This window comes from Pontibacter sp. CAU 1760 (genome assembly GCF_054482735.1).
Genome location: NZ_JBTLRL010000009.1, coordinates 115,344 through 173,014, shown reverse-complemented (window position 1 = coordinate 173,014; position 57,671 = coordinate 115,344). Strand labels below are relative to the sequence as shown.

General features: G+C 51.9%; 48 protein-coding genes and 1 tRNA gene (1 of these 49 only partly in view). 22 read left to right on the top strand and 27 right to left on the bottom strand.

The window, feature by feature from the left end; all coding sequences use genetic code 11:
• Positions 1-44 precede the first annotated feature (44 nt).
• The 3 genes from ACXYMU_RS14230 to thpR are packed head-to-tail and all read right to left on the bottom strand — an operon-like array spanning position 45 to position 1,835.
• Entirely contained in the window at positions 45-698 is a 654-nt protein-coding gene (locus tag ACXYMU_RS14230) for a class I SAM-dependent methyltransferase (protein WP_458987071.1), read from the bottom strand.
• A 34-nt stretch (positions 699-732) separates the two neighbouring features.
• A complete protein-coding gene (locus ACXYMU_RS14225; protein WP_458987070.1) occupies positions 733-1,224 on the bottom strand; it encodes a CinA family protein in 492 nt (163 codons plus the stop codon).
• A 32-nt stretch (positions 1,225-1,256) separates the two neighbouring features.
• Positions 1,257-1,835 (bottom strand): RNA 2',3'-cyclic phosphodiesterase, encoded by a 579-nt coding sequence (gene thpR, locus ACXYMU_RS14220; protein WP_458987069.1) that lies wholly within the window; start codon positions 1,833-1,835, stop codon positions 1,257-1,259.
• A gap of 89 nt (positions 1,836-1,924) precedes the next feature.
• On the opposite strand from thpR, the gene ACXYMU_RS14215 reads away from it, so the two are divergent.
• Positions 1,925-2,638 carry a phosphatase PAP2 family protein gene (locus tag ACXYMU_RS14215; protein WP_458987068.1) on the top strand — a complete coding sequence of 238 codons (714 nt, stop codon included), beginning with the start codon at positions 1,925-1,927 and terminating at the stop codon, positions 2,636-2,638.
• Between the two features lie 116 nt (positions 2,639-2,754).
• Positions 2,755-2,836: transfer RNA gene (locus tag ACXYMU_RS14210), tRNA-Leu, on the top strand.
• 76 nt (positions 2,837-2,912) lie between these two features.
• Here the strand turns inward: ACXYMU_RS14210 and ACXYMU_RS14205 are convergent.
• The 4 genes from ACXYMU_RS14205 to ACXYMU_RS14190 all read right to left on the bottom strand — a co-directional run bounded on the left by ACXYMU_RS14205 (position 2,913) and on the right by ACXYMU_RS14190 (position 7,145).
• Entirely contained in the window at positions 2,913-4,547 is a 1,635-nt protein-coding gene (locus ACXYMU_RS14205; RefSeq protein ID WP_458987067.1) for an ArnT family glycosyltransferase, read from the bottom strand.
• A gap of 3 nt (positions 4,548-4,550) precedes the next feature.
• On the bottom strand, positions 4,551-5,201 hold the full coding sequence (locus ACXYMU_RS14200; RefSeq protein ID WP_458987066.1) for a lipid-A-disaccharide synthase N-terminal domain-containing protein: 651 nt from the start codon (positions 5,199-5,201) through the stop codon (positions 4,551-4,553).
• Positions 5,188-5,940: a glycosyltransferase gene (locus ACXYMU_RS14195; RefSeq protein WP_458987065.1), complete on the bottom strand. Its 753-nt coding sequence runs from the start codon at positions 5,938-5,940 to the stop codon at positions 5,188-5,190. The genes ACXYMU_RS14200 and ACXYMU_RS14195 overlap by 14 nt, the downstream gene beginning before the upstream one ends.
• A gap of 131 nt (positions 5,941-6,071) precedes the next feature.
• A complete protein-coding gene (locus ACXYMU_RS14190) occupies positions 6,072-7,145 on the bottom strand; it encodes an NAD-dependent epimerase/dehydratase family protein (protein WP_458987064.1) in 1,074 nt (357 codons plus the stop codon).
• 186 nt (positions 7,146-7,331) lie between these two features.
• On the opposite strand from ACXYMU_RS14190, the gene ACXYMU_RS14185 reads away from it, so the two are divergent.
• The 3 genes from ACXYMU_RS14185 to ACXYMU_RS14175 all read left to right on the top strand — a co-directional run bounded on the left by ACXYMU_RS14185 (position 7,332) and on the right by ACXYMU_RS14175 (position 10,100).
• Positions 7,332-8,042, top strand: a complete 711-nt coding sequence (locus ACXYMU_RS14185) for a phosphatase PAP2 family protein (protein WP_458987063.1) — start codon at positions 7,332-7,334, stop codon at positions 8,040-8,042.
• A gap of 84 nt (positions 8,043-8,126) precedes the next feature.
• A complete protein-coding gene (locus tag ACXYMU_RS14180) occupies positions 8,127-8,702 on the top strand; it encodes a SixA phosphatase family protein (protein WP_458987062.1) in 576 nt (191 codons plus the stop codon).
• A gap of 114 nt (positions 8,703-8,816) precedes the next feature.
• Positions 8,817-10,100: a DUF389 domain-containing protein gene (locus ACXYMU_RS14175; RefSeq protein WP_458987061.1), complete on the top strand. Its 1,284-nt coding sequence runs from the start codon at positions 8,817-8,819 to the stop codon at positions 10,098-10,100.
• Here ACXYMU_RS14175 and ACXYMU_RS14170 read toward each other — a convergent pair.
• The 3 genes from ACXYMU_RS14170 to ACXYMU_RS14160 all read right to left on the bottom strand — a co-directional run bounded on the left by ACXYMU_RS14170 (position 10,092) and on the right by ACXYMU_RS14160 (position 12,726).
• On the bottom strand, positions 10,092-10,541 hold the full coding sequence (locus ACXYMU_RS14170) for an RDD family protein (protein WP_458987060.1): 450 nt from the start codon (positions 10,539-10,541) through the stop codon (positions 10,092-10,094). The genes ACXYMU_RS14175 and ACXYMU_RS14170 overlap by 9 nt on opposite strands.
• Positions 10,542-10,665: 124 nt before the next feature.
• Positions 10,666-11,136: an RDD family protein gene (locus tag ACXYMU_RS14165; RefSeq protein WP_458987059.1), complete on the bottom strand. Its 471-nt coding sequence runs from the start codon at positions 11,134-11,136 to the stop codon at positions 10,666-10,668.
• Positions 11,137-11,289: 153 nt separating this feature from the next.
• The gene (locus ACXYMU_RS14160; protein WP_458987058.1) at positions 11,290-12,726 is read right to left on the bottom strand and encodes a dicarboxylate/amino acid:cation symporter; all 1,437 of its coding nucleotides are present in this window, start codon (positions 12,724-12,726) and stop codon (positions 11,290-11,292) included.
• Between the two features lie 473 nt (positions 12,727-13,199).
• Between ACXYMU_RS14160 and ACXYMU_RS14155 the strand changes: the two genes are divergently transcribed.
• From ACXYMU_RS14155 to ACXYMU_RS14135, 5 genes are all read left to right on the top strand, one after another.
• Positions 13,200-14,189: a dipeptide epimerase gene (locus ACXYMU_RS14155; RefSeq protein ID WP_458987057.1), complete on the top strand. Its 990-nt coding sequence runs from the start codon at positions 13,200-13,202 to the stop codon at positions 14,187-14,189.
• Between the two features lie 138 nt (positions 14,190-14,327).
• Positions 14,328-14,786, top strand: a complete 459-nt coding sequence (locus tag ACXYMU_RS14150; RefSeq protein WP_458987056.1) for a MarR family winged helix-turn-helix transcriptional regulator — start codon at positions 14,328-14,330, stop codon at positions 14,784-14,786.
• Between the two features lie 92 nt (positions 14,787-14,878).
• The gene (locus ACXYMU_RS14145) at positions 14,879-15,553 is read left to right on the top strand and encodes a YceI family protein (RefSeq protein ID WP_458987055.1); all 675 of its coding nucleotides are present in this window, start codon (positions 14,879-14,881) and stop codon (positions 15,551-15,553) included.
• Positions 15,554-15,827: 274 nt separating this feature from the next.
• A complete protein-coding gene (locus ACXYMU_RS14140; protein WP_458987054.1) occupies positions 15,828-16,493 on the top strand; it encodes a YceI family protein in 666 nt (221 codons plus the stop codon).
• A gap of 125 nt (positions 16,494-16,618) precedes the next feature.
• A complete protein-coding gene (locus tag ACXYMU_RS14135; RefSeq protein ID WP_458987053.1) occupies positions 16,619-17,383 on the top strand; it encodes a DUF6503 family protein in 765 nt (254 codons plus the stop codon).
• Positions 17,384-17,490: 107 nt separating this feature from the next.
• Here the strand turns inward: ACXYMU_RS14135 and ACXYMU_RS14130 are convergent, their stop codons facing one another.
• Complete coding sequence (locus ACXYMU_RS14130; RefSeq protein ID WP_458987052.1) at positions 17,491-18,036, bottom strand: hypothetical protein; 546 nt, start codon at positions 18,034-18,036, stop codon at positions 17,491-17,493.
• A gap of 3 nt (positions 18,037-18,039) precedes the next feature.
• The gene (locus ACXYMU_RS14125; protein ID WP_458987051.1) at positions 18,040-18,483 is read right to left on the bottom strand and encodes a nucleotidyltransferase domain-containing protein; all 444 of its coding nucleotides are present in this window, start codon (positions 18,481-18,483) and stop codon (positions 18,040-18,042) included.
• Between the two features lie 460 nt (positions 18,484-18,943).
• On the opposite strand from ACXYMU_RS14125, the gene ACXYMU_RS14120 reads away from it, so the two are divergent.
• From ACXYMU_RS14120 to ACXYMU_RS14080, 9 genes are all read left to right on the top strand, one after another.
• The gene (locus ACXYMU_RS14120; protein WP_458987050.1) at positions 18,944-19,231 is read left to right on the top strand and encodes an ATP-dependent Clp protease adaptor ClpS; all 288 of its coding nucleotides are present in this window, start codon (positions 18,944-18,946) and stop codon (positions 19,229-19,231) included.
• Between the two features lie 11 nt (positions 19,232-19,242).
• Entirely contained in the window at positions 19,243-19,851 is a 609-nt protein-coding gene (recR, locus tag ACXYMU_RS14115; protein WP_458987049.1) for a recombination mediator RecR, read from the top strand.
• A 201-nt stretch (positions 19,852-20,052) separates the two neighbouring features.
• Positions 20,053-22,041 carry a lectin-like domain-containing protein gene (locus ACXYMU_RS14110; protein WP_458987048.1) on the top strand — a complete coding sequence of 663 codons (1,989 nt, stop codon included), beginning with the start codon at positions 20,053-20,055 and terminating at the stop codon, positions 22,039-22,041.
• An 8-nt stretch (positions 22,042-22,049) separates the two neighbouring features.
• Positions 22,050-23,063 carry a PorP/SprF family type IX secretion system membrane protein gene (locus ACXYMU_RS14105; protein ID WP_458987047.1) on the top strand — a complete coding sequence of 338 codons (1,014 nt, stop codon included), beginning with the start codon at positions 22,050-22,052 and terminating at the stop codon, positions 23,061-23,063.
• Between the two features lie 180 nt (positions 23,064-23,243).
• Entirely contained in the window at positions 23,244-25,319 is a 2,076-nt protein-coding gene (locus tag ACXYMU_RS14100; RefSeq protein ID WP_458987046.1) for an Ig-like domain-containing protein, read from the top strand.
• 22 nt (positions 25,320-25,341) lie between these two features.
• The gene (locus tag ACXYMU_RS14095) at positions 25,342-26,343 is read left to right on the top strand and encodes a PorP/SprF family type IX secretion system membrane protein (protein ID WP_458987045.1); all 1,002 of its coding nucleotides are present in this window, start codon (positions 25,342-25,344) and stop codon (positions 26,341-26,343) included.
• Positions 26,344-26,480: 137 nt separating this feature from the next.
• The gene (locus ACXYMU_RS14090) at positions 26,481-27,695 is read left to right on the top strand and encodes a pyridoxal phosphate-dependent aminotransferase (protein WP_458987044.1); all 1,215 of its coding nucleotides are present in this window, start codon (positions 26,481-26,483) and stop codon (positions 27,693-27,695) included.
• Positions 27,695-28,717: a bifunctional heptose 7-phosphate kinase/heptose 1-phosphate adenyltransferase gene (locus tag ACXYMU_RS14085; RefSeq protein ID WP_458987043.1), complete on the top strand. Its 1,023-nt coding sequence runs from the start codon at positions 27,695-27,697 to the stop codon at positions 28,715-28,717. Before ACXYMU_RS14090 ends, ACXYMU_RS14085 begins: the two co-directional genes overlap by 1 nt.
• Complete coding sequence (locus ACXYMU_RS14080; protein ID WP_458987042.1) at positions 28,695-30,494, top strand: TrkH family potassium uptake protein; 1,800 nt, start codon at positions 28,695-28,697, stop codon at positions 30,492-30,494. The genes ACXYMU_RS14085 and ACXYMU_RS14080 overlap by 23 nt, the downstream gene beginning before the upstream one ends.
• Positions 30,495-30,577: 83 nt before the next feature.
• Here ACXYMU_RS14080 and hemE read toward each other — a convergent pair whose 3' ends face one another.
• Together hemE and ACXYMU_RS14070 are read right to left on the bottom strand one after the other, a co-directional pair.
• Complete coding sequence (gene hemE, locus ACXYMU_RS14075; RefSeq protein ID WP_458987041.1) at positions 30,578-31,609, bottom strand: uroporphyrinogen decarboxylase; 1,032 nt, start codon at positions 31,607-31,609, stop codon at positions 30,578-30,580.
• Between the two features lie 88 nt (positions 31,610-31,697).
• Positions 31,698-32,321: a MarC family NAAT transporter gene (locus ACXYMU_RS14070; RefSeq protein ID WP_458987040.1), complete on the bottom strand. Its 624-nt coding sequence runs from the start codon at positions 32,319-32,321 to the stop codon at positions 31,698-31,700.
• A 235-nt stretch (positions 32,322-32,556) separates the two neighbouring features.
• Between ACXYMU_RS14070 and ACXYMU_RS14065 the strand changes: the two genes are divergently transcribed.
• From ACXYMU_RS14065 to ACXYMU_RS14055, 3 genes are all read left to right on the top strand, one after another.
• On the top strand, positions 32,557-33,687 hold the full coding sequence (locus ACXYMU_RS14065) for a 5-(carboxyamino)imidazole ribonucleotide synthase (protein WP_458987039.1): 1,131 nt from the start codon (positions 32,557-32,559) through the stop codon (positions 33,685-33,687).
• A 3-nt stretch (positions 33,688-33,690) separates the two neighbouring features.
• Positions 33,691-34,218: a 5-(carboxyamino)imidazole ribonucleotide mutase gene (purE, locus tag ACXYMU_RS14060; RefSeq protein WP_458987038.1), complete on the top strand. Its 528-nt coding sequence runs from the start codon at positions 33,691-33,693 to the stop codon at positions 34,216-34,218.
• 275 nt (positions 34,219-34,493) lie between these two features.
• Positions 34,494-35,468 (top strand): hypothetical protein, encoded by a 975-nt coding sequence (locus tag ACXYMU_RS14055; RefSeq protein WP_458987037.1) that lies wholly within the window; start codon positions 34,494-34,496, stop codon positions 35,466-35,468.
• A 38-nt stretch (positions 35,469-35,506) separates the two neighbouring features.
• Here ACXYMU_RS14055 and ACXYMU_RS14050 read toward each other — a convergent pair whose 3' ends face one another.
• From ACXYMU_RS14050 to ACXYMU_RS13990, 13 genes are all read right to left on the bottom strand, one after another.
• Positions 35,507-36,589, bottom strand: a complete 1,083-nt coding sequence (locus ACXYMU_RS14050; protein ID WP_458987036.1) for a glycosyltransferase family 2 protein — start codon at positions 36,587-36,589, stop codon at positions 35,507-35,509.
• Positions 36,590-36,660: 71 nt separating this feature from the next.
• Positions 36,661-39,579, bottom strand: a complete 2,919-nt coding sequence (locus ACXYMU_RS14045; protein ID WP_458987035.1) for a polysaccharide deacetylase family protein — start codon at positions 39,577-39,579, stop codon at positions 36,661-36,663.
• Positions 39,576-40,823, bottom strand: coding sequence for a glycosyltransferase family 2 protein (locus ACXYMU_RS14040; protein WP_458987034.1), 1,248 nt, complete (start codon positions 40,821-40,823; stop codon positions 39,576-39,578). The genes ACXYMU_RS14045 and ACXYMU_RS14040 overlap by 4 nt, the downstream gene beginning before the upstream one ends.
• Before the next feature lie 9 nt (positions 40,824-40,832).
• Positions 40,833-42,128 (bottom strand): glycosyltransferase family 2 protein, encoded by a 1,296-nt coding sequence (locus tag ACXYMU_RS14035; protein WP_458987033.1) that lies wholly within the window; start codon positions 42,126-42,128, stop codon positions 40,833-40,835.
• Positions 42,113-43,312 (bottom strand): glycosyltransferase family 2 protein, encoded by a 1,200-nt coding sequence (locus ACXYMU_RS14030; protein ID WP_458987032.1) that lies wholly within the window; start codon positions 43,310-43,312, stop codon positions 42,113-42,115. The genes ACXYMU_RS14035 and ACXYMU_RS14030 overlap by 16 nt, the downstream gene beginning before the upstream one ends.
• A gap of 69 nt (positions 43,313-43,381) precedes the next feature.
• Complete coding sequence (locus ACXYMU_RS14025) at positions 43,382-44,659, bottom strand: ABC transporter ATP-binding protein (RefSeq protein WP_458987031.1); 1,278 nt, start codon at positions 44,657-44,659, stop codon at positions 43,382-43,384.
• A gap of 9 nt (positions 44,660-44,668) precedes the next feature.
• Positions 44,669-45,520 carry an ABC transporter permease gene (locus ACXYMU_RS14020; protein WP_458987030.1) on the bottom strand — a complete coding sequence of 284 codons (852 nt, stop codon included), beginning with the start codon at positions 45,518-45,520 and terminating at the stop codon, positions 44,669-44,671.
• A 1,005-nt stretch (positions 45,521-46,525) separates the two neighbouring features.
• A complete protein-coding gene (gene dnaK / locus ACXYMU_RS14015; RefSeq protein WP_458987029.1) occupies positions 46,526-48,457 on the bottom strand; it encodes a molecular chaperone DnaK in 1,932 nt (643 codons plus the stop codon).
• 300 nt (positions 48,458-48,757) lie between these two features.
• Positions 48,758-50,500 (bottom strand): glycoside hydrolase family 43 protein, encoded by a 1,743-nt coding sequence (locus ACXYMU_RS14010; RefSeq protein WP_458987028.1) that lies wholly within the window; start codon positions 50,498-50,500, stop codon positions 48,758-48,760.
• Between the two features lie 78 nt (positions 50,501-50,578).
• Entirely contained in the window at positions 50,579-53,446 is a 2,868-nt protein-coding gene (locus ACXYMU_RS14005) for a glycosyl hydrolase 115 family protein (RefSeq protein WP_458987132.1), read from the bottom strand.
• A gap of 130 nt (positions 53,447-53,576) precedes the next feature.
• The gene (locus tag ACXYMU_RS14000; protein ID WP_458987027.1) at positions 53,577-54,902 is read right to left on the bottom strand and encodes an MFS transporter; all 1,326 of its coding nucleotides are present in this window, start codon (positions 54,900-54,902) and stop codon (positions 53,577-53,579) included.
• Positions 54,903-54,980: 78 nt separating this feature from the next.
• Positions 54,981-56,150, bottom strand: a complete 1,170-nt coding sequence (gene uxuA / locus ACXYMU_RS13995; RefSeq protein WP_458987026.1) for a mannonate dehydratase — start codon at positions 56,148-56,150, stop codon at positions 54,981-54,983.
• 43 nt (positions 56,151-56,193) lie between these two features.
• Positions 56,194-57,671, bottom strand: the 3' portion of a protein-coding gene (locus ACXYMU_RS13990) for a glucuronyl esterase domain-containing protein (RefSeq protein WP_458987025.1). The gene runs 67 nt beyond the window's last position; only the last 1,478 of its 1,545 coding nucleotides appear in the window; its start codon lies off the right edge, out of view; it ends in the stop codon at positions 56,194-56,196.

Genomic DNA, 57,671 nt, shown 5'->3' with positions numbered 1-57,671 from the left:
GGGTATGACATGAGCTGTAATTCCTGAACAAAGGCATCGGGATATCAGGCTCTTCGGAAAATCTTGGCCTGTACCATCCCTTTGTAGAAAGGCCGGCTGTAGATCTCCCTAAAGCCTAACGCTTCAAACTGGTCATGGTAATCCGGCAGTTGCCGGGCCTGCACACCGCTTACAGCGCCGAAAAACAGGTACATTGCCCAGATCAGAAATTGCTGCCACCACGGCACGGGCTGCTGTTCGGGCCAGAAATCAGCGAAAAGCCATTGCCCCTGCGGTATGAGCGCCCTGGAGAGCCTGGCCATCAGTTGCGCAAGCCTGGAAGATGGAAAAAGATCAAGGAGGAAAGGCGTGAAGATTACCTCAAACTGCTCGTGTAGGAGAAGCGCTTGCTCGGTGCCTACCCGAAAAGTCACGGTGCAGGCATGCGGCCTTGCGTAGAGGGCATACCGTTTTTGAGCCAGGGCCACCATGGCAGGTGCAGCATCGAGGTATAAAATATGGAGGTTCTTGCCTGTGCGCAGCAGTTGCTCCAGAAGCCAGCCACTGCCGCCGCCGATCAGCAGCACCCTGCCCTGTGGCGGCAGGCAAGGCAGCAATGCCGCTTGTGCTTGCTCTAACGCGGACCCGAACACCACTTTGGCCAACCGGTCATATACCGGGGCAATAGCCTGGAAACCGCTGTCGGGGAGGTATGGCAAAGGATTTAGTGCTTGGTTAGGGCAAAGGTAGGCATCAGCGGCCGTAATGCTCGTCTACTACGCCCCGCAGCTTCTGGAAAATGTAGTCTACAAGTTGCTTCCGCACGCTCTCGGTGCTTCCTTTAAAAACCTCCCGGAACTCCTCAGCCTTGCCATCATACAAAAAGGACACGAACATGGTGCCAACCGGCTTCTCCTCTGTCTCGGAGCCCCCTTCGCCTGCCAGGCCTGTGGTGGCAATGCAGATATCGGCATCGAGCTGCTTTTTCAGGCCCATCACCATTTCGTTGGTTACCTGCTGCGACTCAGGGGTATACAGCTCCAGGGTTTCTTCCCGGACACCCAGTAACTTGTGCTTCACTTTAGGCTGGTATACCACCAGGCTACCCAGCAACACATCGCTGCTTCCTTTGGCCTTTACAAATTCGGAGGCCAGCAGGCCGGCCGTGCAACTTTCAGCAAACGCTACGGTCAGGCCTTCGTCTTTCAGGTCCATGACCAGTTTTGTGAGTTCTGTTTGGTTCATCTTTGTGAATTTCTGTTGGGGGCGCAGGCTTATCATACTGCATTCGGGGGGAGCGGGTTTTGCCCCAGCGCAAAGGTCTGCAGCACTGAGTAGCGGGGATGGGGCGAGGCCAGTTCTGATTGCCAAAGTCCTATTTCCAGCACCGGCAGCTGCAACGGGCTGGTTGTCTCGGCAGTAACCGCCGCTGGCAACGCGGTAGTAGGCTGGTCTTTGCGGAAACGGGCCAGGGTTACATGCGGAATGGCTTTGAGGTGCTTAGGGGGCACGGTGGCTAACGCTTCCGTTAGGGCTTGGCTGAGCGCAGCGAAGGCGGGGTGCGTTGCAAAACGTGCCCAGACCAGCCGGGGATGCTTGGGGTTGGGGCCGGGTTCTACGCCTGCAAAGTCTAAGCTGAAAGGGGGGTGTTGCCTTGCTGTTTGCTGCACGGTCTGGCTGATGGCCGCGAGTTGTGTGCGGGGTACCTGCCCGATGAAGAACAGGGTCAGGTGCAGGTTCTGCTCGGGCATAAACCGGATGGCCGGGTGCTGAAACGGCAACAGCGCTTGCTGCAGTTGCTGCTTAAGGGCGGGCGGCAAGGAGGCCGCCACGAATAACCGGATACTGTCTTCCATACGCAGAATTAATCGTAACTAATCCTGATTACGTAGGAGAGGAAGTACTTTGACACACCCTGATGCATGTTTAGAGAAAAAATAATCCTATGATCAAGCGAGTTTATAAAAAAGTAGTGGCAGGGGCGGCCCTGTTCACCATCGAGTTATTGTTCGTGTGGGCGCTGTTCCTGGTATGCATTGTCGCGTTCCTCTATATTGGCGCAGAGATCATTCAGGGCGAAACCCTGGGGATAGATGAGGCAGCCTTCGGGTTCGCCGGCGACATTGCCAACCCGGTATTAGACGGTTTTATTAAGTTTATCACCTTTTTTGCCTCCAGTATGTTCCTGACACCGGCTGCATTGCTGCTGGTGGCCTACTTCACGTTCGTACGCAAGCACCGGTGGTACTCCGTGAAAGTGCCGGTAATTGCCCTGGGCAGCATCACGCTGAATGTAGTGCTGAAATTCTTCTTTGAGCGTCCACGGCCTATGATGCCTTTGGTAGAGGCCTCGGGCCTGAGTTTCCCGAGCGGGCATTCCATGGTGGCGGCTTCTTTCTATGGGCTGATCATCTACCTGGTGTGGCACAACGTGCGGCCAAAGCATTGGCGCAACCTGTGGATAACTTTTTTGATGATTTTTGTGCTCCTGATTGGCTTTAGCCGCATTTATTTGCGGGTGCACTATGCAACCGATGTGTTGGCAGGTTTTTCGGCTGGTTTTCTGTGGGTTATCATTGGGGTTTATACCTTGCGGCGCATCGAAATGCTGTCTAAAAAGGAGCTGGACCCGGTTGTGGAGGAGGAAACGGCGGCATAAGGCGCATTTTTTTTCAGAAGCCGTATTGCATATTTAAATCTACCTGCTACCTTTGCAATCCCAACAAACAACAAGGGTTAAGGGTTTTTTGGGACGTTAAAAACACATTGAGTTTCGCGCACGTGGCGGAATTGGTAGACGTGCAGGTCTCAGAAGCCTGTGCCTTCGGGCGTGGGAGTTCGACTCTCCCCGTGCGCACTGATACTCTAAAAGCCAGTCTTCGGACTGGCTTTTGTGTTTTAGGGCAAATCGCCTTTTTATATAGCGGCTCACGCTAGAAATACAACTTCCATTTCCCCACTTGTTGCTGATGCTTGAAGTACCGTTTCATCCAGGTCTGTTCCTGCGGCAAATCATTCTTAACCACCAATACCGGATGTTCATTTAGCAGGTGTTTTATGTGCTGTCGGCCCTCCGGCTCATCCACTTCCAGCAGTAGCGCGTGCCAGGCAGCAGTGCGCTCAAACTGCGTTTCGCGCTCCAGATCATGGTTTTCGTGGTGCAGGGTGATCACCTGCTTGTCGAGCTCAAAAGCGAGGGAGGGCAGCAGCTTGTCGTATACCAGTATTTTCCGGTCCTGGAGGTGCCTGGCTGCAATTGCTGCTGCGATGGGCTGGCTACCGTTGGTCAGGTTGGGGTTGTCGTGCAGCAGGTGCGTGGAGTAGGGCAAGAGCAAAAAAGTAAAAACCAGGCCACTGAGTAATAACTTATGGACTGGCAGCGCAGCAGTACGCCAAAGCAGAAAAAGACCGGCCAGTATCAGCAGTGGGTAAAGCAAAGCCGCCCTTGCCGAAAGCCGAATGCCCACCGGCAAGAGCGGCGCCAGCAACAGGGCACTGGCCAGGATGGCAAAAAACACCATGCTGCCGGTTGTAGCCTTCTGAATTGCTCCCGGCACCAGGCTCGTTAAAAGCCACGCGATAAGTAGGGACATACCCGCGAAAAGTGGCAGGATGTATAAAATAAGCTTGGAGCCCGAGAAAGAGAAAAATACCAGCGGCACCAGCAGCCATAAAACAAACAGCCTTTTCAGAGCCGGCGACAGCTCCCGGAGCTTCCGGTAATAAACAGCGAGGAGAGCAGCCCAGGGCATACTCAAGGCAGGAGCCAGCACTATGTAAAACCACCAGGGTTTGGAACGGCCAAACGTTTCGGGGTTGGCATAACGCTGCACGGTGTGTTTCAGGAAAAAGTAGTCCAGGAACTTTGGGTCTTCCCAAATCAGGTAGGCATACCAGGAGGTCCCGACCAACAGAAACAGGAGCAAAGCGGGCAGGTGATGCCACGCGCTGGTTCTTTGCCGACCAGGCACACCCACTTGGTGACCGATAACCAGCAGGAGCGGGAAAATTAGCCCGACAGGGCCTTTGGTAAGAAACGCTATGCCCAGCAGCAGGTAAAAGAGGTATAGCCAGCCTGATTTACACCTGTTTTTATACCGCAGCCAGCTCCAGATAGCTCCCAGTTCAAACGTGGTCAGGAAGGAGTCGGTGGTGAGGTTACGGGCTGAGATCAGCACGGCAGGCATGGTGCTGTACACCATGGCCGCGATTAGGGCCTGCCTGCTATTCCTGAAAAGCGCGAGCCCGATCAGGTAGACCAGCAGGGTTTGCAGCACCACCGAAACCTGCAGAAAGAAGCGCGCCCCAAACGCATTCACGCCAAAGGCCTCCATCCCAATCGCTGAGAGCATATACGTGACCGGGGGCTTGTGGAAGTGCTGTATACCCAGCAGGCGGGGGTGCAGCCAATCGCCGCCGCGCAGCATTTCGCGGCTAATCTCGGCATAGCGGGCCTCACTCGACTCGGTTACTCCCCAACCACCTACATTGTAAAGCAGCAGCAGGAAAAACACGGCGAGAAAACCGGTGAGCAATTGGGTATTGCGCTGAGTATCTGTGTGCAACATGGGTCAGGGGCTGGTGGCTTGATGTGGCTGCTCTTCGCGTAGCCCGAGCATAAAATTACGGCTATAGGCCACCACGCCAAAAATCTGGCCCAGAAACAGCACTGGGTCGAGGCGGAGGATGGCGTACGAGATGATCATGAGGCTGCCAATAAGGCTGATGACCCAGAAACCATTGGGTATGATGGACTCCTGCGCGCGCTCGGCATGGTACCACTGGTACACAAAGCGCAGCGTAAACACCAGCTGCCCGGCACCTCCCCAGGCAATGAGGGCGCCCGAGATTCTGCTGTGCTCTATAATGTAACTGAAGCTATAGTGCTCACTCCAGATCAGCCAGAAAAGAGCCAGGAACGGAAAAGCAAAAGCACCCCACCGCACCGACGGCGCCAGCGCGTCCCACATGTTCTTGAGCTTGATGTTGCGCAGGTAGATGAAGTAAGAAATGAACTGCCCCCCGATAATAACAATGTCCGTGCGGAGCGCACCGTACACCATCAGCAGCATAGAGGCAACAAGGCTGGTGGTCCAGAAAGAGGCTGGCGAAAGCACCTTGCCGGCCCTCTCCGACGAAACCCATTGGATGAGGATACGGGCCGAGAACAACAGCTGCGCCAAAAGCCCGATGCCGTAAATCAGAAACTCAGATTTGTCCATGTGTCACGGGCTGGTTCTCGTAAGCCTCAGCAATTTGGTAGTTGATATAGCGCTTGCGCATCCACCGGAAAGCGAATGTGTCGTGGAGCGGGCCCCACAAACGGTTGAACAGGTGGTATTTGGAGTACCCGGCAAAACGCTCGAAATGCTGCACAGGCAGCTGTTTTACTTTGCCGCCGAGTAACTGAATAAGCGCGGGCAGGAAGCGGTGCATGCCATCGAAAAAAGGGATACGCCTGGCATAGGCCGCATCCATGATCTTGAGCGGGCAGCCTGTGTCCTGGATGCCGTCGTTGATCATGTGCCGTCTGAAGCCGTTGGCAATTTTAGACGACACTTTCTTGACAAAAGTATCCTTGCGGCGCGCCCGGATGCCGTTGACCATCTGGTACTCGGGCAAAAACTCAAAATAGAGCAGGAAATCCAGTGGGGAGGTCTGCAGGTCAGAGTCGATGTAGCCGATGTGCGAGGTATGGATATGGTCGATGCCTGCTTTGATGGCCGTACTCAGGCCCCGATTGCGGTCCAGGGAGAGGTAGCTATACCCTGCCTTGCTGTGGCAAATTTTCCGGATCTGGGCCAGGCTGCTGTCGGTAGACCCGTCGTTGACGAACAGTACCTGCGTAGGCAAGGGCGCCTGTTGCAAAAAGGCATCCATCGCCTCACAAAAACGGGTCAGGCAGCCTTCTTCGTTATAGACAGGGACAATGATAGTGAGAGCGGTAGCGGTAGTTTCCATCAAAGCAGGTTTACAATAACATGTATTTTAACGCAATGCATCAGCAAGTATAGGGTAGCTGCAAATACATCAGATTTCACATAGCGGCGTGTTTCAAAGGTATATACCTTGTGCCGTTTTAGTTAGTTTTCTTAAGCCGGTTTACTGCAGGTTCCTCGTTCCGTCGTGTTTAAGGTATGTTTGGCCTGATAAGCGCGGTACCACTTCACAAAATAACCCAAGCCCTCCTCCAGCGAAGTGCCGGGGTGAAAACCAGCGGCCACCTTCAAGTCCTCCACATCGGCAAAGGTCGCCTCCACATCGCCGGGCTGCATCGGGTGCAGGTCAATGATCGCCTTTTTTTCAAGCAAGCGCTCGATGGTTGCAATCAGCTCCAGCAAATGCTCGGGCCGGCTGTTGCCGATGTTAAACAATTTGAAGGGGGCAGTGGGAGCGGGTTTAGGCAGCACGTTGATCAGCTTTTCGATGCTGTGCACCACATCGTCTATGTAAGTAAAGTCGCGGTACATGTTGCCGTTGTTGAACACTTTGATCGGGGTACCCTCCATAATGGCTTTCGTAAAACTGTAACAGGCCATATCCGGCCGGCCCCAAGGGCCATACACCGTAAAAAAACGGAGCCCCGTGATTGGGAGCTGGTATAAATGGGCATAGCTGTGGGCCATAACCTCGTTGGCTTTCTTGGTAGCGGCATAAAAAGAGATGGGCTGGTCCGTCTTCATGCTGGTCCTGAACGGGATTTTCTGGTTCAGGCCATACACCGAGCTGGAGGAGGCAAACAGCAGGTGCTTGATTTTATACCGACGGCTGGTCTCCAGCACATTGGCGAAGCCCACCAGGTTGCTCGCTACATACGCCTGTGGGTGGTCCATGCTGTAACGCACTCCGGCTTGCGCCGCCAGGTTCACGACCACATCAAACTGCTGGTCCTCAAAAAGCTTATCGAACGCCAGCTCATCGGTCAGGTCTAGCTGAACGAACGAAAGGTTGGGGTGGAGACGGCTTTGTGAAAAATGCTGGTAACGAATGCCCTCGCGGTTAAAGCCCTGTAGCGCCAGGCGGTCATACTTCAGCGTTGGATCGTAATAAGAGTTGATATTGTCGAGCCCTATCACGGTATGGCCTGTTTCCTGCAACGCCAAGGCTAAGTGATGGCCTATAAAGCCAGCGCTACCCGTTACCAGAACTTTCGGCTGTTTTGTCATACGCGTGCGATAAGAGTGATTTTATCTGGAAGACCAGGGGGTAATCCTCCAAACTACTGGCAATCACCTGACTATACGGAATAATTTAAGTATAATATGGGAATTATTATCTAAATCTGAGTTTTGTTTAAACATCGACATGGAGTTGATTAAATTTCCTGCCTGTTCACATCAGCTATCTTTTGCATGAAACACCTTACCAGAAAACTGCTCAGTTTGTTGGCGCTGCTTACAGCGGAAGTAGTGGTGCTGTGGATGGCTTTCTTTGCCTGCCTGATACTTTTTCTGGTAGTGGCGAACGAAGTTTTTGTGCAGCGGGACACCGCTCTGGATGAATCGCTTTTCCGGTTTGCCGAAAGCCATACCTCCCCGCAAACGACACGCTGGATGAAGATTATTTCCTTCTTTGCCTCGGCCGAGTATTTGATGGTGGCACCGCCCCTGGTAGTGCTGGTGTTTGCGTTCTTCAAGCGTTTGCGCTGGTATGGCCTGAAAGTGCTCTTGGTTTCAGTGTCCAGCAGCATCCTGAACCAGGTGATGAAGCGATACTTTGAGCGGCCACGCCCTGCGTTTGCCATGTTGGAGCAGTCTGGGTTGAGCTTCCCGAGCGGCCATGCCATGATCGGGATTGCCTTTTATGGCCTATTGATCTATGTGGCCTGGCGCACGGTCAGGAGCCGGTTGTGGCGCTGGGTGCTTAGCGTGCTGCTCCTGGTGCTGATTCTCCTCATCGGGTATAGCCGCATCTACCTGAAAGTGCACTATGCCACAGACGTGCTGGCAGGTTACGCCATGGGCCTGCTCTGGCTCATCGTATCAATTTTCCTGATGGGCAGACTGGAGAAGGCATACGTGATGGAAGCAAAGGAAAAGCAGGCGCAAGAAACGGATTTGTAGGGTTTGCTGCTGCAAAAGAGGTGTAAAGTGCTTATCTTGAGAAGGAACATCAACATGAAGCAAACAACAACTAACCTCCCACTGATGAAGAGACATTTACTCCTGCGTTACTGCTTTGCGCTCCTGCTGCTCTTAACCGCTGGCTGCCGTAACAACAACACCAAAGAAGCTGCGCTGGCCGAAGGGACTGACAAAACAGAAGCTGCCTCCACCACGCTGTACCTGGTGCGCCATGCCGAAAAGGATATCTCAGACCCAGCCAACCAAGACCCCGGCCTGACGCCCGCCGGGGCAGAACGGGCAGAGGCCTTGCGTGCGCTGCTGGAGGGGCAGCAGGTAGATGCCTTGTACGCCACCAAATACATCCGCACCAAAAATACCCTGAAGCCTTTAGCCGATGCCCGCCAACTGGAACTGCGGGTATACGAGGCGCATGACTTCGAGCACCTGAGAACGCTGATTCTGGAACAGCACCAGGGAGAAACCGTGGTCATCGCGGGCCACTCTAACACCATACTTCCCATCATCGAAGCCTTCGGGGCCGCCCCGCCGGTTACCGAAATCCCTGACAGCATCTATGGGCAGCTCTTTAAGCTGGTGGTGCCTGTGTCGGGCGGCCCAACGGCAGAGGTCAGCCAGTTCGGTGTGATGGCTAAATAGCTTACCCCATCCATTTTTGGCCTTGCGCCATGCTGCAAAAGCGGTATGGCGTTTTGGTATGCCCGAACATTTAAGGGTATAGCCTCCGTAGGTATTCTTAAAATCAGAAGAGATATGCGCCAACTACAAGTGAAAGTTTCGAAGGGACGGGGGGAAGAGGTAAAAGCCAAAGCCAAAGAAAGCAAAGCCAGAAACGTGAGCGTGCAACAAGCAGACACCGGCGAGCTGGTTACCCTCTACCTGAGCAACGATCAGGTGAGCAAGTTCCTGGAGCGCATCAACCACTTGGAGGAGGCAGAAATCAATCTGATACCCCGTGGGGTGATCACGCTATACCCGCCCCAAGGGGAAAGCCCGGACCAGGTCACGGATGTGTCTTTCCGTAGCCCTATCGAGATTTTCCTGGGAGGCCTGCAGAGCGTGGGCTCCAAAACCGGCCTGATGATCTACTCCATCGCGGGGGCTGTGCTGGTATGGGTCGGGTTGTATACCGGAACCAGTTACCTCCTGGTGGCTGCCATGCTGGTGGCTCCCTTTGCAGGGCCGGCCATGAATGCGGCCCTGGCGGCAGCTTCCGGCAAGATGGGACTACTCAAGCAGAGCCTGCTGCGTTACTTCATGGCGATCGGTACGGGCATCATTGTCTCCTACTTGCTTTCGCTGTTTGTCAATCAGCAGCACGCCACCCCCATGATGGTGTCGGTGAGCCAGATTTCGAAGGTAGCGGTGCTCTTGCCGTTAGTGGCAGGGGTAGCCGGCGGCATCAACCTGGTGCAGTCGCAGCGCGACAGCCTGGTGTCCGGGGCTGCGGTGGGTATGCTGGTAGCGGCATCGTTAGCGCCTCCCACCGGCCTGATCGGTATGGCGTTGAATTTCGGGAACTGGCAACTGATACGGAGCGGCATTTTCCTGCTCTTGCTCCAGTTGGCGGCAATTCAGCTGTCAGCGGCATTGGTGTTCCGGTATATGGGCAAGGTTACTGTAAAAGGGGTGCGCTTTGCCGATGGCAAGGAGTATGTTTACAAGTTGTCGCTTGGGGCGTCGGTGCTGCTGTTGGCCGGGTTTTTATACTGGCAGTTTGCCGGGCAGCCGGGCCTGCAAAAGGCCAGCCTCAACACAGAGATTACTGAGGTGATGCAAAAGGCCCTCAGCGAGATGAAGGATATTGAGTCGATTGAGGTGAGTGCCCGTTTTACGCGTGGTTCGCTTGAAAACCTAAACCCCGTCATCTGTGAGCTCTACATCTATAACCGGAACAAGAACCTGACCGATGAGCAGGTGAAGAAGCTGGTGAGCGATGTGCTCTACAAACGCATCAGAGAAAAGGAATTTAACGCGGCTCCGATGTTCAACATCACCGTGCTCGACTATCACGGCAACCCGGAAACCTTACCGTAGCACCACCTGGGCCTGGGCCAGCCTGTCGTGGAAAGTATGGCGTGATGCCGGCACTATTCCCGTCAGGTAGCGCAATACGATCACCACCAACGTAAGGGGCTTGGTAAAGTATCGCACCGTTGCCTGCTTTAAGCTAATGCGCCCGCCTGCCGATGAGGTTACCTGCAGGCGAAGCAAGTGTTTCCCGAAAGTAGCCTGTACAAAAGATGTCTCGGCCCCGACAAAATAAAGCCAGCCAAGCACCAGATGGAGCAGCCGCTCGGGCTTTAGGAGCAAGGCCTCTTCGTCGCTGCTGAACGTGAAGTAGTCAACCACGCCGACCAGGGTGAGCAGCAGGGCTAGGTCAAGCGCAAAGGCAACCCCGCGGATGCCCCAACTGGCCAGTGTGTTCTTGCTATCTGAAGAGGTATAAAGCACTTGCATGTGTGGTATCAATTCCAAAGGATGTGATATACTCGCTTCAGCACTTCTAAGTTGCAACCGCTCAATATGTTTTGTGGTGATTCACTGAATAAATAGCACTGTTGCGTTTTGCCATCACGGATTCTGACACCCGGTAAAGCAGCTAATTGATACTGTTAGTGGGGTGTTTGAGCACGAGGGTATGGGCAAGCAAATCGTGCAGGGCCTGGCGTTTTTTGGTGAAAGCCGCCATAATATACCCGATCAGCAGCAGAACGCCGGATAGCACTTTCCCGAAAAAGCGGCCAGTAGCACGGAAGAAAGTGATGGGGTAACCCTTGGTATCCGTCACGAAGATACCCATGGCCTGCTTGCCGGGCGTAGCCTGGTACGCAGAGCTCTCGAAGCCGGCATAGTAAAGCCAGCCAATCACAATACTGATGAAATTAAGCTTAAGACGTGCCTCGATGTCCGCTGTGTCGGGCACTAGCGGCAGGCCGAGTGCCAGCAATACCAGTCCTGCCAGCAGCGAGGTCAGCAGGCTGTCAATCAGCAAAGCTATCAGCCGGAGCCAAAAACTGGCATAGGTTAACTCTACGGTGCGGCTATTTTCCTCCTGCGTATGAAATTCCATCAGGCTATTATACGATTTCCGGGGCGGATTTTCAAATCGGTAGGGCGGCGTGTTTTGCGGGGTGCCTGCTAAAGAGGGCTTGAGGCAAAAAATGGCTGCGGTAGCTAGGTGTGCATCCGCAGCCATTTATGGGTAACAGGCAGAAGCCGAGAATTATACCAGTTCAGGTTGATTTTCGGCTTCCGGCAGGTGTTGCGAGAGTGCCGGATCAGAGGTTTCTACCAGACCGGTTTCAGGCTGCAGCTCAAACTCCCCTTCCCAACGGGCGACCACCGCCGTTGCCAGGCAATTGCCCGTTACGTTAACGGAGGTGCGGGCCATGTCCATCAGCTCATCTATACCCAGGATAGCAAACACAGGCCATACCGGCAGGTTAAACGAGGCGACTGTGCCCAGCAGAATAACCAAAGAGGCACGTGGAACACCGGCCACGCCCTTGCTGGTCAGCATAAGCGTGAACACCATCACTAACTGTTGCTGCCAGGTAAGCGGCACACCCGCAGCCTGCGCTACGAACACGGCGGCAAGCGCCAGGTACAGGGTGGTGCCGTCTAGGTTAAAGCTATACCCGGTTGGCATGACAAACGCCACAATCTTACGCGGCACACCCAGTTTTTCCATTTCTTCCATGGCGCGCGGCAGGGCAGCCTCCGAACTGGTGGTGGCAAAAGCGATGGATACAGGTCCCGAAACGGCTTTGAGGAAACGCACCACCGGGATGCGGGCAATCAGGGCAACAGGCAATAGCACCAGCACCGCAAACGCGATCAGGGCAATATAGAGGGTGGCCAGCAACTGGAACAGATTTAGAAGAATGCCAAAGCCCATATGCCCTACGGTATAGGCAATGGCGGCACCCACGCCGATAGGGGCAAAGTACATGATCACGTTCGTGAACTTGAACATCGTCTCGGAAAGGCTCTCGCAGAAGTCGAGCATGGGTTTACGCTTTTTCTCGTTAACCATGGCCAGGCCAATGGCAAACAGCACGCTGAACACCACGATCTGCAGCACCTGGCCCTCCACCACCGATTTGGCGATGTTTTCCGGGAACACATGCAGGATGATGTCGGATGCGCTCTGGGCAGGTACCGCCGCGATTTCCTCCTGCGACTGCGCCAGCCCGGCATCAATGCCCTCGCCGGCCTTGCTGATGTTGATAGCGGCCAAACCGATGAACAACGCTAAAGTGGTCACCACCTCGAAGTAAAGAATAGCTTTCCAGCCCATGCTGCCGACCTGTTTCAAGTTGGAGTGGCCGGCAATGCCCACCACCAGCGTAGCGAAGATAAGCGGTGCGATAATCGTTTTGATGAGCTTCAGGAAAATCTTGCTCAGCACGTTCAGGCTGGTGGCAAACTCCGGGAAGTCGTAGCCGATCTCCGCGCCTATCACCATGCTCACCAAAATCCAGGTGGTAAGGGAGCGTTTCTGGAGGCCGTAGAGCAAGAGCACCCCAATGCCCGCCCAGCGCACGGCCAGCAGAGCCTCCGCTGGCAAATGAAGAACACCGTACTGCTGTAGCACGGTCAGGAGGGCTGCCAGTGTAACGCACACAAGCACAGCCAGTGGTAAAAAAGACTTTTTCATAAAATAAATAAGAGTTACATGGCAACTGGCCGGGTATGGCCACCACCGGAAAAAGCCTTTGTAGGGAATGCGTCTGTAAAGCCTTTTGTTAGCGCAAATACCGACAGGGCACAGCTACATTAGCTTAGCAAATATAGGGGCAAAAAACACATTCGCCAATAGCGCCCATCCAGTTTCTAATTCTCAGTTCAAACGCCAGATTGCAGCGGTTGGGCAACATCTGCGTAGTTTTTGAGTTGAGAATGGAGGCTAGAGGGAATTTCATGAAAGCCGCGGTTTGCGGAGGCTGCCTAAAATCCCTAGCCTGATTTACTTACTCCTGCCGCTCCTGCGTGGTGGATCCCGGGGAACAGAAAAAACACCCCGCATTGAAGAGTAGGAGTGAGTTTATGTATAACTTTAGTCGCGACTTGAGTTATATAGCTAGAAAGTGCAAATTTAAGTATTTAACCATCCCTAACCTTAATCGATTTATGCTGACATGGCGCATCGAGGCCTTGCACCTCAAACTGAAGTATACCTGGAAAATAGCCCGAAACGCAAGCGACGAGAAGCTGAATTTCCTGGTGCAGGTTACTGACGGTACCTTCAGTGGTTTTGGAGAGGCGGCCCCCAATGTGCGCTATGGCGAAACGCCTGAACTGCTGCTGCAGCAGTACCAGGTACTGCTGATGGCAGGACTGGCGGGTATGAAAAGCATGGAAGATTTGCTGCAGCTGCTGCAGGAGCACCCGCCCGTTAACTCCCTGCGCTTTGCCATTGAGTCGGCGTACCTGCATTACTTTTGCCAGCACAAGGGTATAGCCGTACACCAGTTGTTGGGGCAGCCTGCACCGGGCCCACAGGCCACCTGCTATTCGCTCCCCATCATGGAGGCAGGGCAGGTGCAGGAGTTCATCAGCACGCACCACCTGAGCCGCTTCCAGAGCCTGAAGCTGAAGGTGAACCAGGAGCAGGGCGTGGATTTAGTGCGTGAGGTGTTGCAGGCCACCACACAACCTGTGGTGCTAGACGGCAACGAAAGCTGGCAGGATGCCGACGAACTGTTGCGCTTCCTGCAAACCCTCGACCCCAAGCGGGTGTTGTTTGTGGAACAGCCCATGCCCGCCGCAAATGCCGCGGCTTATGCCCATTTGAAGGACAAATGCCCTATACCGCTGGTCGCTGACGAGTCCCTGACCGATATGGCGGACTTCGAAATGCTGCGCACCGAGTTCCATGGCGTCAACATCAAGCTGATGAAGGCCGGCGGCTACCTGAATGCCGTGCGGCTACTGAAAGAGGCGCGCAAGCACGGGATGCTGGCCATGCTAGGCTGTATGGTCGAGACGACGCTCGGCATCTGGTCGGCGATGCAGCTCAGCAATGCCTTCGACTTCGTGGATCTGGACGGGTTTTTGATCTTGGAGCAGGAGCCTTTTGGGCTGGTGCGTGAGCAGGAAGGGGTGCTATTGCTGAAATAGGCAGAGGCGGCAGGGAAGGTATACTTGGAAACAATAGGTACGAAAAGGAACTTTATAAAAATAAATACGATTAGATGTATTGTACATTAAATGTATGTACATATATTTGTGTCATCATTCAGTCACATCAGTGAAAGCATGAAAATAGAAGAGGAAATTAAGCAGAGCTCTTTCAAGAACGAGCACCAGAAGGCAAACGTTAACCTGATTTATACCTCAGGCTGGCTACAGCAAATGCAGGCTAAGCTATTCAAGCCTTATGGCGTTACCCTGCCGCAGTATAACATCCTGCGTATTCTGCGGGGGCAGCACCCAAAGCCAGCTACCGTTAGCCTGCTGATTGAGCGGATGCTGGACAAAACGTCTAACGCCTCCCGCATTGTGGACAAACTGGAGAACAAGGAACTGGTTACGCGCAAGCAATGCATTTCTGACCGCCGCACCGTGGATGTGATGATCACGGAGAAGGGGTTGGCCTTACTGAAGGAGATGGATATCGTAGAAGGTGGCGAGGGCACGGGCATCATGAACCTCACAGCGCAGGAGGCAGCCCAACTGAATATGCTGCTCGACAAGATCCGAGACACGAACGAATAGAAAATTAACGTACTGGTTGCAGTCATGTTTACGCTAGGGGCTGCGCCTGTAGTTTATACCCTACAACATAAACCAAGAATCATAACAACAGAATGAAAAAGTTAACAATCCTTGCTTCCCTGGTTGGTGCCTTAATGGTGACCGCCTATGCCGGAAATACAACCAAAAGCGCTGACACCGTTGCCGCTGCTACAGAAGTTGCCACGCCTGCCAAAGGCCGGACATATAAAGTGGACGTTGCGAAGAGCGACGTGAAGTGGCATGCTAAAAAGGTAACCGGCGAGCACATGGGTAACCTTAGCCTGAAGAGCGGCCAGTTGGATGTGCAGGGTAATAAAGTAGTAGGAGGCACTTTTGCTTTCGACATGAACAGCATCACCTGCACGGACATTACAGATGCCGGATACAACCAAAAGCTAATCGGCCACCTGAAGTCTGATGACTTCTTCAGCGTGGAGAAGAACCCAACCGCGACATTCAAAATCACTAACGTGAAGCCTGCCAGCGGAAAAGACAATGCGACGGTAACCGGTGACCTGACCATCAAGGGAATTACTAAATCGATCTCCTTCCCGGCAGTTATTGCTGTGAAAGACGGAGTGGCGCATGCTAAAGCCGACGTAACAGTAGACCGTTCTAAATTCGACATTCGTTACGGCTCTAACAGCTTCTTCGATAACCTGGGCGACAAAGCCATTATGGATGAGTTTACCGTGAGCTTTGATGTTACTGCCAGGCAAGCACCTACTGCCACAGCCCAGAAGTAATTATCAGGCTTTATAGAAGGGGTTGCCGGCAGATTTGCCAGCAACCCCTTTTTAATTGTAGCCCTATCTTTTGGGATATAAAATTCAGCGCTTTAGCTGTAATGTGCAGTTGTGCAGCAAGTTAATGTAAGATGTTGTGGAGTTTTCTGTCAGCTTTTGAACTAAACGGCACTGGATATGCTTGTACATTTAATGTATATACATATATTTGCGTTGGCAAACATTATAGCCAACAGCACACGTATATTTTAAACGAACATAAAGAAAGAACATTATGAAGAAGACAGCCATCTATGCATCATTTGCCGCAGCACTCATGTTTTCGGCCTGTAACAACAGCACCGAAACAGCTGAAAATACTGAAACAGTAACTACCGCCGAGAGCACCACCACTGGTGAAGGCGAGACATATGCTGTAGCGCTAGAGCAAAGTGACGTAACCTGGAATGGAAAGAAGGTGACCGGCGAGCATTCGGGTACGATCGCCCTGGAAAGCGGCGAGCTTACTGTAGCTGGCAATCAGGTAACTGGCGGAACGCTAGTGATGGACATGAAGACCATTGCCAACACCGATATCAGCAGCGCTGAAGACAAAGGCAAACTGGAAGGCCACCTGAAGTCTGATGACTTCTTCGGCGTGGAGAAATACCCGACAGCTAAATTTGAGATTACCAGCGTTTCCCCGATTTCAGGCGCCGCTGCCGGAGAGCCGAACTACAGTGTGGCCGGTAACCTGACGATCAAAGACAAGACAAACCCGGTGGAGTTTCCGGCTACCATTAACGTGGAAAGCGGCGTGGCAACTGCCAAGGCCGACGTAACAGTAGACCGTGCCAAGTACGACATCCGTTACGGCTCTAACAGCTTCTTCGATAACCTGGGCGACAAAGCCATCAACGATGAGTTTACCGTGAGCTTTAACGTTACTGCTAAGCAGTAAGCATCGCTAAACGATCCGATTTTCCGCTCCGCTCTTTTCGAAGGGTCGGGGCGGTTTTCGTTTATACCCCTGCCATCAATCCCACGCCAATTCCTATCTTTGCCCTTTGCTATCGTTTTATACCCATGAGAATCCTGACCTGCCGATTACCACTTATCTTCGCTTTATTGCTCTTCCTGGCAAGTTGCTCGGAAAAGGACAGCCCGGAGGCAAAAACTATCATAGAGGCGGCCATTGCCGCGCACGGGGGCCAACACCTCGACCAAAGCGTGGTGAGCTTCCGGTTCCGTGACAGGCAGTACCGCGCACTACGCGACAACGGTGCCTTTGTTTACAGCCGCACCTTCACCGACGACTCCACTGGGCAGCGCATCCATGATGTGCTGCGGAACAGCGGGTTTGAGCGTACCGCGGATGACCAGATGGTAGCCTTGCCACAAGAGCGGCAGGACGCTTACACGGCCTCTGTTAACTCTGTGGTGTATTTCGCTTTGCTGCCTTATTTCCTGAAGGATGAAGCCGTGCAGGCCAAATACCTGGGGCAGGCCACCGTAAAAGGCGAGCCTTACGAAAAAGTGCAGGTGACTTTTGCCCAAACGGGCGGGGGCGAGGACTTTGAGGATGTGTTTGTGTACTGGTTCCATCAGCAGCGCCATACCATGGACTACCTAGCCTATAGCTATGCGGAGGATAACGGTGACATCGGGACGCGCTTCAGGGAAGCCACCAATCCGCGAGAAGTAAACGGCGTACGTTTCCAGGATTATAACAACTATACCGCACCCGAGGACCTGGCGCTCGAGAACTTTGACCGCGCCTTTGAGGCCGGCAAACTCAAGAAAGTGTCTGAAATAAACCTGGAGGGTATAAAAGTAAGCGGGCTGGAGTAAAGCTCTGGTGATGCGGCCTGTTGAGAAAAGGGATGGTACCAATTAACCGAAGGTTCATACCCTTTGTGAGTGTCAGTTCTTCCGTAGACTAGGGGATACCGACACACTTAATCCTCCACAAACTCCCGGGGCAGGTCAAAAGACAGCGGCTTGTTGCGCGCATGGATCTGTTGCAGGTAGCCATCAAGTTCGCTTTTATACTCCAGGTGGTAGTCCTCGTGCAGGTTTTTGCGGATAAGCTGGATCGTGCGCAATAGCAGGCGGGCCGTGGCGGTATAAAAGCCTTTGTAGTAACTATCGAACTGGCCAGTGAAGTTCTGGAAAATGAGCTGCAGGGTATACAGGTTCAGGTCTACTTCGCCTTTGGCGCTTTTCGTGATGCGCTTGAACCGCGCGGTTTCCTTCAAAGCCTTGCGCAGGGACTTCGTGAGTGCTTTAGCCAGCGAACGGCCACTCGCATTCAGCAGCAACTCATGGATCTTGTCCTTGGTCTGGTCGCATACCTCTTCCAGGGTTACTTCCTCCAGCAACTCATACGAGAGCAGGTCATAGAGTTCGGCATCCCGGCGGGCAGCTTTCAAGATGATCGCTTCTTTCTCTTTGTCGCTTAACTTCTTGACGGCTTGGCGAAACGGCGGGGAGATAGCAGGCATAAACTAGTCCGGCAGGTTTTGGAGATCCAGCAAATCCTGTAAACGGGCGGTGGCGCGCTTGTTCTTTTTCAGGTCGCTTAAGCAGATAAAGTTGGCCATGGTGTCGCCAAACGGCATGACCACCTTGTTATCCCAGCATTCCGTAAAAGTCAGCCCTGTTAGGCCCGTCGACAGATCGATGCGGTTGGGCGGGTAGCCTAGCTGCACGATAACATCGGGTGTGGTAAGGTCTTCCAGGTTCACGTCCTTCTCTAAATAGCCAAACCCATGCAGCACCTCCAGCACATCTTGGGCATTCTGCGCGGTAGCATCGATCCAGACGTCGATATCGCCGGTATAGCGGGGATAGCCGTACAGGGCCACGGCAAAACCGCCCGCTACCAGGTACCTGGCGTGGCAAGCGTTGAGTTTTTTTACAAGTTCCTGAAAAGTAGGCGTTAACTCCATTTGAACTAATAAGCAGTACTGGGCCCGCAGGTGCTCTGCAGCGGCAATACGTGCTGCTGCCGGCTGCGAAAGCCAGTAATTAACATCATCGTTTCGGTCCGACAGTCTTTTTTTGCTAACCGCTCTGTTTGCCGGTTGGGGCAGAGGGGCGCTTGCTTTATTGTACAAAATAGAGGCTCCGTGTTTAGTGGCTGTATAGCCTACGGAAAAGCAGCGGTTTTGTGTTCGGCTGGCGTGTTAATTCCAACCGGTTGCAAAAATATGCAATTAATAAATTCCCGTCAAATAATTGTGCTCTTTCCTTAAGGTCCCAGGGCCTTAAATACCCTGTTGCCGGAATCAAACAGCGTCCTAATTTGTTGAACCTTACGCGCCTTTATTATGGGGCCGTCGGCAAAGAAATGCCGCCGTAGGCTGGGGCCTGCTTCGTTAAATGCTTATTAATTCGTATTTTTGCATTATGAATTGGGAGACAGATATTTTACATAAAGAACAGGTAGAAGTAGAGTTGCTGGAAGAAAGCACCGATCTCCGGAACCTGGTAGTTTATAACGATGATGTGAACACTTTCGATCATGTGATCGAAACGCTGATAAAAGTTTGCAGGCACACCGCCGAGCAAGCCGAGCAGTGTACCATGCTGATTCACTACAAAGGGAAATGTACCGTCAAAATCGGCTCTTACGAAGAACTGATGGGTATGTGTACTGCCCTGCACGACAAAGACCTTTCAGCGGACATAGAGTAGAAAGGGCCTGCATGGAATTTCCGTCGAAACTAATAGAGAGTGCCGTCGAGGAGCTGGCCAAGTTACCGGGCATTGGAAGGAAAACAGCGCTGCGCCTGGCGCTGCACTTACTGAAAGAAGAATCCGAGACATCGTTTTCGCTGGCTGAGGCGCTGGTTAAAATGCGTACCGAAGTGAAGCACTGCAACGTGTGCCATAACATCTCGGATACAGACGTATGCAGCATCTGCTCTAACCCGCTGCGCGACAAAAGCGTGCTGTGCGTGGTGAGCGACATCCGCGATGTGATTGCCATCGAGAACACCTCGCAGTACAAAGGATTATACCATGTGCTTGGCGGCGTGATTTCTCCGTTGGAGGGCGTTGGGCCCGCAGACTTACAGATTGACTCGCTGCTGGAGCGCATTCCTAACTCAGAGGTAAAAGAGATACTGATGGCCATCAGCCCGACCATGGAAGGCGACACCACGGCGTTTTACCTGACCCGCAAACTCCGTGACCACGACCTTCGCATCACCACCATTGCCCGGGGCGTACCAGTAGGTGGCGAGTTAGAATACACAGATGAGATAACACTTGGTCGAAGCATTGTAGAGCGGACAGCCTACGGCAAAGTATAGGTTTCGCCACACATCATACACAGAAGAGGACATGCAGCAATGCGTGTCCTCTTCTGTATTTATACCCTGCCGGTTAACTGCCATAGGATGAATAAGCTGCCTTAAAAGCTGCTTTAACGTATCTGGAAGAATTACATGATATATATTTTTTTATTAATATATATTATTACTAATATTACAGGGTAAAATCCTGTAGATTCTATGAGCTTTTGGTTTAGACAGACATCGAAATGGCAGCTCCTGCTATTTTATTGCCTCTTTTTCTTTTTCGGGATGGCAGGTGGCGCAAGTGCCCAGTTCATACCGCGTGGCGATGCGGCCAAGACGTCCGGCAATTGCTTTAGAATAACCGAAGACAAGAAGTGGCGCTATGGCGCTGTCTGGTCGGAGGAGATGATCGACCTGAATAAGCCCTTCGAGCTGGAGTTTGTCCTATACATGGGAACGAAGGATGCGGATGGTGCAGATGGCATTGCCTTCTTGTTCCACAACGATGCGCGGGGATTAATTTCAATGGGGGCACCGGGCAGGGGCCTGGCTTTCGCTGACCCGAAGGGTATCAAGCCTTCTGTTGCCATAGAGTTTGATACCTGGTATAACAACGATGCCGCCGACATCCAGGCAGACCACACAGCAGTCGTGTACAACGGCGACATCGATAACCCGAAAGTAAAAGCGACACAGATCGACCCCTCCAACCCGGACATCGAGAATGGCCAGTGCCATACCTACAAAATATCCTGGGACCCGCAGACAAAGGAGTTACAGCTGTACTTCGACGGGCAACGTCGCTTCAACCACGAGGACGACATCGTTCAAAATGTTTTTAAAGGCCACGCCACTGTGTACTATGGCTTTATCGGTTCCACAGGCGGATACGCTAATGAGCAAAGCATCTGCGTGATCGGTAAAACGGGCGTTCCCGTAGCAGAAGACGATTATGTAGAGGCCGTGCCTGGGCAGGTAGTGGAGATCCCGGTCCTGGACAATGACAGGCATACCGGTTCCGCCAAGCTTAAGCTGGCCCGTATCGTCAGTAAATCAGGGGTAGGCAAGGCCGAGATCAAAGGCAATTACATTGTTTACACCACCGACCCGACAGTTGCTGAAACCGAGTATGTGCTGACCTATGAGATCAATGACGTTGGCTCAGGGCAGTGCGAGGATGAAAAGGATACTGCGCAGGTAAAAATAAAAGTAAGCTGCAAGTATGCGGAAGGCGTCGTGCAGATTGTGCCCCAAGGCAAGACCACCCTTTGCGAAGGTGAAAGCGTGAAGTTAACGATGCCTGGTTTTGCTGGGGTAACCTATCGCTGGAAACGGAACGGGGTAGTGGTTGGTGCAAACGAAGCATCGTTCACCACCATGCTGGCGGGTAGTTATACTGTAGATGTGCTGAACGTATGTGGGGTACTAACGGCCACAGCCGTAGCGGTAAAAGTGAACGCGGCACCAGCCGCGCCAGAAGGTACAGGGGATGAACGCTGTGGCTCCGGCTCTGTGACGCTGGCGGCAACTGGCGGCACCAGTGGCGCCTATCGGTGGTATACCTCTGCCACCGAGGCCAGGCCTATTGCCGGGGCAACTGACGCTAAGTTCTCCACCCCCCATCTGGAAACCACTGCAACCTATTACGTCGCGATAGTTGGGAACGGCTGCGAAAGCCAGCGAGTGCCGGTAAAAGCCACCATACACCCAATTCCTGCTATCAATCCGTGGTCTGTCGTTATCGTGGACGAGGGCTCTAGTGTGGAATTGAGCAGCGCACCTGGTGGCGCAACCTATACCTGGCTGCCTGCTACCGGGCTCAGCAACCCTGCTGTGGCTAACCCTGTAGCCCATCCCGCAGAAACCACCACTTACACCGTTACCACCACCACAGCGGCTGGGTGCCAAAGCACAGGCCAGGTGAAGGTGATTGTGCGCAAGGAGATTATCATCCCCAATGCTTTCTCCCCGAACGGAGACGGGGTGAACGACAACTGGGAAATCACGACACTGGAAGGCTATCCTGATGCCAGAGTGCAGATTTTCGACCGGTGGGGCAACAAGATCTTCGAGAAAACAGGCTACCACAACGAGTGGAATGGCACCATGGCTGGAAGGCCCCTGCCCCAGAGTACTTATTTTTATGTGATCACGCTACAGGGAAGGCGTGACCTCACGGGTTCGGTTAGTATTGTGCATTAGATCTACTCATGAAAAAGTCAACGCTTCTCCTGATAGCCGTCATATTGCCGTTTTTTGCAGTTGCGCAGCAAAAGCCGCAGTATAGCCAGTATGTGATCAATAACTTTTTGCTGAACCCCGCCATCTCTGGCATAGAGGACTACACAGACATTAAACTGGGAGCCAGAAACCAATGGCAGGGCGTAGCGGGTGCCCCGACCACTGTTTACTTGTCTGTCCATAGCCGTTTGCTGAACGGCAAGGCAGGTGCCAGCCTGGAGTCTAGGAACAGGCAGCCACAGTCTTTCGCAAAGTACCGCGAGGCCCGGAGCATCTACCGCAAAGTAACCTACAAGCCCTGGCACGGCATCGGGGCGTTGGTGCTCCACGACAAGATCGGCCCGTTTTCGCGCACAGAGGCCAATATGACCTATGCGTACCACCTCCCCCTAAATGAGGATATAAGGCTATCCGGGGGAGCATCTGTTGGCGTGACGCAAGCCAGGGTAGCCGCCGGTTCTTTGAACTTTGCCAGCCCAGACGCCGCAGCTGGTAACAACAGGAGCTCCTTCGGGGCAAACCTTTCTACTGGCCTATGGCTCTACTCATCTGATTTTTATGTAGGCATCTCAGCCGCCGAAATGCTCGGGAACACCATTTCCATGGATTCTTATGGAGGCGCTGCAGGGGAAAGCCGTAACCATTATTTCGCCACCGGAGCTTATAAAATAGACGTGAACCAGCGGCTGGCCGTCGTGCCTTCTCTTATGGTAAAGTGGCTACAGCCTGTTCCTGTTTCGATTGATTATAACCTGCGCTTGCTTTACCACGATAAAATTTGGGTCGGGGGCTCTTACCGGCAGCATGACAGCTTCTCTGCGATGGGGGGCTTTACCATCAACAAGACTTTTGACTTAAGCTATTCCTATGACTCTGGCTTGAGTACCCTGAAGGGTATGAGCCATGAGGTGATCCTAGGCATGCGCCTGTATAAAAGCCATATGCCTGCCAACAGTATTACAAATTCTGACGGCATGTGGTAGTTTTGCCAAATTACTGACAGTCATGCACTTGACAATTTTGAAGGCGCATTTTATACAGGCTTGTGTAAAATGCGCTTTTATTTTTTAAAATAAATAATACTTTAATCTAATTAGAGGAAACCATTTTAATTTTAAATTGGTATTGTATAAAAATATCAACGCAATTTAATATTAAGTTTTGTGTCTACTCTGATTGCGAATCGCCTCTGTACCCAAAGCAGGGTATGGCTGCTTCTCCTGTTCTTTTTGGTGTATAGTCAAGCAACTCAGGGCACTGGGCTAAATGATGCTGCCGTACAAAATCCCGCGCTGGCACCTTGCGTTTCTCCTACCAAGCCAAAAATCACTGCCAACGGTCCAACTAACCTGTGTTTCGGCGGAAGCGTGCTCCTAACAGCCACGCCTGCCGGAACCGCTTATAAGTGGAGCACCGGGGCCACAACCCAATCCATCACCGTAAGCCAGGAAGGCGATTACACTGTGGAGGTAACGGATGCCAACGGGTGCGTGGGCAAATCCGATATCCTCAAGGTAGCTGTGGCTGGTAGGCTCAAGACACCCATGATTGTCTATTCCGACCCCTTGATAGTGTGCCAGGTGGGCAGCGTGCACATGAAAGTGGATGCACAGGATGGGGCAACCTACGTATGGCGAAAGAACGGTATAACGGTGTCTGATGCGTCGAATGAGTATACCGCAACAACAGCTGGCGTTTACACCGTGGATCTCTCCAACTTCTGCGGTGCGGTGAGTAGCGCCAACAGGGTAGAATTTAAGATACAACAGCCTATTCCGGCATTCGAGGTAAAAGCATCCGGGCCCCTGGAGTTTTGCAAGGGCGGAAACGTGAAGCTTTCGGTGCCGCAACTGCCCGATGTGGTATATACCTGGTTTCGGGACGGCGTGCAGCTAACCGGCAGCACTTTTGAAATTGCCGTGAGCGAGTCGGGCAGTTATTCCGCTAAAATAAAGAACACCTGCGGTACCTATACCAGCAGCAACGCCCAGCAGATAAATGTATTGCCATTGCCTGTGGCGCCTACCGCGCAAGGGGCTACCGGCTGTACCAAAGGCACCGTTGCCCTGACAGCTGCCGGTGGAAGCCCCGGTATGTACCGGTGGTATACCAGCCCCACAGGGGGCACAGCCATAGCCGGAGCCGATGGCGCCACATTCAACACGCCAGAGCTTGCTTCTACCACAACTTATTACGTTGCCATCACAAACAACCAGTGCGAAAGCGAACGCGTGGCTGCAGTAGCCACCATCACAACCAAGCCCACCGCACCAGAGATTATAGCGGCCGGGGACACAGAGTTTTGTGGGGGAGGTGCTGTGGAGCTAAGCACGGCTTCCGTTAATAACGTGCAGTACAGATGGTTGAAAAATGGCCAGGAAATAGGCTCGGGCACCAACAAGCTGCAGGCTACCGTATCGGGCGAGTATAGCCTGGAAGTACAGAATACCTGTGGTGCCACCCTATCGGTGAACACGATCAAAGTGAATGTGTTGCCTTTGCCTGCTCCTCCAACCGTACAGCACGTGAGCATGTGTGGACCCGGCCCTGCAACGCTTACCGCCACAGGCGGTGCTGCCGGGCAGTACCGATGGTATGAAAGCCCCACAGCTGCCACGGCCATGACTGATTCCAGGAACGGCACCCTGAAAACGCCTGTGCTGCAGGCCACGCGTAGCTATTACGTGTCTATTTTTAAAAATGGCTGCGAAAGCGCCCGTATCCCGGTGCAGGTAACAGTGCTCCCGCTCCCAACGGCGGTAGCCTCGGTACTGGACAGTGAAGTGGATGCGGGGCAGAGCACCGAGCTGTCCGGCAGCGGCGGGGTGAGCTTTTCCTGGAGCCCGTCGAGCGGGTTAAGCAGTGCGACCATTGCCAACCCCATGGTTACTCCTGCTAAAACCACCCGCTATACCCTAACCGTCACGAATGAGGAGGGCTGTACCGATACGGCAAGTGTCGTGATCAGTGTGCGGCAAATGATAGACGTGCCCAATGCCTTTTCCCCGAACAACGACGGCATGAACGACACTTGGGAAATCGCCAACATCGAGTACTTCCCGGAGGCAAAACTGGAGGTGTTTAACCGCTGGGGCAACCTGGTGTATGAGCGTGTAAACTACCGCAACGATTGGAGCGGGATATACAGGGGCGCCAAGCTTCCGGTCAGCACTTATTTCTACGTCATAACCCTTTCTAACAATACCAAGCTGACAGGCTACGTGAACATCGTAAACTGACAAGCGGAACAGCAATGCGCTTATGAAAATACTTTTACCAGTACTTGTATTTTGCTGTACCGCTTTCGCGGCGCTTGGGCAACAGAAGCCGCAGTACAGCCAGTATTCCATCAATAACTTTTTGTTTAACCCGGCCATTGCCGGTATCGAGCAGTACACAGACGTGAAACTAGGGAACCGCTCCCAGTTCTCTGGGATAGAAGGAGAGCCCAGGACGGTATACCTCAGCGCCCATACCCCCATTGGCAATATCATCCGGGGCGGCAACAGCTCGTCGGGCAAAGCCACTCCTTCTTTCGGTGGGAAAAAGCAGAACGGACGTATCAGCCAGCAGTTTAAGCCCCACCATGGACTGGGCCTCCTGCTGGTAAACGACCGCTTGGGCGTCTTTTCACGCACGGAGGCAAGCCTGGCCTACGCCTATCACATGAAACTCTCTAGTGAGGTGAAGCTGGCCAGTGGGGTTAGCGCCGGCATCATACAGCAGCACATGCGCGCTGATGAGTTGCGCTTTGCTAACCCGGGCGATGCCGCTAATTCAGATTGGAACATGGTGAAGCCAAACCTGTCGTTGGGTGTTTGGCTGTATGGAAGCCACTTCTATGTAGGCACCTCTGCCATGCAGCTGTTGGCCAACACGTTGCATTTCGATAACTCTACCGAGGACCGCAACATGCTCTACAAGCACTACTTCCTGACAGCGGCCTACAAGTTTGACCTGACAGAAGAGATCAGCGTGGTGCCATCGGTCATGGCCATGTGGCTGCCGCCTTTGCCCGGTTCCCTGGACTTCAATATCCGGGCGGTGTATGACGACCGGCTGTGGGTAGGGGGCTCTTACCGGCAGAATGGAAATTACGCGGTGCTGGCAGGCGTTACCGTAAACCATATTTTTGATGTAGGCTACGCGTATAACAGGGGCGTGGCAGCAAGAAACGGTATGGGTAACGGGACGCACGAAGTGGTGCTGGGAATGCGGGTTTTTAACAAATCGAAAGTAATGTGCCCTCAAAACTTATGGTAATTAAACCAGAAGAGGTTTTTTATTGAGATTTTGCATCCTGAGAGAGGCGTTCTTATACTTTTTTCTGCAACTCACCTTCAGAACTGCTGGATAGTCTGTGGCATTATGTTTAAATTGCCAGCTAAACCTGATAAGAAATGCAAAACACAGAGGAAGTAAGATCAGCACTATCAGACAGAATCTTAGCATTGTCTGAGTCCCAAACCATTGCCATGGCTAAAAAAGCCCGCGAACTGGCTGCACAGGGGCATGATGTCATCAACCTTAGCTTTGGTGAACCAGATTTTCAGACACCGCAATACATCAAGGATGCCGCTAAACAGGCTATTGATGAAGGGTTTACGTTTTATACCCCTGTACCCGGCTATCCCGAGCTGCGTCAGGAGATCGTGAATAAATTCAAGCGCGACAATAACCTGAACTATAAGCCAGAGAATATAGTGGTATCGACAGGTGCCAAGCAGAGCATTGCCAATGCCGTGATGTGCCTGGTGAACCCTGGAGACGAGGTAATTATCTTCTCCCCGTACTGGGTTTCTTATGAGGAGATTGTGAAGTTGGCCGAAGGGGTGTCGGTGCCGGTAATGGGCCGTCTGGAGAACGACTACAAAGTAACGGCTGAGCAACTGGAGCAAGCCATCACAAGCAACACCAAACTGATCATGTACTCATCGCCAAGCAACCCTACCGGGGCTGTGTGGGACGAGGACGAACTGCGTGCTATCGGCAAGGTGCTGGAGAAGCATCCGCAGGTATACGTGATCGCCGATGAGATCTACGAATACATCAACTTCGAGGGCAAGCATTTCAGCCTGGCCAGCGTAGCGTCTATCAAAGACCGCGTGGTGACAGTGAACGGCTTCTCGAAAGGCTATGCCATGACGGGCTGGCGCGTAGGGTATATGGCTGCCAACAAGGAGATCGCTTCTGCCTGCGACAAGCTGCAGAGCCAGATTACTTCGGGCACCTGCTCTATCTCGCAGAAGGCTTCTGCTGCCGCCTTAAAGGGAGGCAAAGAATCTGCCATGGAGATGACCGAGGCATACCGCCGTCGCCGCGACCTGGTGCTGGAGAGCATGAACGAGATTGAAGGCTTCAAGACCTATGTGCCTGCCGGTGCTTTCTACATCTTCCCGGATGTAAGCCATTACTTCGGTAAAACCTTCGAAGGAACCACTATTAAAGATGCTGAGGACCTAAGCATGTTTCTGCTGACAGATGCCCATGTGGCAGCCGTGGGCGGCGAAGCGTTTGGAGCTCCGCAGTGTATCCGATTCTCTTTTGCCACTTCTGATGAAAAGCTGACCGAAGCGCTTCGTCGCATCAAGAGCAGCCTGGCTAAATTGCAATAATGAGTCAAATATTAAGCTTGGAGCGTCTTTTTGAGGCCTTCAATAAACTTACGGTACTGGTAGTGGGCGATGTGATGATTGATTCTTACCTCTGGGGCAAGTCAACGCGCATCTCCCCCGAAGCACCAGTACCGATTGTGAATGTAGTAAAGCGCGAAAAGCGCCTAGGCGGTGCTGCCAATGTTGCCCTGAATGTAGAGGCAATGGGGGCGGCACCGCTTCTTTGCTCTGTGATAGGGGATGACCAGGACGGGGCAGACTACCTGCGCCTGATGGAAGAGAAAGGACTGTCTACCGAAGGCATTGTCCAGAGCCCCGAGCGCGTGACCACCATTAAGCACCGCATTATAGCCGGGGGCCAGCAACTGCTGCGCGTGGATTCTGAAATCGAGCGGAACCTGACAGCCCATGAGGAACGCCACCTAGAGGAGCGCTTCCAAAAACTGCTGGAGAAAGCCGATGTCGTTATTTTCGAGGATTATGACAAAGGCGTGTTTTCGGAGCAGAACATCGGCCGTTTTCTGCAGCTTGCCAATGCGCGTGGCATCCCGAGCGTAGTGGACCCCAAGAAAAAGAACTTCCTGAGCTACAAAGGCTGTACCTTGTTCAAGCCAAACCTGAAGGAGCTGAAAGAGGGCCTGAAGGTGGAGTTTGCCGATGAGAACACTTCTGCCTTTGAGGAGGCAGTGGATACCCTTCAGGAGCGTCTCGAAGTGGCGCAGGTGCTCGTAACGCTGTCGGAGCGCGGCGTGTTTGTGGCCGACGAAAAAGACAAGACCTATATCCAAGCCCATCGGCGGTCCATCTCTGATGTTTCGGGCGCAGGCGATACTGTGATTAGCATTGCCGCGTTGTGTATGGCGCTGCGCACCACAAAGGATTTCATGGCTGGCCTGAGCAATTTGGGCGGAGGCCTGGTTTGCGAGCAGGTGGGAGTAGTGCCGATTGACAAAGCACGGCTCCAGGAGGAGGCCGCGCACATCAGGTTGTTTGAAACTCATGAACACAGAGTCGTTAAATAGATTTTTGTACGGCAGTAAGTTAACGGCGTATACCATCATGCGCCGCTCTACCTACGTGCTTACGTTGCTGGCAATCGGCCTGCTTATTTACGCCCACGGTGTGGTAGAAAGCCCGGTGCGGCTACGGCTGCTGTACCATGCCATCGATGCTATCCTAGTCATCTTTGTTTTCATCTACTTTCTGCGGATACTGTATGCCTTTGAGCGAGTCAAGTTTCTGAGGCGCACCTGGTTCGAGGGAGTCCTGATGAGCATTATCCTGCTCAATGAGTTCTGCACCTACATCCTCCATTTCCCGCTGATCTATAACATGTTCGAGGGGATCGGTATACCGCTCTCGGTGGAGTTTTACCGGGTACTGGTGTCGATGTACATGCTCGTGCTGCTGATTGTGGAGCTGTTGGAGACACGGGTGCACCTCAAAACCATCCAGCTAAAGCCTTCCATTACCTTCCTGCTCAGCTTCATTTTTCTGGTGCTGCTGGGCACCGGCTTGTTTATGCTGCCTAAAATGACAAACTCCCCGGACGGTATAAGCTTTCTGGATGCGTTGTTTATGGCCACCAGTGCTTCTTGCGTAACAGGCCTTGCCGTGGTGGACCCCGGCACCTACTTTACCTTCGCCGGGCAAGTGGTGCTGCTGCTTTTGATCCAGATGGGCGGTTTGGGCATCCTGACTTTTGCCACGTTCTTTGCCTCGCTGATGCGGCAGGGGGTAGGTATAAAACAGCACGTGGCCATGCACGAGCTACTGGACTCTGAGTCGCTGTTCTCGACCAAAAACCTGCTTCGCAAACTCATCTTCCTGACCCTCATGATCGAGGCGATTGGGGCAGTGGCGATCTTTATGACCTGGGGCACGAACGTGCCCTTCACGAACCTTGGGAGCAAGATTTTCTTCTCGGTTTTCCATTCAGTATCAGCTTTCTGTAACGCTGGTTTCTCGCTCTATCCCGAAGGCCTGTACACGCAGCCGATTCGTTTTGCTTATGTCATGCATTTGGTGGTGGCCCTGCTGGTGATTTTCGGTGGCCTTGGCTTCCCGACTATCCTGGACGTGCTTTCGCCCAAGCACATGCGGATGCGGATGCAAATGCCCTGGAAAAACTGGAAAATGCTCTCGCGCGTGACAATTTATACCTCAGCCGCCTTGCTGGCTTTGGGTACGGTGGGCTTCTTTTTGCTGGAGTATTTCAACACGCTCTCGAGCCTTGGGTTTGCGGAGGCCCTGATCGCATCCTTCTTTCAGTCTGTCACCACACGTACGGCGGGCTTCAATACCGTGGATATCTCAGCGCTTACCGTCCCGACGCTGTTGATGTTCATCTTCCTGATGTTTATCGGGGCGTCGCCAGGTTCTACCGGAGGCGGTATTAAGACGACTACCTTTACGGTGATCCTTTTTGCGGTGGCTACCACCATCCGGAACAAGCGCAACATGGAGATCGGGCACCGCACCATACCCCATTCCGTGGCTTATAAGGCGTTTTCGGTATTTACATTCGCCGCTATCCTAAACATCACGTTCATCTTTATCCTGTCTATCACCGATGCGCAGTTCGATATCATTAAGCTGGCTTTTGAGCAGGTATCGGCTTTTGCCACAGTGGGTTTGAGTACCGGTATCACCGCCGGTCTTTCGGATGTGGGCAAGTGCGTGATCATCCTATCGATGTACCTGGGGAGGGTGGGAACCCTGACCCTGGCACTGGCACTCAGTACCCGCGCTTACTCCACGGCTTACAAATTCCCGGAAACGCAGCTGGCAGTCGGATAACAAAACATCCTGTACCTCCAACACAAGAAAGGCCTGCTACTGTAGCAGGCCTTTCTTGTGTTATCGTTTCTATGTATAATACGCTATAAAGAACCGTATTCTTTTACCGTCTGCACAAAGCATTTTACTTTTTCAGGGTCCGTGTCCGGGTATACGCCGTGGCCCAGGTTGGCAATGTGGCGATGCGGACCAAACTCCTTCAGCATTTTGATGGTCTCGTGCTGGATAGAATCAAACGAGCTGTAAAGCAGGCATGGGTCCATGTTGCCCTGCAGCGTCTTGTTAGGTCCTACTTGCTGGCGCGCCTTGTCAATTTGCATGTTCCAGTCAAGGCCGATGGTTTCGCAGTTCAGCTGGCTGAAATCCTCCAGCGCAAAGAAGGCACCTTTGGCAAACACTGTAACAGGCACTGTCGTGATGGCATCGCAGATCTCCTGGATGTATGGCAGGGCAAACACACGGTATTGCGCCGGCGACAGAATGCCTGCCCAGGAATCAAATACCTGGATCAGGTTAGCGCCTGCATCCACCTGTGCCTGAAGGTACGCTATGGTAGTGTCCGTAATCATACGAAGCATCTTGTGCGCCAACCGGGGGTTGGTATACAGCATGCCACGTGCATGGGAGAACGTCTTGGAGCCGCTTCCTTCTACCATATAAGCCATGATCGTCCAGGGGGCACCGGCAAAACCGATAAGTGGCACGCGGCCGTTCAGACCTCTCTTGGTGACTTTAATGGCATCGAGCACATAGTGAAGGTGCTCGTGCGGATCTGCCACGCGCAGCTTTTTCAGGTCTGCCTCAGAGCGTATGGTATTCGGGAACAGCGGCCCGCGTTTTTCAATCATTTCGTAAGTGCAGCCCATCGCCTCCGGCACCACCAGGATGTCAGAGAAAATGATGGCGGCATCCACATCCAGGATGTCAACGGGCTGAATAGTTACCTCAGCGGCGAGCTCCGGTGTCTCCACCAGTTCCTTAAAGCCACTCAGGCTATTGCGCACAGCGCGGTATTCAGGTAGGATACGCCCGGCCTGGCGCATGAGCCACACAGGGGTGCGCTCTACTTTTTCGCCTCTTGCAGCTCTTAAGAGCAGATCATTCTTCAGTTGCATGCTGCAAAGATAGGGAAATTAGCTTTGAAAATTTGGGCAAGCGCAGAATTGATGTCCTGTTATGCCGCTAATTCCATACATCCCCAACCTACCGTTCGGTGAAGAACAAAGCCGTGAGGGCCGATACGATAAAGTTAACTCCAATGGAAAGCACAATAAAACCCATGATGCGCGACAGCGCCGCCAGTCCGGACTTACCCATCACACGGGTGAGCTGGTGTGAGGAGCGCAGGATGATGTAGGAAACGCCGGCTAGCAGAATGATACCGATCAGGATCTGCAGCATGTTCACCAACGAAAGCGAGGTGGTGAAAAGGCCAATACTGACGGCAATAGAACCAGGACCGGAGAGCATAGGCATGGCTAGCGGGGTGAACGAGATATCGTCTTTCAGCTGCCCTTCTTCCACAACTTCCGGCGATATTTTCTTTTTATTGGCTCCGGGTGTAAGCAAGTCAAAGCCCGCTTTCATGATCATCAGTCCGCCCGCTATGCGCAGGTCGTGGATGCGGATACCAAAGAAATTGAGCACGTATTGGCCTGTCAGGAAAAAAACGGCCAGGATGCCCACCATGTACAGGCAAGCCTTAAGCGCCTGCTGGTTGCGTTGGGCAGGGGTGTCCTCCTGTGTCAGGGTCAGGAAGACCGGCATGGCCCCAAAGGGGTTCACAACAGAGAAAAGGGCAGAAAAGGTGGCCAGTATGATTTCCATAGGGGTGCTGTAGTGCGCTAAAGCCGCAAGCTAGTCAGATTTTATAAATTAAAATGGATAGTAAACGGTAAGTGGTGACGTAAAGTAAATCTACTAAACATTAACAATCTCTAATATAGATATCCGGTAAAGAAAATCAAAGCATTCGTGCAATGGGGTTTTATAAGGGAAAACAAGGCGGGAGGTTCGCGCATTATCCGTATTTTTGAGGAAATAACAACCTAAAGACCTCGACATGAAAGGAGAAGTAAAGCTTGGCATTTTGGGTGGCGGGCAACTGGGCCGCATGCTGATGCAGGCCGGACTAGATTTCAACATCTATACCCTGGTGCTGGACCCGGACGAGAATGCCCCTTGCAAAGATATCTGCAACGAGTTTTTTGTGGGAAGCTTCCGCGATTTTGACACCGTGTATGAGTTCGGGAAGAACTGCGACATACTCACCATCGAGATTGAGCACGTGAATGCGGATGCGCTGGAGAAACTGGAGCAGGAAGGCGTGAAAGTGTACCCGGATGCCCAGACGGTGCGCACCATTCAGGACAAGGGTTTACAGAAGGAGTTTTACTTAAAGCACAGCATCCCCACTTCTGATTTTATACTGGTGCAAGAGAAAGCTGAGTTGGATGACCATAAAAGTTTCCTGCCCGCCTTTCAGAAATTACGCCGCGAGGGCTACGATGGCCGTGGCGTAACCCGACTAACGAGCGAGCAGGATTTCGGCAAGGCCTTCACGGAGCCTTCGGTGCTAGAGAAACTGGTGGATTTTGAGAAGGAGATCTCCGTGATTGTGGCCCGCAACGCCAATGGGGAGGTAACCGCCTTTCCGGTGGTAGAACTGAGCTTTCACCCGGAGCATAACCTGGTGGACTCTTTGTTCGCGCCCGCTAACGTGCCTTACAAATTACAGCGCATGGCCATCGAGATTGCCACGCGCGTTATCGAGGCTTTCGGGATGGTCGGTATCTTGGCTGTTGAGATGTTCCTGACAAAGGACGGCCAAATACTGGTGAACGAGGTGGCACCAAGGCCGCACAACAGCGGGCACCATACCATCAAGGCCAACTATACTTCGCAGTATGAGCAGCACCTTCGTGCGATCCTGAACTTACCGCTAGGCTCTACCGAGATACAAAGCGCTGCCGTGATGCTGAACCTGTTGGGAGAACCTGGCTACGACGGGGAAGCGGCTTACGAAGGGTTGCAGGAAGCTTTAGCAGTACCGGGGGTATACATCCACCTGTATGGCAAGAAATATACCCGTCCTGCACGCAAAATGGGGCACATCACGGTGCTGGGGCAGAACCTGGAAGAAGCACAGCAACGGGCGGCTTCCATCAAAAACGTAATTAAAGTTAAAGCATAAACAATGGCCGAAGAAAAACCAAACACACAACCGCTGGTAGGTATCATCATGGGGAGCCAGTCTGACCTGAGGGTGATGGATGCCGCCGCCGAGATTTTAGAAACCCTGAATGTTCCGTACGAACTGACAATTGTGTCGGCGCACCGTACGCCGCACCGTATGATCGAATACGCTGAGTCGGCCCGCAAAAGAGGCCTTAAAGTGATTATTGCCGGAGCTGGTGGCGCAGCACACTTGCCCGGAATGGTAGCTTCGCTTACCACGTTGCCAGTTATTGGGGTTCCGGTAAAGTCGAGCAACTCTATTGACGGATGGGACTCTGTGTTGTCCATCCTGCAAATGCCAGGCGGCATCCCGGTGGCTACGGTTGCCCTGGACGGCGCTTTGAACGCAGGTATACTGGCCGCCCAGATCATCGGCACCACCAGCGCTGCCACCGCCGACCGGTTGGAGAAGTATAAAAGCAGCCTAAAAGACAAAGTAATGCGTTCGGTGGAGGAGCTGAAAAGAGGAGACCGGGATTTGGACTAAGTCCAGGGTATACTCACTCATAAAAAACAAGCGCGATATCGGACAGGTATTGCGCTTGTTTTTTTGGGGATATGTACTGCCATGTGTGCGACTATAACATAGGAAATTGTCTTGTTCTGATGATAAAGGAAGGCTTACAAATTGGTTGTGAGAATGTTAATTGTAGCTGCTGATTATTGTAATAAAAGCTTAAAAAGTTGTTCTAATGGTCTAACTTGTGAGCATCACATACGTTTAAGGAGGAATGTTTAAAATACGCCCAAGTACCCGACTGCATGAACCCGAGCCATACCTTAGCTGATTATAAGAGAGAGAAACCCCAATCAAGCTTATCTACGATAAAGCGGATTGTGGTTAGCCCGTTCAGTCATGGTACTCCAGCTTTTTTCGCCTGGACCAATACCTATGCAAGGCTTCTACAGAAAAAGTATTTTGTAAGCGATTATGTCTTTAAAAGCAGGTACAAGAAAATAGATTATCAACAAGAGTTTCAGCAGGAACTGACGTTCGTGCTTCCATTTGCTTATTGGCATTACCTAAACGGGACCTTAGAGAAGACTATCTCCTGCAATTATACCAAGGAACTTTACTTTTTTAGCCCAGACCACGAGGAGAGGTACCAGGAGCGGACAATAGAGCGGATGAACATGGATATTCCCAACGTGTATCACTGTAGGCAAATACAGTTGGATAAATGGGCGCAGGTTCCCCTGAAGGCGCAATACCGCAATGAGCTCTTTGTTTTTGACAAGCCACTTCTCATCATCGGAAATAAATACAACACAGAGTGGAAAAACCAGCCAATCAATTTTTTCAGCATACCCTTGCTGGACAAGATGCTGGCGAGGCTTAGTAAAAAATACCAGGTGGTGTATAACCGTCCTAACGAGCAAAGTATTGTTACGGATAACAGCACTATTTTAGAACTGAACGAGGTTGATTTCATCAAGGCTAATTATCCGGATGTTATTTTAGCAGATGAATTGTATCAGCAGTATTCGGAAGTGGTGAATAATTTTAACCATTTTCAGCTAATGCTCTATGCAAACTGCGAGCACTTTGTTTCGGTGCATGGCGGCACAGCCGCTTTGGCCAGTTATTTCGGCGGAAAAAACGTTATCTTCTCCCGCTGCGGGCATGAGCATTTATATGACGAGTTTAACACGTTGTTCCCGCTTTTGTCCGGGGCGAAAATATTCCATGCAATAGAGGAGGAGGATGTGCTGGCCTTCTTGGAGAAGCACTATTAATGCGGCTAATCTGCTAATTGAAAAGGATATATCTATTATTATATATACCTTTTCAGTAGCATCTTGGCGACAACTTTTGCTGCTTTGTAGCAAAGGTATATCCCGATATGCATTTTGAAGCTCTGCTTAAGGTTAGCAATTACATAGCTTTTGTTTCGGTGAGTCCGCCAGAGGGTATTAGCAGTGCTCACACCGTATAGCGCAAAATTCTTCCGTGCCCGTCGCATGACCGACTTCCGGTGCTGCGGTGGAACATGGTGCTGTATTAACCCGAATAGCTGTGTTGCATCCTGCATATAATCGCCTGTCAAAAATTTTACGCCAGAGATTGAGTTAGCATGCTTCCTGTATTCTGCCAAAATTTGCGGGGTGTAGGCAATAGGATAGTGCTTTGCTATACGCACCCACATCTCCCAGTCTTCTCCGTAAATTAACCCGTAAAAGCTACCAAGTTGCTCGTATACCTCCCTTTTTACCACCATCGTAACATACTGAATAAGCTGCTTTTCGCTTATCCTTAATAAGCCATTTTCTAATATGCCGGGTTTTTCCATGGCAGGAACCGGGGCACGCTTGCACAACATATTGTGCTCATTTATGTATTGAAACCTGCAAAACGCAGCCCCTGCTTTCGGATAATCCTCGAACAAGCCTTGCATGGCGCCGTAAAACCCCTCCAGCACACGGTCGTCTCCGTGCAGGATGTGTACCCACTTGCCCTGTGCTCTGTTTAAGCAAGTTTCAAAATTTCGAAGGCTTCCGACATTGTCCGGCTGCCTGTGGTATTTTACTCGCCCCTTCCCGATTTGCTCTACCAAGGCTTTTACATCCGCATCAGTGCTGGCATCATCCACTACCTCAATTTGCATCTGGCCGATTGGTATACCCTCGGCCAACACACTCGTTAGCGTATAAACCAGGAATTCTGAGCAGTTATATACCGGAATCATGACAGACCAAAGTGGCCGCTCGCTATCCTTCAGGGATAGTGGCAGAATTTCTGGCGGAGTAGAGGGGATGCGAGACATAATTGTTCTCATTGAAGCAAGCACCCTGTCTATAGCAGGTAAACTGCTATGGACAGGATTTAAACTAGGCAAATTAAGTCTTTTGAAATCCAATTTGGGGAAATACTATCCGTTATACGCGATAATTATCTTTGATGAATAGAAGCTTGATTTGGCTTTGCACTCTAAGATTCCAACTTGAAAACAAACTGTTGTAAATCATCCGAGCCTTTCACTTCGATACGGGGTAGCTGTAGGAGGGAATGCTGGAAGGTAGCTCTGCCTGCGGCACACCCGAAACCAGCGGTATAGCCACACACACCGGCAAGATGTGCCACAACTTCATCTGTAGCGCCATACGGGTACGCGATTATGCTCGGATTGATGTCTGCCTGCTGCTTTAAGGCAGTTCTGGCACCAACTAGTTCTCTGGTGATTTCTAAAGGCGACAAATCAGTAAGAGGTTGATGAGTGACAGTATGTGCTTCAAAGGAAACTCCCTCCCGATACAGCTGTCGGATTTGCTGCCATCTCATTAACTGAACCTCTTCTCCAAATTCACTGTCCCACTTGTTTACCTGCCCCACCATACCTGTAACGGTGAAGACGGTGGCAGAAAAGCCATAGCGCTTTAATAACGGCCAGGCATACTCGTAAAAGTCGCTGTATCCGTCATCAAACGTAATAATTACGGCCCGTCCAAGCAACGGCTTTTTATCTATGGCTGCTTCTATCCATTCTTGTGCACCAACGCTGTAATAACCGCTGTCCCGCAGAAAGCGCAACTGCTCTTCAAACCTTTCGGGAGTGACTCGGTAGCGTTGCATGTTCTGAGCGCCATCAGGTGCCACCCGATGGTACATCAGGATTGGTAAAGCTGTGGTTGTTACGGGAGCATCAAAAGTAGATTCGGAGGGTTTGCCACCTTCCCAGTACACGGTGCCGGCCACCCGGGGAGGTAAATCAGTTGGTTGTGGAAGCTGGGTAATAACGGCAGAATTGCTTCGATTGAATAAACCAAAGAAGGTCGGCTTCTTACGTTGAAAGAGCTGGATGCGGTATAGGGGTGTCCTGATCTCCTGTATCAGTTGCAAGCCTGGCACTTTAGCGAATACCTCACCGATAACTTTGGCGCCAAAAGGGAAACCCCAGTCATACCCCGCAGACTTAGGATCATCGATGATCTGATGTGCGTGCGCCATCAGTAAATAGCCCTCTTGAGACAGAGATGCCACCATTTTGGAAGCTACCGTTTCTAACACAGATACACTCACCAGGAAATATAGCATTTCACTGCACACCATCAGGTCGTAGGTGCCAGGGATAGGGTCTTTCAGCAGGTCGAATTGTTTATACTGAATGTTGTCTTGCTCGCCACAGCGGGCAGCGGCTCTTTTGAGGGCTATCTCTGAGATGTCTGTCGCGGTGAGTTGCTTGACACGGGGGGCAAGCATTTGCGTAAAATGGCCTTCTGCACAGGCTATCTCCAACGCCCTGTCAAAAGAGATGTCTGGTAAGAGCGACAGCGTCTGTTCATACTTTGTCTGCTCATAGGGGTGAGTATACTTCCAGGGGTCCGGGTTCTTTATAAACAGGGATTCGAAGTAGCTGCGGCCAAAGACTAAGCTTGCTTCTTTTTTAGAACTGGTCTGGTGAGAAGGCTTAGGGGTAGCCGACATTACAGTTTTGAATGCTGAAGGCATATACGCAATCTGCTTAGCGCCTATACCTGGCAAGTCTATGTGTTCGAACGGTTCTTGCATGGCTTCCACCATTTGCAGAACTTCTGGTGTTGCTTCAGACGGTAAATAGCCATACCGGGAGGCACTGGTCCCGATTTTGTCAAACCGCTGGCATAGCACAACCGCAGCATCTGGCGGCAAACTGTTCGTTGCGGTCGTCTCATTTTCGCCGGTGTTTTGCTCCGAATAGCTGTTGCTTATGCTTTGGAGTTTTTCCCGAAGTGTCGTCCGGGCATCCAATGGACTTCCAATAAGTGCTTCCCGCACACAGATTCGGCAAAGCTCAAAGTTGGCGGCACTGGTGATAGCAGCTCTCAGCGCATGTGCCGTCACCTTGCCCTCTGTCACGGGCAAAGAGACGACGCCTGCCCGTATTCCACCGGCCGTAAAAGTAATGTGTACTTCAGGTACAGCTGCAACTATGGTAGGCAGGTCACCGCTGATCTCGACACACTGTAGTGCTGTATACTCAAGCTGGTGTGTGCCTTTGTCTTTGCTTTTTGATGGGTTATAGAACTCTGCGGTGGTCATTTCCGGCTTGCCCCACAACTGGCGAAGAAATTCCTGCCAGCCTAACTCATTATGCACTTGTTCATCATAGTCAGAGGAAGTAGTGGTTTGCGGTTTATCGGAAGGTATATACCGGTATGTTGTTTGCGCTAAATACTTTCCTAGTATTTGCCATGCAAATTTAGCGGCAATCGCATCTCGTAACAGCCGCTCAGGTACATTCCCGTCACAGATAGGCAGTTCTAGGGTACCCAAATATTCGCCCTCAAACTTCACTGCACAAAACAATCGTTCGGCCTGGCTTGGTGGAAATAAATCTCGGATTGGTTGAGCCGCATCAATTTCAAGTGCATAAAATTGACTTACTGTTAGAGGAAGTGCTTTATTTTGGTATTGCAGAAAGGCGCGCGCGAGTTGCAGTCGTGTTTGTTTGGGAAACATACTATTGCTTGCTTCCTCCCTGACCGTGTATAGCATAGACGGTAAGTCATGACTAGTCTCGAACTTTAGTTGATAATAGGAAAGCGGGTACACATTTTGAAGTTTAAGCAAGTGTTGCGGCGATACGCAGTCTCCAACTTCAAGGAACAAGATTAGGTTGAATTTTGCTTCTTTTATGCATGCAGCATATATGTCGTCCTGGGTATGCTCTCCGATGTACCTTACTCTGTTATCTTTTTTTTCATAAGCACACGCAATATTCCTTGCTATGTCAGTTAGGTCGTCGCCCGCCACAAGGCACTCCCAATCCTGGTAGGTCTGGGCTAAAACTGACTCTAGAGTTAAGGTAAGGGCTTTCGTCGCATTCAGGGCCGGAATCGCGACGGTGATGGAGCAGGAGGAAGGGGTCATAAAGCTTTATTAGCGTTGGAAAACGTAGATGGAGTTTTGCAATTGGCAATTATTTTTCTGGCCTCTGCCTGGGCTTTTCTGTAAGCGACCGGACTTTTCAGCATGCCCTTAAATTCTATGAGGGAAAACCTGCGGGGCAAGCAGTGGGGTGGTTTTAGCAAGTTTTTCAGTATCCACTTGTAAAGCCAGTCAATTAGCAGGAATTGTAGAATAGCAGTGCTTTTAACTGTTTTGTTGCGGCTACAGGTTATTAGGTAACACCCAAAGCTGCGCCCGTTGGCTTCAATTTGCTTTTCTGTTTCATCAAGCTGCCGTCGGTGTGTATGCCATACCAGCATATTAGGGTCATAAACCAGGGTATACCCTAAAGCCATCAGCCTATGGAACAACTCCACATCGCCAGCCCCATGGCTAGGAGTGCCTACATCCAGGGCGACATCAAATTGGCCGCCACGGAGCAGGGCCTCACGCCTAAAGGCCATGTTCACGCCAATTCCTATACTGCCAGCGCGCAACAATTTCCGGTCGCTCAAATTTAGTCTCGTAAAGGTCCTTTTTTGGAAACCATGTCCCATGCCGCCATAGCCGATTTCAAAAATCCGCTGGGCCCTGGTCTCCAATTCAGCCGGTGCTACCAAGCCTGTGACACCTGCGATGGCATCATCCCTGAATGCGTTTGCGATGGCCTGAAGCCACAACCGGTCTACTTGTGCATCATCATCCGTGAAGGCTACAATATTATGTCTTGCTTCTGCCACACCGCGGTTTCTCGCCCAGTCTAACCCTGGGCGCTTTTCCAGCACATACCTGACGGGCATATTTTTTACCAGTTCAAAGGTCTCGTTGTTGGATGGCGCGTTGTCTACGATTATTATCTCGAAGGTCGGATAATCTAAAGCAAGCAAGCTGCCTAGGCATGTTGTTAAGTATGATGCTCTATTGCGGGTGCAAACAATCACGCTAATTCCTGCAGCCTCGGTTGTTTTTTCTGCTGGTGGCTGGCTCAGGCCTCTTTTTAAGCTGTTGTGCTGCGCTTGATGCCAGAGCTGCACACCCAGTTGCTGGGTAATGGCTTCCTTTAACTGTGCCTGTGTAACATTTCGGCTCGGCGGACAGGTATTCCGCACCCATCCGATTGGCTGATTGTTTAGCCGAATCAGGATGCGGTAATCTTTGAATCTTTCCTCAAATACAATATTGGGGAACTCATCCGTTAGTTCATATTCAAGAACCTTAGTTGCCATGCAGTAGGCTTATAAAAGTAAGGGAGTGCGTTTTATCACAGGAGCGACGATTGGCGACTTGCTAACCGAATTCTCGTTAAAGATGCTGTCAACAGCTAGCCCTTGGCTCAATTCTTTTGCTAATTGTGTTGCCACAGCAGCGCGAAGATGCTCTCCCCGCCAACACTCTGATCCGGGTTTGGACACTAGGGTGCCGACATAGTGATCACCTAGAACCACCACAACTTGGTGAGGGCGCTCTATATCCAGCATGCGTTCAGCAGCCTTAATTCCTTTTTTTAAGTCGACAGTTGTTGTTACAGTATATTCCGTTCTCGAATCAGGTTGTGTAAGGTAAGCCCGAAGTTGCTTTAGGGAGGGCAACTCTTGTGCAACACCTCTTAAGTACCAGTAATTTTGGAGATGAGCCACCTGTTTATGCCATTTATCACGTAGGCGGAACCACTCAAGCACTTTTAGCCATTGCTGCCATACCTGCACAACTGGTTTGCTTATTAAAGGAAAGGTGTATACCGCGTGTATGATAGCACGTTCTGTTTTTCTATGCGACGCTTTAAAAAAGTGTATTCTAAGGGTTGAGATCAAATCAGGGTGCAGACGTCCTAATACCACATCCGCCTTTCCTTCCTCCTGCTTGCGCTTCAAAGATCTGTTGAAATCTGTTGCCTCATCTAAATGCTTACCCCAGGCATTAGAGGAGAAAACAAATTGTGCGTTTGCTTTCATTAAGCGTACCCCGAACTCGTAATCTTCCCGGCAACGTAAATTTTCATTAAAGCCGCCTAACTCGCCGAACATAGTTGCTGGTAGCGAGAAGTTGCCACTAAGTAAATCCTCGCAAGTGTAACGATAGCCCTTTTTCCGCATAAAGTGAAATTTGTTCTCCCACCAGGCTTTTAATTCCTTAATATAAAACCCCATGTATTTTGTGGAGTGGTATGGGAGGTACCCCACCACTACATTGTTGTCGGTGGTATGGGCTGTTACATGGGCTTCCACCAAACCTTTGGATGGTTCAATATCATCATCAAGGAACAGTAGTAGATGGCCGGTGGCTTTAGCCGCTCCCCTGTTTCTGGCGATAGCGGCGCCGTGGCTTTCCTGCTCCAGGTACTTCAATGCATATGGGGCTTCAAAGCCTCGAAGGAGCGAACCTGTATTGTCATAGCAGCCATCTGCTACCACAATGACTTCCATGAGGTGCAAGGGGTATGATTGCCGGCCAAGGCAACTGAGCAGGTGCTCCAAAGACTTTGCCCTGTTGTGCGTCGGGATTACAATACTGATGGTTATGTCTGGCTCCATAATCGACGCTGCTTTTCAACTTTCCTTTTTGATTTATAATAAGCCATCGGGCCTGCCAGGCAGCCTTTTAACTCCGCGAATACTAATTTGAGCGGCATGGTGTCAGGGCGTTTCATGGCAGCTTTCAGAAGTATTTTGAACTGGCTATGGCGGAACCATTTATAAGCGATCTTGAATACACCCCATTCTCTATCCTGTGTTAGGTGCCGTGTAAAAAGCGCATAAACACCAACACCGTAACCATATAAGGTTGCGTACAACTCTTCGTGTGTCCTGCGGTGCCTGTGCCAGCTCAAGGCATGGGGCTCATATACAATCGTATAGCCGGCAGTAAGAATTCGGGTAAACATGTCATGGTCTCCGCCGGAGTGTGTCAGGGTACCGGCATCAAGGGCTTCGTCAAAGTTGCCGATCTCATTGCATACACGCCTCCGGATTGCCATGTTGGCACCTGCGCCTACCCTCCCTGTGGCCAATGGATTGGCATTGTCACTGGTATGCTCTTTTCTGCTGAAACCCCGCCCGAAAGGTGCATATAGCTCAAAACACTCTTGCGCTTCCGTTTCCAGCTGGAGTGGCATTGTCAGGCCCGTCACACACTGTACTAGGGGGTTGCTGAAATTGATAAGCAGTGCCTGAAGCCAATAAGGGTCAGGTGTGGCATCATCATCAGTAAAGGCAACAATATCATGGGCGGCCTCGGCAATAGCTCTGTTGCGAGCGACATTCAAGCCCGGGAAATCCTCGCGTATATAACGCACGCGCGGAAATTTGCCCACCAGGTGCATGGTATCCTCTGTGCGAGGACAATTGTCTATCACAAGAAATTCCTGACCCAAATCCGGGAGACGCATGAGCGCTTCCAGGCACCTTGCCAGATCCTCTGTCCGGTCGCGGGTACAAACTGCTACGGTGGCTTTTGGGAATGTATACCCGCTCACCTCTCGTTCATCATATCCCAGGAAATCATGCAACTGGCTTAGCCAAAGTGTAGGGCCAACGGACTTCAAAATCTGATCCAGGTTATCGGACAAATGTAAGCAACCATCCTGCACAGGGAGTATCGCCTTGCCAACAGGCCTCCCTTTGCTGCGCAACAGCAGGAAGGCTTTACTATACTGCGACAGGCCTGAAATTTCAGGGGGCAGGTTGTCAATATCCAGATCAAGTACAGCAGTTGCCATGTTATTGTTGAAAAGCTATGGGAGGGAGGACAAGTACAGGGGTAGGTATATGGCTTAACCGTAGTGCGACTAGCGTAGCACCATATCTGTTTGCTCAAGGTAAACAGGAAACTGTGGTCTCACGCTTCCCCACCACTTACCATACCATTGCAGGTCTCCGCGGTAATCTTCCATGTCAAATGAGACGCACTCGTTAAAATCTAACAAGTGGACGGCAGTATCTTTCAGAAAATTAAACGAAATATAATAGGAACCATCGTTCAAAAAGTCGCCTGGTATTGTGCATTCCCCTTCCATAATGCCAGCTGTATAGCAACTAACCGATGGCGACAGTACGTTGAAAATACACTCTCCGTTGTATGAGAACAAAAGCATTCGTGTGCTGATGTTTACTTTGTCCTGGAGATTCCAGAATTTGAACTTGACAGTTAAAGGTGTTCGGATGTCAATCATGTCAGAAGGATTCTCCAGGTGAGGTATGATCTCGACACTTTTCACCCGAATCAAATCATTGCCAGGCGCATCATCCAGGTTATCCCAGGCTTGGTGCAGGCGGTGCTTCTGTATACTGGATACATACTTGTTGACAACGTCAGCGGCATTTCCCCAGTGCTTTACAGTACCTTTGTGCAACCAGAGTGCTTTGTCGCAAAGGCTATTAACGGCTTGCATGCTATGGCTCACAAAAAGGATCGTTCTTCCGTCTGTCTGGGAGATGTCTCGCATCTTGCCAAGGCACTTTTTCTGGAAGTCTGTGTCACCTACTGCCAGCACCTCGTCTACGATGAGAATGTCTGGCTCGAGGTGCGCCGCAACCGCAAATGCCAATCGTACATACATACCCGAGGAGTATCTCTTCACAGGAGTATCAATAAAGCGCTCAATACCGGAGAACTCTACAATCTCATCAAACTTTTGCCTGATCTCTTCGCGGCCCATCCCTAATATGTAGCCGCTCAGGTATATGTTCTCTCTGCCGGTGAGCTCGTTGTCAAACCCTGTACCCACCTCCAGCAAACTGCTTACTTTGCCATTGCCCATCACTTTTCCGTTTGTTGGCACAACAATCCGCGAAATTATTTTTAGTAAGGTGGATTTTCCAGATCCGTTATCGCCAATTACACCCAACGATTCCCCTTTCTTCACGTCAAAACTGACATCGTTCAGTGCCCACAGGCTGTCCACTTCATCTTGCTGCAGGTTATGGGACTGAAAGAAGGGGTCATTCTTCTTACGTACCTTGGTAGTCCACCAGTGCTGCATGTCCTGCCTAAAGGACCCTGTGCCAATAGTGCCTAAGCGATAGCGCTTCGATAAATTCTGTACGTCAATTACAACTTCTGCCATTGTCTTTTATTACACTACGTCAATAACGCTATCTGCCTTCTTGTTAAATACCATGATGCCTGCAATCAGTAGTATCGCTGCAAAGCCCAAGCTATAAGTCAATTGGGTATAACTCACAATCCCCTCACCGAACAGACACAGCCTGAACAACTCGAATAGCGGAGTCAAAGGGTTTAACTGCACGATCCAGCGCAAATCCGGGGCCAGTGAGGTTAGCGGGTAGATGACAGGAGTTGCAAACATCAGAAGCCGGATGCCAAGACTAATGAACCCTGATAAATCCCTATACTTCACTGTTATAACTGAGAAGATCAGCCCGAGCCCTAACCCAATTCCTCCTAAGGCAACCAATGTAATTGGGAATACTAGAATCAAGGCACCCAGATTTGGGCTGAAACCCTTAAACTGCATGAAGTAAAGGTAAATAAGCAGTAATAGAAACAGTTGTATGGTGAGCCGGATAAACTGTATGCACATCACAGAAACGGGTGAGATCATGCGGGGGAAATAGACTTTACTGAATATATGAGCATTGCTCCGGAAGGTGCTGGAAGTGCCTGCAAAACTTTCGTTAAAAAAATTCCAAAGGATAATACCAGAAAAGTAGAAAAGAATAGGAGGTATAGATCCTGTAGAAAGGCGCACCAGTCTTCCGAAAATTATCAGGTAGGTGATTAAAGTCAGAATAGGCTGCAGGAGCATCCAGGCTGGGCCAAGCACTGTTTGCTGATAATTCACCAAGAAATCTTTCCGGACGAAGCTTATTAAGAGATGCCTATATGACCACAACTCAGATAGTTTAACACCTAAGTAACTTGATTTATTGTTTATTTCCCACTCCCACTTCTTGCTTTCAGCCATTATAAGAAAAAAGATATTTATTTGTAAATAATTAGTAGGATTACGTAAAAGGTATAATTAAGATGCGGTATATTTACTGAAATATACTGTTATACTAATATAATAGGTATGGTATGTGTTTTTAAGCATTTAGATCATTCAAAAATAAATTCGCTTATGCTATAAGTTGCGCTGGTCACTAGCGGCTTGCATAATTATAACTCTAAATGTATTAAGCACGAACTCAAGTAAATTAGTTGCCTACCGCCGCACATGGAGTATCACAATTGGCTTGGTGCTTGTCTATTTAATTTGAGAAGCAGGATTATTTACGATAGCCATTCTTTTTTTATACGAAGCGGCTTTCTACTGTGCTGTTGGCGAGCTATTGCGATTTTATACATGCTTTGGCCATTTGCTTGATAATATTAACTCTTGTGTACATGGTTCGGCACAAGCCGAAAGCATTACTGGCAGTTAGCGTCGGGTATGTTTTTTTGCTTTCCTCCATGTACTTATTGCATTGGTAAATGTTTACAATGTACGTTTATTAGGTACACTATCTAACTACCAGTGGCTATATTACTCCGATTTTCTCAACAATAATTTGTTTGGCTACCGGACGTAAGATTATAAGATGATCTTTAATGCCTCATAAAATGTCACTCAGGTTTTCAACCTGAAAAAAGATCCAGAAGAGCGAAACAATTTGGCAGAAGAAATGCCCGACTTCGTGGAACTCAGCCATAAACGCATCGCACGGTGGGTGCAGAACCAAAAGCAGCTGATGAAAGATGTACTGAGAAAGGAGAATACTATGCAGGTCGCGACAACAGAGTCAGTACCAAATTCAAAGTCGCTACTACAATAGCAGCTTAAATAAGCAATATGGAAGAATTGGATAGAGCTTGAAGCTGAAGCCTTAAAATTGCTGCCTTTTATTTTTCCCTACTATGATAGACGATACAAAAAAATCCCCTGCCGAAACCGACAGGGGATTTTTATTTATTACTAATTAACAAAGGCTTACTTGTTGCCGTCTACTTCTTCGTAGTCAACATCAGTTACGCCGCCGTCATTGGCAGAGTCCTGCGGGCCACCCGCTTGGCCGTTTCCAGCATCAGCACCTGGGGCGCCGCCTGGCTGACCTTCGGTTGCGTTGTACATCTCCTGAGAGGCTGCACTCCACGCGTTGTTCAGGTTCTCCAAAGCCTTGTCGATACCGGCTGCATCTTTCGCGCCATGGGCAGTTTTCAACTCTGCCAAGGCGTTTTCGATGTTAGACTTGTTGCCAGCAGACAGTTTATCACCGTACTCTTTCAACTGCTTCTCAGTCTGGAAGATCATTGAGTCGGCTGCGTTCAGCTTCTCGATCTCTTCTTTTGCCTTCTTGTCAGCTTCAGCGTTGGCTTCAGCCTCCTGGCGCATTTTTTCGATTTCCTGCTCGCTCAGGCCAGAAGAAGCCTCGATACGGATCTTCTGCTCTTTGCCAGTCGCTTTGTCCTTGGCAGTTACATGCAGGATACCGTTCGCGTCAATGTCGAAGATAACCTCAATCTGCGGAACGCCGCGTGGTGCTGGTGGAATATCCGCCAGGTGGAATCGGCCGATGGTGCGGTTGTCGCGGGCCATTGGGCGCTCACCCTGAAGTACGTGAATCTCTACAGACGGCTGGTTATCAGAAGCAGTCGAGAACGTCTCAGACTTCTTCGTAGGTATGGTTGTGTTAGACTCGATCAACTTTGTCATCACACCACCCATAGTCTCGATACCAAGTGAAAGCGGCGTTACGTCAAGCAGCAGCACGTCTTTCACTTCACCAGTCAATACGCCACCCTGAATAGCGGCTCCTACTGCAACCACCTCGTCCGGGTTAACACCTTTTGATGGCTTCTTGCCGAAGAATTTCTCTACTTCTTCCTGCACCTTCGGGATACGGGTAGAACCACCCACCAGAATCACCTCGTCAATGTCGGAGATAGAAAGGCCTGCATCTTTAAGCGCCTGCTTGCACGGCTCCATTGAGCGGCGGATCAGGCTATCAGCCAACTGCTCAAACTTAGCGCGGCTTAACTTGCGCACCAGGTGCTTTGGCACACCGTCAACCGGCATGATGTAGGGTAGGTTAATCTCAGTTTCGTTAGAAGAAGAAAGCTCCACTTTTGCTTTCTCTGCTGCTTCTTTCAAACGCTGCAGGGCCATTGGGTCTTTGCGCAGGTCCAAGCCTTCGTCGTTCTTGAACTCATCAGCCAACCAGTTGATAATTACCTGGTCAAAGTCGTCACCACCCAGGTGCGTGTCGCCGTTCGTGGAAAGCACCTCGAATACGCCATCTCCTAATTCAAGGATAGAGATATCGAACGTACCGCCACCAAGGTCAAATACTGCGATCTTCTGGTCTACGCTTTTCTTGTCCAAACCATAGGCAAGCGCTGCTGCTGTTGGCTCGTTGATGATACGCTTCACATCAAGGCCCGCAATCTGTCCGGCTTCCTTGGTCGCCTGGCGCTGCGCGTCGTTGAAGTAAGCCGGAACGGTAATAACCGCCTCCGTTACTGTAGTACCCAGGTAGTCTTCTGCAGTAGCCTTCATTTTCTGAAGCACCATCGCTGAGATTTCCTGTGGCGTGTACTGTCTGTCGCCAATCTCTACACGCACCGTGTTGTTACCACCCTGCACTACTTTATAAGAAACCTGCTTTGCCTCTTCGCTTACCTCATTGTAGCTGTGGCCCATGAAACGCTTGATAGAAGCGATCGTGTTCTGTGGGTTTGTGATCGCCTGACGCTTTGCAGGGTCACCCACTTTACGCTCGCCGTTACCGTTGTCCAAAAAAGCAACGATAGACGGAGTTGTTCTGCGGCCTTCGCTGTTAGGAATAACCACCGGCTCATTTCCCTCCATTACGGCAACACATGAGTTGGTTGTACCTAAGTCAATACCAATTATCTTTCCCATTCTATAGTTTTATTAATAAGATTTCAATTCAAGTTTTTCCTGATGTCTTTCTTATAACAACCCTTGTGCCAAGGGGGAAATAGTATTTTGTTTCTGTCAATATGTCACTTTTAGGTCAAGGCCCTTTACTTATGTCCGGTTTATACCAGCCACGTACTTTATAGTAAGACAGAATTTCCTGAGCAAGCCTGGCAATTAATGGCGGGAGTCTAAAACAGTTTATGTGCAGAGGCAGGTAAAAAACAGCAAGAGGCCAGTAGTTAGCTGGCCTCTTGCTGTTTTACGGTATTTAAGAAACAGTTATTTTGCTGGAGCTAATGTATTGTAGATCGCGTCATTTCCCTCATACCCAAACCAGTCGAAGGTAGCTTTACTGCTTGATGGTTTGCCTTGTGAGGTGGCGTACATGCCGAGCGTAGTGCCGACAAAGCCGCCCGAAACGCGCGTGCTCAGGAAGGTTCCGTCTACATTGTCCTGCAGCAGTTTCCAGTCGCCTTCTTTGGTACTGTAGTAAAAGCTGATTTTGCCTTTGTCGAATTCGGTTTTCAGGTAAAGAGGCTTGCCTCTTTCACTTCTGCTCAGGGCCTTTTCTGCCAGTACGGTAGTGGTGCCGATAGAAGTGCCATCTGCTGGTTTCTCAGATTTTAGGAGCTGCACTACTTCCTTGCTGTCAGCGATGGTTTTGCCTAGCGCGTAGTAGTTGTTCTCGCTCTGGAAAGCAGCTATGCCTGCAAACTCATTGGCGGATACCGGCTTAAAGCTCATTTTGGTAGTTACACTGCCTGTCACATGCTGCTGCCTTCTGGCAACAAAGGCCGGGTTCTTTTTATCTGATAAGGTGGCAGACTGCAGGCTGAGGGTCAGGCTACCAGCAGGGTTGCTTAAGCTATACCAGTCAGAGCGGGGCGTTCTGAGCAACAACCAGTAGAAGGGAAGTTTGCTTTGCTGAAAATCCTCTCGCTGCACAAAGTTGCCGCTCAACGGGAATGTAGGCTTTTCTGCTGCAGGCAGGCTCGGGCGCTTGTAAGCATACTGTACTTCCTCGAAATCTGCATTGATGATAGGCCAGCCATCTTTCCAGGTTACAGGTGCCAGGAACGTTTCACGGCCAATGTTATAGTGGTCTTCTGTGTCATAAGGGCGGGTGGCCAGGAAGATAGCCCACCACTCGCCATTTTGTGTTTCTACTAAGTCGGCGTGGCCCGTGGCTGAGACGGGGTTCTTTCTGTCGTTCGGCAAATGGCGCTGTGTCAGGATGGGGTTATTTTCATAAGGCACGTATGCTCCCATGACGTTTCTGCTCCTGAGAATTACTTCCGAGTGGTTTACGCTGGTGCCGCCTTCTGCCGCCATCAGGTAATAGTAGCCATCCTGCTTATAGATATGCGGCCCCTCAATCCAGACCGGCTTTTTAGAAATATCCACACCACCGTTCACTAGTATCTTCGGGGTACCCACCGTTTTCATATTCTTGTAGTCGAGTTCAATGATGCGGATCGTGCGGTGCCCATCGTAAAGGGGCTTGTTGTCAGGCGCTTCACTGTTGTAGGTAATGTATGCTTTCCCGTCCTCGTCGAAGAAGATGGAAGGGTCAATACCGCTGACCTCCGGAAGCCAGGTGGGATCGGACCATGGGCCAGCCGGGTTGGTAGCCGTCACGACAAAATTGCCGCCGTTGTCTATGAGGGTGGTGATCATGTAGAAGGTGCCCTCGTGGTGAGAGATAGCAGGGGCAAATATTCCTCTGCTTGCGCCAAGGCCATCCAGGTCCAGTTGCTCAGGCCTGTCCAGAATGTTGCCTAACTGGGTCCAGTTTACCAGGTCTTTGCTGTGGAAAATAGGCACTCCCGGAAAGAAAGAGAAGGAGGAGTGAATCATGTAATAGTCATCTCCCACACGGGTAATGCTGGGGTCGGGGTAGAACCCGGGTAGAATAGGATTCCGGAACGTGTCCTTGTTCTGCGCAAAGGCAGATGCACTGCCCAGGTAAAAAAGGCAGGCAAGGCACACAAAAACTTTCGGGAGTATGTGGTGTAGGTTCATAGGTGTATGAAGCGTTTAAAAAAAACTTGCCGGAAGAAAGCACTGCCAGCGGGGTTGTAAAATGTACTTTACTCTATACTATTGATTTGCCTTTTCGGGCTGATAATAGCTTTCCGGTGGCCCCAGGTAAGCCGGCTTTAAACCGCCTGTGTCTACCACTAGCTTTTGCAGTACCACACCCGGGTCTACCATCCAGAACTTCAGCACATGCTCGCCTGGCTTGTTTACTTTATGGGTAGATGTCTGGATGTTGATGTTATCAGCTACCCAATTGTTCCAGGCACTTTCCGAGTTTCCCTTGTGCATGTTGATGATTTGCGGGGTCTCATCATCGATAGACACGGCAAATTTAAGGCCGTCGGAGGCATTGAAGTTGAGGGTGGGGGACAGGTAGGCATGTACCTTTATCTCACCAGCATTCAGCAAATGCATTTTATATTGCAGGTGCGGACTGTCGCCGCCGGGCTGCTGCGTTTTGGCGGTTACCGGAAAAGGCGTCATGGCCGACATGGTCTTGCCCAGGTCCGGGAGCAACTGCCACTCGATAGGGCCATTGCTTACGGCGCGGGTATAATGCGCGGCCTCCATGGCCACATAGCCGTTGCTCTCCACGAAGCCGCTTACCTGGCCCGGCTTCACATCAGCCGGGTTATTCACTACAGCCTCTACTTTTACAGTGGTTTTATCAGGGCCGGTAATGGTAATCGGAACGCGCTGTATACCGGTTGGTGCTTTTTGCCAATCAACGCTTACTAGTAGCCGCTGTTCTTTATCTACAGTACCTTGCGCTGAGGAAATATGCAGCCACGGTGCGCCGGATTGTACTTTATAAGAGAAAGGCTTTTTGCCTTGGTTAAACAACTCAATGTAATACGATTGCTGTCCGAAGGGAGTAAAGGTGGGCAGTACGGCCTGCGACTTCTCCAATGGCCACCAGGCATCAGAACCCTCAAGGGCTATGCCCATTTTAGCTCCGGGCGCTACGTTCACCAGCTTCACAACAGGCATGATGTCTTTCTCCGGTTGCTGCCAATAGGTATAGCTGATGTGCGTCTGGTCCATCATGTGGCGCCACTTGCCATCAGCCAGTTCCTCGTTGTAATACTTCATCAGCGCTTGGTCTTTCTCGAACAGCTCGCGCACCTTTGTCGCCATGTCGTTGGCGGCGGCACGGTGCTGCTTTGCATAGAGATAGTTTTTGCCTGTGGTAATGTGTAGCTCATTAAGGTTCGCGGAAACTTTTACCGGAAACAGCACCAGTTGGTAGTAGGCATCTTTGTACTCGGCGGGCAGCTTCTGGTAAATTTGCTCAGCTTTCTCCACCAGTTGGTTATACTCTTCCACCACGCGCTCCGCCTCGCGGTAGTTTGTCAGGCTGTAGGTTTCCGGTGAGATTAACTCAGGTTTGCGACGCCCGTTGTATTTGCCATATGCAGCCAGGATGTCGGCGATGGGTTGGGCATACTCGCTGCCGAACTGCTCTGCTGCCCACTGCACGGTATACTCCTGCAGGCGATCGGCTGGCCACTTGTCCGGGTTCCAGGCATAATCCATGAAGAACTCCAGCGGAAACTCTACCGGCTTGATGTCGCCCACGTTCACCAGCCAGATGCGGTCGGCACCGTACTGCTTGGCCAGGTGCATCTGCTCCCATACCCTCGGAATCGGATTGGTGTTGAGCCATTTGTAGTTTCGCGGGCCGCCTACATAATCGAAGTGGTAATAAATGCCATACCCCCCGGCGTGCTGCTTTTCGCCGGGCTTGGGGAGTTTTCGGATATTGCCCCAGTTGTCGTCGGCCAAAAGCAAGGTCACGTCGTCTGGTACGCGCATGCCTTTGTCGTAGTAGTCCTGCACCTCTTTGTAAAGCGCCCAGATCTGCGGGGTCTCGGAGGCGGGTTTTCCGGTCACCTCAGCGATTATTTTCCGCTGGTCAGCCACGATGCCCTCCAGCAGAGCGATGTTGCTTTCCTCCGACATTGGCTCGTCGCCGTCGCCGCGCATCCCGATGGTCACGATGCTCTCGTTAGTGCCCATGCGCTCCATGCCCTTGCGCCAGAAGTCCTGCAGGTTCTCTTTGTTGGTGTTGTAGTTCCAGGGGCCTTTGCCAAAGCGGCGCCACTCGTCGTGGGCGCGCGTCAGGGGCTCGTGGTGCGAGGTGCCGAGCACCACGCCATACTCGTCTGCCAGCGGCGCGCTCAGCGAGTCATCAGCATAAATGGCGTTTCCCCACATGGCCGGCCACAGGTAGTTGCCCTTCATGCGCAGCAGCAGCTCAAACACCTTGTCGTAAAACTGGTGGTTGAAGCCGCCGAATTTCTCCTTCGACCAACCGGAAAGCGCCGGAGCCTCGTCGTTGATGAAGAAGCCGCGGTACTTCACGGCTGGCTCGCCCTGTGTGTGGCGACCCGGCAGCACGTATACATTGTCTTTTTTCTTTACTGGCACATCGGCCCACCAGTACCACGGCGACACGCCCATCTCGTCCGACAGGTCATACATGCCGTAGATGGTGCCGCGCTTGTCGCTGCCCGCAATCACCAGTGCCCGGTCCACGCCGCGCATCGGCTTCTCCACCACCTGGATCAGTGAGGTTTCCCAACGCCCGGCAATCCCGGCCACATCCAGCTTCTTGTCGTGCACCAGTTTGTCGATGAGCGGGCTCTTGCCGAGTGTGCCCACCAGAATAATTTCCTTTGCCTTGGGTGCTTTCTTCCCAACCGTCAGTTGAGGCTCCAGATTGGTCACCCGTTTGATGTCTGCCTGCAGGTGTTTGGCTACTCGTACCACGCCCGGGTAATCTTGGTCGCTCACCACCAAAGGGGCGGCCTTGCCTTCCGCCGCAACCGGAAAGCTCCCGGCGTCCTTTTCAGTGGAGACATAAGTAGGGAGATCACCCTGTGCGTAAGCGGAAGAGAGCGAAAGCGGGAAAAGCAGCAGAAGCATGAGCGGCTTCCAGGGCCTTGCCAAGGCGCTTCCATAGCGTAGCAAAGCCAGGTATGGCAGGAGCGGATAATGAGAAAAGAAGTTCATAATGTTTGTGTTTTAATTGAGCCTAAGGTTCAGGTAAAGTCTGTCAGGAGAGTCTTACCTCCTTCATCTTCGGAGAAAGCAGGTGCATCAGTAGCCATGCCAGCACGTAGGCGCTACCGCAAATGGTAAAGATGATGTTATAGCCCGCCACCAGGTTGCCGATGCCTTTGTAGTAGTCGAGGATAAAGCCAATGAACAGGGGAAACAGCGCACCGCCCACCGAGCCGGCCATACCCCCAATGCCCACCACCGAACTGACTGCCCGCTTCGGGAACATATCAGAAACCGTGGTGAAGATGTTGGCGCTCCAGGCCTGGTGTGCCGCAGCGGCCAGACTGATCAGGCCCACCGCCACCCAGATATCCGTGGCATACCGGGCCGCCATAATTGGCACTACCAGCAAGGCGATGATGAGCATGGCGGTTTTGCGTGCTTTGTACACAGCCCAGCCGCGCCCGATAAAGTAAGAGGACAGGTAGCCGCCGCCAATGCTGCCGATGGTGGTGGCCGAGTAAACGATCACGAGGGGCAAACTCGGCTTGCTCAGGTCTAGGTCGAAGGTGGTGCTGAAGTAGGAGGGAAGCCAGAACAGGAAGAAGTACCAGATCGGGTCGGTGAAGAACTTGCCGACGATAAACACCCAGGTCTGGCGGATGAACAGCAATCGGCCCCACTTCATGGGCGGCTGTTGGTCGGCATGCGTGCCGGCATCCTCGTTGTCGCTGTGGATGTAGGCGTACTCCGGCTGGCCCAGCCGCTTTTGCCGCGACGGAATCTCATAAAAGATCAGCCAGAAAATCAGCCACACAAAGCCCACCGCCCCGGTGGCGATAAAGGCCTCCTCCCAGCCATAAGCGCCCAGGATCCAGGGCACCAGGATCGGGGCGACCACGGCCCCCACGTTCGCGCCGGAGTTGAAGATTCCGGTGGCCAGCGCCCGCTCCTTTTTGGGGAACCACTCGGCCACCGTTTTGATGGCTGCCGGGAAGTTACCGGCCTCGCCAAGCCCAAGCGCTGCCCGCGCCACGCCAAAGCCAAACGTAGACCGCGCCGCCGCATGGAACATGGCGGCCACACTCCATACCACAATAGACACGGAATAGCCCAGCTTGGTGCCGATCTTGTCGATAACGCGCCCGAAAAGCAGCATGCCTAGCGCATAGGAGGCGGTGAAGGCGATCACGATGCTGCTGTAGTCGCTCTCCGTCCAGCCGAACTGCTGCTCCAGCGCCGGTTTCAGCAGGCCCACCACCTGCCGGTCGAGGTAGTTGATGGTGGTGGCGAAAAAGAGAAGCGCGCAAATGGTCCAGCGGTAAGCGCCGATCTTGCTGGTTTGGGCAGTTGGCTTGGTAATCAGAGGTGCAGGCATGGTACTGTTTTTACTGAGGGGTATAAGTGTAATGTTTTCCGGCTGGCTGCTCAGTGCTGCCAGCCGGATGAATGATTTTTATTCCTTGTCCATCGATCGTGCGATGCCCATTTCCAGGCCGCGCAACTCCGCCAAACCGCGCAGGCGCCCGATGGCGGAATAGCCGGGGTTGGTGACTTTGTGCAGGTCGTCGAGCATCTGGTGGCCGTGGTCGGGGCGGAAGGGTATGGGCTGCTCCCGGTCTTCGTTGATGGCAACGAGTTCCCGCATCACGCCATACATGTCCACATCGCCTGTCAGGTGATCGGACTCATAAAAATTGCCGAGCTGGTCTTTTTTTACATTGCGCAGGTGCGCAAAGTATACCCGGTGGCCCACTGCCTTCAGGATCTCCACGGGGTTGTTGTGCGGACCGGCACCCAGCGAGCCGGTGCAGAAGCAGATGCCGTTCGGGGTGCGGTCCACCCGCTCCAGGATGTAGAGCAGGTCCTCTTTGCTGGAGGCAATGCGGGGAAGGCCCAGGATAGGGTATGGCGGGTCATCCGGGTGAATGGTCATGTTGATGCCGGTCTCTTCACAAATATCCATGATGGATTCCAGAAAATAAGCCAGGTTCTCACGCAGACCGGCATGGCCGATGTTTTTATAGATCTCAATGCTCTCCGTCAGGTGCTCCAGCGTGATAAATCCCTCCATCGGCACGCCCATCCGGATGATTTCGCTTAGTTCGTCTAGCTGCTGCTGTGAGAAAGAGGCGAACCGCTCCTTTGCCTGTTGTACGATCTCTGCCGCGTAATCCTGCTCGGCGCCGCTTCTCTTTAAAATAAACAGGTCAAAGACTGCCAGATCCGCCCAGTCGAAATACAGGGCTTTGGCACCATTCCACATTTCGTAAGCCAGGTTGGTGCGGGTCCAGTCGAGGACGGGCATGAAGTTGTAGCACACGGTGCCGATGCCGCAGGCGGCCAGGTTGCGCAGCGTCTGGCGGTAGTTCTCCAGGTATTTTTCGCAGTCGGCGCTGCGGGTCTTGATGGCCTCATGCACCGGCACGCTCTCCACCACCACCCATTCCAAGCCTGCCTCTTCGATGATGCGCTTGCGCTCCTGTATCTCCTCCAGGGGCCATACCGCGCCGTGCGGCATGTGGTGCAGCGCCGACACAATGCCGGAAGCACCTGCCTGTTTGATGTCCTGTAAGGTTACCGGGTCGTTTGGCCCGTACCATCGCCAGCTTTGAGTTAATGCCATAGTATGGTTTTATATATCGGATGAGGTATAAGTTAAAGCTTCGTTATTGACCGGACGCGCGAGGAGAAATTTTGAGCATCGTATTTGCCCAGGGTATAAAATACTTGATGTTCGGAGCATCCGTGTGGCCACCGTCGTGCTGTCGCCAGGCCAGCTCTCCGTCCAGCAGACTTACATTCACGCCGGGCATCTTGGCAGTTTTGTAGTCGGCCGGCACGCCGAGGCCCCGGGCGCCCAACAGCTCAAACACCGGTTGCGCCGCTACGGTAGCCATGTAGCTGCCTTGCTGGTCCAGCCACTTGGCGTCGCCCTGCTCAGGTATACCATAGCTGATGAAGACAGGGCGGGGAGCACAAAGCGCGATCAACTGATGGGCATCTACCGGAATATCGCCTGCGTTCTTGCTGCCGAATCTGGCTTTATCTGCACCGTATTTCAGGAAGTTTCCGGCCATCCAGTGGTACTCGCCGCTGCTGGTCAGGCTTTCCACGGCTTCGCCGAAGTTGCGGCGGTGTAGCTTCGCGCCACCCTCGCCGGAAGAACCGATCAGGCCCAGAGCGAAGCGCTGGTCAAAGGCCATGGCCACCAGTGCCGCCTTGCCATACCGCGAAACGCCCTCGATGCCTACTTTTTTGGCGTCCACGGCAGGGTCGGTTTCCAGGTAGTCCAATCCGCGCGAGGCACCCCAGGCCCAGGCACGCAGCGCTCCCCAGTCCTCCGGTTTGCGGGGCTGCCCCTTGTTTACCAACCCGATGATGCCTTTCGTGAGGCCTGCGCCATTATCGGCCTGGATTGTGCCCGGCTCGATGAGCACATAGCCCCATCCGGCGGCCAGCAGTTGTTGCGGGGTAGGCGGGTCGCCGGCTGGCGGCGGCCCGAAGGTGGGTGTTTGCGAGGCGATGGGGGTATAGGCCGGGTACTGCTCAAACACGGCCTTTAAGGTTGGGTCTTGCTTCATTAGCAGTTCTTTCAGGGCGGCGTTGACCTTGTCAAGGCTTTCCTGCGGCGGTTGGGCCGGGGCGGGCAGCGCACTGCGCCCGAACATCATCAGCACGGGCACCGGGCCTTTGGCGTTGGCGGGCGTTACCACCGTCATGGCAATGGCCACGTCAAGCTGCGGGTAATCGGAGTTGTCCACGTGCCCCACCAGCTTTTTGGCGATCACCGGGAACCAGCCGACGCGCTCCCGTTCATTGATCAGCACTTCCCAGGTTACTTTCGGCACATTTCTGGGCACGCGGCCATATACCTCTTTCTCGAACTGCTCCACTATCTCCGGGCGGCGCTTGTTCCACCACATAGCGGGTGTGGTCACCTTTTTGCCGTTTTCCAGCTCCAATACAGGTGGCAGGTTAGGGTATGGGTTCGCCAGCGCTTCGTCGTAGTTGGCGTGGTTCGGGGCCGACTCATCCCCGCTCGGGCCCGGCCGCAACGACTGGATCCCCAACTGTTGCATCATGTGCTGGTGGTCCTGCTCAGCTGTGAAATTTACCGGGGGAGGGTAATTGCCGCTCGGGTTTT

Excerpts from the sequence above, each read along its gene's own strand:
- ACXYMU_RS14045 (WP_458987035.1), bottom strand. The coding sequence starts at position 39,579 with ATGACCCCTTCCTCCTGCTCCATCACCGTCGCGATTCCGGCCCTGAAT.
- ACXYMU_RS14105 (WP_458987047.1), top strand. The coding sequence starts at position 22,050 with ATGAAAAAGTCAACGCTTCTCCTGATAGCCGTCATATTGCCGTTTTTT.
- ACXYMU_RS14070 (WP_458987040.1), bottom strand. The coding sequence starts at position 32,321 with ATGGAAATCATACTGGCCACCTTTTCTGCCCTTTTCTCTGTTGTGAAC.
- uxuA (WP_458987026.1), bottom strand. The coding sequence starts at position 56,150 with ATGGCATTAACTCAAAGCTGGCGATGGTACGGGCCAAACGACCCGGTA.
- thpR (WP_458987069.1), bottom strand. The coding sequence starts at position 1,835 with ATGGAAGACAGTATCCGGTTATTCGTGGCGGCCTCCTTGCCGCCCGCC.
- ACXYMU_RS14005 (WP_458987132.1), bottom strand. The coding sequence starts at position 53,446 with ATGCTTCTGCTGCTTTTCCCGCTTTCGCTCTCTTCCGCTTACGCACAG.
- ACXYMU_RS14095 (WP_458987045.1), top strand. The coding sequence starts at position 25,342 with ATGAAAATACTTTTACCAGTACTTGTATTTTGCTGTACCGCTTTCGCG.
- ACXYMU_RS14150 (WP_458987056.1), top strand. The coding sequence starts at position 14,328 with ATGAAAATAGAAGAGGAAATTAAGCAGAGCTCTTTCAAGAACGAGCAC.
- ACXYMU_RS14025 (WP_458987031.1), bottom strand. The coding sequence starts at position 44,659 with ATGGCAGAAGTTGTAATTGACGTACAGAATTTATCGAAGCGCTATCGC.
- dnaK (WP_458987029.1), bottom strand. The coding sequence starts at position 48,457 with ATGGGAAAGATAATTGGTATTGACTTAGGTACAACCAACTCATGTGTT.
- ACXYMU_RS14085 (WP_458987043.1), top strand. The coding sequence starts at position 27,695 with ATGAGTCAAATATTAAGCTTGGAGCGTCTTTTTGAGGCCTTCAATAAA.
- ACXYMU_RS14140 (WP_458987054.1), top strand. The coding sequence starts at position 15,828 with ATGAAGAAGACAGCCATCTATGCATCATTTGCCGCAGCACTCATGTTT.
- ACXYMU_RS14000 (WP_458987027.1), bottom strand. The coding sequence starts at position 54,902 with ATGCCTGCACCTCTGATTACCAAGCCAACTGCCCAAACCAGCAAGATC.
- hemE (WP_458987041.1), bottom strand. The coding sequence starts at position 31,609 with ATGCAACTGAAGAATGATCTGCTCTTAAGAGCTGCAAGAGGCGAAAAA.
- ACXYMU_RS14145 (WP_458987055.1), top strand. The coding sequence starts at position 14,879 with ATGAAAAAGTTAACAATCCTTGCTTCCCTGGTTGGTGCCTTAATGGTG.
- ACXYMU_RS14030 (WP_458987032.1), bottom strand. The coding sequence starts at position 43,312 with ATGGCAACTGCTGTACTTGATCTGGATATTGACAACCTGCCCCCTGAA.
- ACXYMU_RS14160 (WP_458987058.1), bottom strand. The coding sequence starts at position 12,726 with ATGAAAAAGTCTTTTTTACCACTGGCTGTGCTTGTGTGCGTTACACTG.
- ACXYMU_RS14040 (WP_458987034.1), bottom strand. The coding sequence starts at position 40,823 with ATGGCAACTAAGGTTCTTGAATATGAACTAACGGATGAGTTCCCCAAT.
- ACXYMU_RS14020 (WP_458987030.1), bottom strand. The coding sequence starts at position 45,520 with ATGGCTGAAAGCAAGAAGTGGGAGTGGGAAATAAACAATAAATCAAGT.
- ACXYMU_RS14135 (WP_458987053.1), top strand. The coding sequence starts at position 16,619 with ATGAGAATCCTGACCTGCCGATTACCACTTATCTTCGCTTTATTGCTC.
- ACXYMU_RS14010 (WP_458987028.1), bottom strand. The coding sequence starts at position 50,500 with ATGAACCTACACCACATACTCCCGAAAGTTTTTGTGTGCCTTGCCTGC.
- ACXYMU_RS14090 (WP_458987044.1), top strand. The coding sequence starts at position 26,481 with ATGCAAAACACAGAGGAAGTAAGATCAGCACTATCAGACAGAATCTTA.
- ACXYMU_RS14080 (WP_458987042.1), top strand. The coding sequence starts at position 28,695 with ATGAACACAGAGTCGTTAAATAGATTTTTGTACGGCAGTAAGTTAACG.
- ACXYMU_RS14125 (WP_458987051.1), bottom strand. The coding sequence starts at position 18,483 with ATGGAGTTAACGCCTACTTTTCAGGAACTTGTAAAAAAACTCAACGCT.
- purE (WP_458987038.1), top strand. The coding sequence starts at position 33,691 with ATGGCCGAAGAAAAACCAAACACACAACCGCTGGTAGGTATCATCATG.
- ACXYMU_RS14200 (WP_458987066.1), bottom strand. The coding sequence starts at position 5,201 with ATGGACAAATCTGAGTTTCTGATTTACGGCATCGGGCTTTTGGCGCAG.
- ACXYMU_RS14110 (WP_458987048.1), top strand. The coding sequence starts at position 20,053 with ATGAGCTTTTGGTTTAGACAGACATCGAAATGGCAGCTCCTGCTATTT.
- ACXYMU_RS14035 (WP_458987033.1), bottom strand. The coding sequence starts at position 42,128 with ATGGAGCCAGACATAACCATCAGTATTGTAATCCCGACGCACAACAGG.
- ACXYMU_RS14190 (WP_458987064.1), bottom strand. The coding sequence starts at position 7,145 with ATGACAAAACAGCCGAAAGTTCTGGTAACGGGTAGCGCTGGCTTTATA.
- ACXYMU_RS14195 (WP_458987065.1), bottom strand. The coding sequence starts at position 5,940 with ATGGAAACTACCGCTACCGCTCTCACTATCATTGTCCCTGTCTATAAC.
- ACXYMU_RS14185 (WP_458987063.1), top strand. The coding sequence starts at position 7,332 with ATGAAACACCTTACCAGAAAACTGCTCAGTTTGTTGGCGCTGCTTACA.
- ACXYMU_RS14165 (WP_458987059.1), bottom strand. The coding sequence starts at position 11,136 with ATGGAATTTCATACGCAGGAGGAAAATAGCCGCACCGTAGAGTTAACC.
- ACXYMU_RS14130 (WP_458987052.1), bottom strand. The coding sequence starts at position 18,036 with ATGCCTGCTATCTCCCCGCCGTTTCGCCAAGCCGTCAAGAAGTTAAGC.
- ACXYMU_RS14120 (WP_458987050.1), top strand. The coding sequence starts at position 18,944 with ATGAATTGGGAGACAGATATTTTACATAAAGAACAGGTAGAAGTAGAG.
- recR (WP_458987049.1), top strand. The coding sequence starts at position 19,243 with ATGGAATTTCCGTCGAAACTAATAGAGAGTGCCGTCGAGGAGCTGGCC.
- ACXYMU_RS14055 (WP_458987037.1), top strand. The coding sequence starts at position 34,494 with ATGAACCCGAGCCATACCTTAGCTGATTATAAGAGAGAGAAACCCCAA.
- ACXYMU_RS14225 (WP_458987070.1), bottom strand. The coding sequence starts at position 1,224 with ATGAACCAAACAGAACTCACAAAACTGGTCATGGACCTGAAAGACGAA.
- ACXYMU_RS14065 (WP_458987039.1), top strand. The coding sequence starts at position 32,557 with ATGAAAGGAGAAGTAAAGCTTGGCATTTTGGGTGGCGGGCAACTGGGC.
- ACXYMU_RS14175 (WP_458987061.1), top strand. The coding sequence starts at position 8,817 with ATGCGCCAACTACAAGTGAAAGTTTCGAAGGGACGGGGGGAAGAGGTA.
- ACXYMU_RS14155 (WP_458987057.1), top strand. The coding sequence starts at position 13,200 with ATGCTGACATGGCGCATCGAGGCCTTGCACCTCAAACTGAAGTATACC.
- ACXYMU_RS14205 (WP_458987067.1), bottom strand. The coding sequence starts at position 4,547 with ATGTTGCACACAGATACTCAGCGCAATACCCAATTGCTCACCGGTTTT.
- ACXYMU_RS14215 (WP_458987068.1), top strand. The coding sequence starts at position 1,925 with ATGATCAAGCGAGTTTATAAAAAAGTAGTGGCAGGGGCGGCCCTGTTC.
- ACXYMU_RS14180 (WP_458987062.1), top strand. The coding sequence starts at position 8,127 with ATGAAGAGACATTTACTCCTGCGTTACTGCTTTGCGCTCCTGCTGCTC.